The sequence below is a fragment of the Plastoroseomonas hellenica genome (genome assembly GCF_018129085.1).
GTDB lineage: Bacteria > Pseudomonadota > Alphaproteobacteria > Acetobacterales > Acetobacteraceae > Plastoroseomonas > Plastoroseomonas hellenica.
Genome location: NZ_JAAGBB010000042.1, coordinates 1 through 53181, shown reverse-complemented (window position 1 = coordinate 53181; position 53181 = coordinate 1). Strand labels below are relative to the sequence as shown.

Here is a 53181-nt window from a genome sequence, read left to right as displayed (position 1 = left end):
GGCCCGGCCGGTCCCGCCGGCGCGGCTGCGCCGCCAGTGGCCTCGGTCGCTTCCGACCCGCTCGGTGGCGTGCAGGCCGCGGTGCAGGGCCTGGTCAACGGGCTCGGCGGCGTCGGGCCCGGCACGCCGCCAAATGGCGGCACGCTCGCCGGCATCCTCGATCCGCTGGCCCGCGTGACAGTGGGCGGCCAGCCGCTGCTCGGCAGCGGCGCGAACGGCACCCAGCCGACCCTGGTGGCGGCTGCCCTGCTGTCGCCGCAGGCCATCCAGGCCCAGGGCGGCGTGGTCAACGCCAATCTCCTGCCGACGGTCGGCAACGGCACCCTGCTCGGCAGCCTGCCACTGGTCAGCAACCTGCCGATCGTGGGCGGCGGGGGCACCGGCGGCTTGCCGGTGGTCGGGCCGCTGCTGGGCGGCCTGCCAGTGGTCGGTCCGCTGCTCGGCGGCAGCGGCAGCGGCGGTACGCCGCCGCTCGGCTCACTGCCGCTGGTCGGCGGATTGCTCGGCGGCGGTGGCACCGCGCCGGGCGGCACGCCGCCGCTCGGCTCGCTGCCGGTGGTGGGCACGCTGGCGCCAGTACTGGGCGGCCTGCCGGTGGTCGGCGGATTGCTCGGCGGCGGCGGCACTGCGCCGGGCGGCGTGCCCGGCACCGCGGCGCTTGGCACCGCGGTCACCGGCACGCTGTCGGGCGTCGCCGCGGCGCTGCCGCAGCCGGTGGGCGGCCTGGTCACCCCCGTGGTGAACACCGTGAACGGCGTCGTCGGCGGCCTGCTCCGCTGACGCACCAGGGCGGGCCCCGCCGGGCCCGCCCACCTCCTTGCTCAGCCCGCGGCCCGCGGCCGCAGCAGGCCAGCCAGCAGCGGCATGCCGATGCGCGCCGGGTCGGTCAGCAGCGATTCCGGATGGAACTGCACCGCCGCGATCGGTCGCTCGCGATGTTCGATCGCCATGATGACGCCGTCCTCGGTCTCCGCAGTCGCCCGTAGCGCCGGCGGCAGGGCCACGCGACGGGCGTGCAGGGAGTGGTAGCGCCCGACGGTGAAGCGCTCCGGCAGCTCCGCAAGCAACCGTCCGCCGAGGTTGCGCACCAGCGATGGCTTGCCGTGCATCGGCTCCGCCAGCACGTCGAGCGCGCCGCCGAAATGCTCTATGATGCCCTGCAGCCCCAGGCAGACGCCGAAGGTCGGCAGGTCGCGGCGCAGGACAAGGTCCAGCGTCTCCGACATGGCGAAGTCCGCCGGCCTGCCGGGGCCGGGCGACAGCAGCACGAGATGCGGCGCCTGGCCTTCGCGGAGCTCCGCCCGCGCCAGCGCCGGCCGCAGCGTCCGCACCGTGGCGCCGACCGCCCGCAGATAGCCTGCCAGCGTGTGGGTGAAGCTGTCCTCATGATCGACCAGCAGCACCTGCGCCTGCGCGCCGCACCCTGCCGGTGCCGCAGGCAGCGGCAGGGTGGCGGGCGGCGGCGCGCCGCGGATGGCGGTGAACATCGCGCTGGCCTTCAGGCGGCACTCCGCCTCCTCCGCCTCCGGGTCGCTGTCGTGCAGCAGGGTGGCGCCGGCGCGCACCTCCGCGATGCCTTCCTTCAGCCGGATGGTGCGCAGGGTCAGGCCGGTGTTCATGTTGCCATCGAAGCCGATGCGGCCGATGGCGCCGCCATACCAGCGGCGGGCGGAACGCTCTTCCGCTTCGATATGCCGGATCGCCCAGCTCTTGGGGGCGCCGGTCACCGTCACCGCCCAGGCATGGGAGAGGAAGCCGTCTAGCGCATCCCGCTCCGGCAGCAGGATGCCTTCGACATGGTCCACGGTGTGGATCAGGCGCGAATACATCTCGATCTGTCGCCGGCCGATGATCCGCACGCTGCCGGGCACGCAGACGCGGGATTTGTCGTTGCGGTCCACATCGGTGCACATCGTCAGCTCGCTCTCCTCCTTCGCGGAGTTGAGCAGGCTGCGGATGTTCTCCGCATCCTCCAGCGCGTCGGCGCCGCGCCGGATGGTGCCGGCGATCGGGCAGGTCTCGATGCGCCGGCCTTCGACGCGGACGAACATCTCCGGCGAGGCCGCGATCAGGAACTCGCCGTCTCCGAGGTTCATCAGCGCGCCATAGGGTGAAGGATTGACCCGCCGCAGTCGCTCGAAGACGGCGCTCGGCGCATCCGCGCAGGTGCTGGCGAAGGTCTGGCCGAGCACGACCTCATAGAGATCGCCGCGCGCGAAGGCGCGGCGGGCACGCTGCACCATCGCGGCGTACTCGCCGGCGGCGTAGTCGCTCTCGGCCGGTGCGGCGTTCCGGCCGGATCGGTAGGGATCGGGCGGCGTCTCGCGCGGCAGGGCGTCGGTGGATCGCCCCGCCACCTCGAAATCATAGCGGTGCAGCGTGGTGGTGCCGCGCATGTGGTCCACCACCAGCACCTCATCCGGCAGATAGAGCACCAGGTCGCGCTGGTCCGCCGCCCGTGGCAGGCGCAGCGGCATCGGCTCGAACTGGAACACCAGATCATAGCCGAAAGCCCCATAGAGCCCGAGATGCGGGTCCTGGGCGGCGCCGAACAGATCCCGCAGCCGCCGCAGCAGGGAGAAGACCGAAGGCTGGCGGCTGCGCTCCTCCTCGGCGAAGCGCTCGGCGGATGGGCGGATGCTGACCGCCACCGCGCCGGGGCTGATCTCCAGCGCCTCCAGCTCCGGCATCTGCCGCAGGGCGGGGGTGATGAAGTCCAGCAACAGCTCCCCGCGCGCATTCAGCGCACGCAGCGTCATTCCCTGCTTGACGGCCGAGATCATGAGCGGCGGATCGGCGAAGCCGAGGTCCCAGCGGATATAGCGGCCGGGAAACTCGAAGGAGGAGGAGAGCAGCACGCCGCGCTGCCGGTCCAGCCTGCCGGCGAGCGCTTCGAGGGCGTTGCCATGGGGCTGGTCCAGGACCTGCCGGCGGACGGTCAGCCCGCCCTGGGTCTGGAAACTCGTGATCGGGGAAGCGCTCTGCATCGGACACTCCGGGCTGCGCTGCCTGGGAGTCCGGGGAGGTGTCGCCGCATCAGAACATGATAATGGCCGCCCGGAACTCCAAGGCGGCCATGGGGAAACAGGATGACGCGGGCCGCCTTATGAAAGGGGCCACCACCAATTCGCGGATCGGATGTGCGTCGTCATGCCGCCAAGCTAGGCAGTCGCCGGGGAGCCCGCAAGGGGCGGATGCGCAGCGGGCGGCGCGGGGATCACGCGGGACGTGATTTGTGCCGCGTCGCGCCGGCGGCGATAGCGCTCGCATGGTCCTGCGCCTGATTCTCCCGCTGATCGCCGTCCTGCTCCTCGCCACGCCCGCGGCGGCGCAATCCCGTTGCCGCGCCGTCGATGGCGATACGCTGCGCTGCGGCGGACAGCGGGTGCGGGTGATCGGCCTCGATGCGCCGGAGATCCATGGGCGATGCCCGCGGGAGATACGGCTGGCGCGCGCCGCGACCGAGCGGTTGCGCCAGATCGTCGCCGGCGGCGTGCGCTTGGAATCGCATGGGCGGGATCGCTACCGACGGCGCCTCGCGGTGGTGCGGGATCGCCAGGGCCGGGATGTGGCGCAACTGCTGATCCGGGCCGGGCTGGCGCGATCCTATGATGGCCACACGCCGCGCCGGGGGTGGTGCGGCCGCGGATAGGACCCGTGCTTGCGCGCCCGCGGCCTGGGCGCCCAGAGTGAGCGCCGAGGGCACGCAAGACCCTCGGGAGGGAACACAGATGAAGGCTAGGCTCCTCACCGGCGCCGCGCTGGCGCTGACGCTCGGCTGTGGCGCGGCGTCGGCGCAGATCGCGGTTTCTGGCAACGACAACAAGCAGCGCCTGGTGAACGGCGTGAACACCGTCGTCGCCAATCCGCCGCCCGATACCGTCACCGTCGTCGACCTCGGCGGCGCCCGCCCGCGCGCGCTGGGCGAGGTGCAGGTGCCGCATTCCGTCGTCGGCCCACCGACCGGCGTCGCCGTGACGCCCGATGAGCGCTTCGCCATCGTCACTTCCGCGCAGCGGATCGATCCCGGCGATCCCACAAAGACCATCCCCGACAATCGCGTCTCGCTGATCGATATCCGCGCCAATCCACCACGCGTGGTGCAGACGGTGGAAGCCGGTGCCGGACCCTCCGGCGTCTCCGTCAACCGCGCCGGCACACTGGTTCTGGTCGCCAACCGCAATGCCGGGTCGGTCAGCGTCTTCCGGTTCCGGGACGGCCAGCTCGCCCCGGTCTCGACCGTGACCATCGGCCCAGCGAATTCCGGCCCGTCGCATGTGCAGTTCACGCCCGATGGCCGACGCGCCCTCGTCACCCGGGATGGCGACACCGACAGCCGCGTCTCGGTCCTCGCGATCGACGGCGAGACTGTGACCAAGACGGATCGCGACATCACCGTCGGTGTCCGTCCCTATGGGATGGGAATCACGCCGAACGGGCAATGGGCCGTGGTCGCCAATATCGGCCGCGGCACCGGCGATGCGGACACTGTCAGCCTCATCGACCTCAGGCGCGAACCGCTGCTGACGGCGGATACGATCAGCGTTGGCCCGACGCCGGAGGGCATCCAGGTCAGCCCCGACAACCGGCATGTCGCGGTGACCATCCACAACGGCTCGGCCCGCCCGCCGGGGCACCCGCTGCTCGGTACCGCGCAGCTCGTGATCCTGCGCATCGAGGGCGGCCGCCTCCGCCGCATCACCCAGGCCCCGATCGGCGCCTGGGCGCAGGGCGTGGTCTTCTCGCGCGACGGCCGCACCGTGGTGGTGCAGAACATGGCGGACCGAAACCTGGCGGTCTTCCGCTTCGACGGCACCCGCCTGACCGACACCCGGCAGCGTATCCCGGTGGGCGGCGGCCCCGCCGCGATCCGCACGGCGGAGCGGTGATCCCGACCGAGGCCCGCCCGTCGGGCGGGCCTCGGTTCTGGAGCATGATGCGCTCGCAAGCGCTCACGCATCATGCTCCAGCCCTTTGTTGGATCGCGTGATCCAGACTTTTCGGCGATTCCGCCGCAACTCATCACGCTCTAGTCTGCCGTCGCGCCGGAGGCGCGGATGATCGGGATCCAGAGCGCCATCTGCGCATCCCAGAAGCGCTCGAGCTCGGCGGCGCTGCCGCCATCCGGCTCGACGCCCACCTGTTCCAGCCGCTGGCGGATGGCGGGGGACCGCACTGCGTCCCGCGCCGCCTGCTCCAGCCGCGCCACCACCGGCGCGGGCGTGTTCTGGGTCGCGTAGATGGCGTGCCAATTGTAGGTCTCGTAGCCGGGCAGCCCGGCCTCGGCCGCGGTCGGCACATCGGGCAGGGCCGGGCTGCGGGTGCGCGTGGTCAGCGCGAGCGCGCGGAGCTGGCCGCCCTGCACCAGGCCGAGCACCCCCGCCATGGTGTCGACCATCATGTCCGTGGTTCCGGCCGCCACGTCCTGCAAGGCCGGGCCGGAGCCGCGATAGGGGATGTGCAGGGCCTGGGTGCCGGTCAGGCTCAGCAGCAGATGTGCCGAGAGGTGCGTGATGGTGCCGTTGCCCGAGGAGGCATAGGTGAGGCGGCCGGGATTGGCCTTCAGCAGCGCGATCAGCGCCTGCAGCGTCCGCGCCGGGGAGTTCGCGTTCACCAGCACGACATTGGGCACCAGCCCGACCAGGGAGACCGGCAGGAAGGCGCGGCGCACATCGAAGGAGAGGTTGCGATAGAGGCCGGCGTTCAGGACGGCGGAGGACAGGGTGTGGAAGACGATGGTGTAGCCATCCGCCGGCGCCGCGAGCGCCACCTCCGACCCCAGCACGCCGCCGGAACCGCCGCGGTTCTCCACCACCACGGGCTGGCCGAGCGCCTCGCCCATGCCGCGTGCCATCAGCCGCGCCACCACATCGGCGGCGCCGCCGGCCGCGAAGGGCACGATCATGCGCAGCGACCGCGACGGATAGCCGCCGGTCTGCGCCAGCGCAGGGGCCGACAGCCGCGTCAGGCCCCCCGCAACAACGAGGCTTTTCAGGAACTCACGACGCATTGGCCGTCCCCCACTCTTTGCCGAAGAGCCTAGGCGTGCGATCGCTTGTCGGAAAGAGCGGGGAGAAGACGATGCCACACGAACCGAACGACGCGCTGCGCACGCGGATCAAGGAAGAGCTGCCCGAGGTCGAGGCGATCGCCGATGCCGCGCTGCGGCAGGGGGTGATCGAGGCCTGGGTGCTGGCGCTCTCCCGCAGTTCCTTCCGCTCCATTCGGGAGATCCCGCCTTCGGGCAACCCGGGCTCGATGACGCTGATCCGCGGCGACCAGACCGACCATATCCGCGGTGTGACCCGCTTGGCGATGCGCATGGCGCAGGAGATGGCGGCCTCGAACCCGGACATGGCGATCGATCAGGACGTCGTGGTGGCCGGCGGCCTTTGCCACGATGTCGGCAAGCCCTGGGAATTCGACCCGGAGAACCGGAGGCGGTGGGAGGCGGCGCCGCGCGCCAACGGTCTGCCCTCGATCCGCCACCCGGCCTATGGCGTGCATCTCTGCCTCAGCGCGGGGCTGCCGGAATCGGTCGCGCATATCGCCGGCGCCCATAGCGGCGAAGGCGAGCTGCTGGTCCGCAGCCTGGAATGCACGATCGTGCACCTGGCCGATATCGGCTACTGGACCATGGCGCTGGCCGGCGGCCTGATCCGGCCGGAGACGGTCAGCAGCAAATACCGCCGTCCCCTGGTGATGTGAGCGGCGTCAGGCTTCCGGCGCGGCGGCCAGCGCCTCGGCGGCAAGCCGCAGCGCCGCCTCCACCGCGCGGCGCCCCTCGGGCGAGAGCGGCGCCTGCGGCGGCAACGGATCGCCCACGCCAAACCCCTGGATCTGCAGCGCACCCTTGATGCAGGCGGCGAGGGAATGCGCGGCGAACAGCTCGTTCACCCGCCAGAGCGCGCGCTGCAAGGTCATCGCCGCATCCCATTGCCCGGCGCGGCAGAGCTCGTAGAGCCGCACGCTCTCGCGGGGGATGGCGCAGGCGGGACCGGCCATCCAGCCCTTGCCGCCGATCATCATCACCGCCGCCGGGATATGCGCCGACGCCGCGAAGACCTGCATCCGCCCCTCGGTGCGGTTGAGGATGGAGAGCAGCCGCCCGGTGTTGGTGGAAGCATCCTTGATCAGCCCGATGCGCGGATGCCGCGACAGCGTCTCGATCGCCGGCAGCGAGAGGTCGGAGCGCTGGAAGTTCGGATTGGTGTAGAGCACCACCGGCAGCTCGGTGGCGTCGGCGACCGCAGTGAAATAGGCGATGACGCCTGCCTCGCTCACCGGGAAATAGGCTTCGAGGATCGCGAGGATGCCGTCGGCGCCGACCGACGCGAATTCCTGCGCCTGGCGCACCGCCTCGGCCGTCGTGGTGGCGGCGACGCCGGCGACCACGGGCACCCGGCGCGCGGCCTGCTCCACCACGATCTCGACGATGCGGCGGCGCTGCGTCCAGTCGAGATAGGCGAATTCCCCTGTGCTGCCGAGCGGCGTCAGCCCATGCACGCCGGCGGCGATCAGGTGATCGACCAGCCGCCGCAGCTCGGCTTCCAGCACGCGGCCATCGGGGGCGATGGGGGAGACGAGGTAGGGGAAGACGCCGGTGAAGCTGCTCATCCGCGCAGTCTAGCGAGGGGTGGCGAAGCTCTCCAGTCGTCGGCCCGAGGGGTTGCCCGCGCGGCGGGGCGCGCGCAGGCTTCGGCCATAGAAACTGAGGAACGACCGATGGCCGATCTGACGATCCGCGAGCTGCGCACCACCCTGTTGCAACTCCCCTGGGCGGATGATCCCTGGCTGGCCGGCCATGCGCTGGGCGCGACGCGGGATCTGGTGGTCGTCGAGGTCGTCACCGCGTCCGGCCTGACCGGCATGGGCTACCTGCACCTGCTGAACCTCCCCCTCCAGCGCACCATCGACGCCTGCATTCAGGAGGCGTTGGCGCCGCGCGTCATCGGCCGCGACGCCACGGCGGTCGAGGGGATCTGGCAGGATCTATGGCGTGCCACCCTGACGGCCGGGCGCGGCGGCGTCGCGATGATGGCGCAGTCGGCGATCGACATCGCGCTCTGGGATGTGGTCGGGAAGGCCGCGGGTCTGCCGTTGCATCGGCTCTGGGGCCATTACCGGTCGCAGATCCCGATCTATGGCAGCGGCTGCTTCCGCGGCTCCCGCGGCGACGGGATGATCGCCAAGGCGAAGTACTTCGTCGGGCAAGGCTACAAGGCGATCAAGATGCAGGTCGCGCATGTCGGTGATCTGCGCACCGACCTCGACAATGTCCGCCGCATGCGCGAGGCGGTCGGGCCCGACATCGAGATCATGATCGACGTGAACATGGGCTGGAGCGCCGATGTCGCGATCCAGATGGGCCGCAAGTTCGAGGCATACGATGTCTACTGGCTGGAGGAGCCGGTGCTGCCGGACGACTATGCCGGCTATCTCCGTTGCGCGGAGGCGCTCGACATGCGCGTGGTCGGCGGCGAGACGCATTTCGGCCGCGCCGACCTGAAGCCCTTCCTCGAGAATCCCCGCCTGCCGATCCTGCAGCCCGACCCGATGCGTGGCGGCCTGACCGAGCTGCGCAAGATCGCGACCGTCGCCGAGACCTGGGGCATGACGATCGCGCCGCATCTCTTCCCGGAGCTGAACGTGCATCTGTTGGCCAGCATCCCGAACGGGATCTGGGCGGAGCAGATGGGGCTGCTGGACGACCTCTGGGTATCGCGTCCGAAGATCGAGAACGGGATGATCACCGCGCCGGAGACGCCGGGCCACGGGCTCGCCTTCAAGCCGGAGGTGCTGAAGGATTTCGTCCTGAAGTAGAGCGAGCGCGGGGGAGCCTGCTCCCCCGCGCTGCGTCGTTCAGGCCGCGGCGAGGGAGGCGATCGCGGCCGCGATGCCGCCCGGCGTGTGCGGCACGCCGGCGACCTGCATCGCGAGCTCCACGGTCGCGAGGGTGCCGAGGATCATCGGCTCGTTCAGGTCGCCGAGATGCCCGATGCGGAACACCTTGCCCCCGAGCGGCCCGAGCCCGCCGCCGAGCGAGAGGTTGAAGCGCTTCAGCGCCACCTGGCGGAGCGCATCGGCATTGAGCCCCTCCGGCATCAGCACCGCGGTCACGCTATCGGAATAGCGGCCGGGATTGAGGCAGAAGAGCTGCGGACCGTTGTTGCCCGACCAGTGCTGCACCGCGGCGCGCACCGCGCGGGCCAGGCGGGAATGGCGGGCGAAGACGTTCTCGAGCCCTTCCTCCTGCTCGATCAGCCGGAGCGATTCCTGCAGCCCGTAGAAGAACGAGACCGGCACCGTGCCGAGGAAGCTCTTGAGCGGCCGCTGCAGCATGTTGGTCCAGTGGAAATAATGCTTCGGCAGCTTCGAGCTCTTGTGCGCCTCCAGCGCCTTGGCGGAGACGCCGGTGAAGCTCATGCCGGTCGGCAGCATCAGCCCCTTCTGGCTGCCGCCGACCGCGGCATCGACGCCCCATTCATCCATGCGGAAGTCGAGCGAGCCCAGGGAGGAGATGGTGTCGGCCAGCAGCAGCGCCGGATGGCCGGCGGCATCGAGCGCGGCGCGCACCTCCGGCACCGGGATCATCATGCCGGTCGCGGTCTCGTTGTGGACGACGCAGACCGCCTTGATGGTGCGCGCGGTGTCGGCCGCGAGTGCCGCGCGGACTGCCGCCATGTCGACGCCGCGGCGCCAGTCGGCGGCGACGCTTTGCACCTCGATCCCGAGATCCTGCGCCATCTTCCCCCAGGAGATGGAGAAATGCCCGCTTTCCAGGATCAGCACCGTGTCGCCGGTGGAGAGCAGGTTGACCAGGCTCGCCTCCCAGGCGGCATGGCCGGAGCCGGTGTAGAGGAAGACGGTCTGCTCGGTCTTCAGGACGCGCTTCAGACCGGCGACACAGGCGTCGTAGACCTCGATGAAATTGCTGTCGTTGAAGTCGACCGTTTGGTGGGCACAGGCCAGCAGCACGGAGTCCGGGATGTTCGTCGGCCCCGGATTGGCGAAGAACTGGCGGCCACGGGGCTTCGGTGCGGTCTGCGTCGCGCTCACGGCGTTTCTGTCCCTGGATGTGGTTGCTCTTCCCGCAGGTCATCCCACGGCACGCCACCCTTGCCCAGGGGGCGTCACCGTCGGACGGGGCGTCACCGCCGGATCAGGATGTAGTTGATCGTCAGCGTGATGGTCGCGGTGTCGCCCCCCTGGGTGCCGGGCGGGAAGGGGGGGATGGTGCGGTCCCGCAGCAGCCCCGTGGTCGCCATGTCGAGCAGGCGTGAGCCGGAGGCATAGATCAGCCGCAGCGAGCGGACACGGCCGTCACGGTCGACATCGAAGCGGACGGTGACCGGCCCGTCTTCCCCGTTGCGGGCGGCCTCGGGCGGGTAATAGCCATTGCGCTGTAACCATGCCTGGAAGGCCGCACGCCAATCGGCGCCGAGTTGCGCCCCGGTGATCTGGAGCGCGGCGCCAGCCACGTTGTCATTCTGCCGCACGGCCGGGCTGGGCGAGGGGGGGCGTTGCAGCGCCTGCGGCCCGACCGAGAAGTCCAGCCCCTGGCGCCGCGGCTGCGCAGGGCTGGCCTGCTGCTGCGGTGCCGGGCGCGCGGTGGGGAAACTGGGCGCGCGGGGCAGCATCAGCGCACCATCGAAGGGCGGCCGCGGCGTCGGCGCCGGGGTAGCACGCGGTGGCGCCGTCGGCCGCGGCTGCGGCGGGGCCGGGGGCGGCGGTGGGGGCAGCGGCAGCGCGTCGATATCGGGTGGTGCCGGCAAAGGCGGTGGCAGCGGGGTCGGCTGCGGCAACGCGGGTGCCTGGGTCTCCGGTGCCGGCGGCGGCGGGGCGGGCGGCGCCAGCTCGGTCGGCGGTGCCGGCGGTGGCGGCGCGGTCTCCGGCAGCGGAGGCGGGGGGGCGAACTCGGCCGGCGGCACCGGTGGGGTCTCGGGCGCCGCTTCCGGAATCGGCGGGGTCGGCACGGCTGGGGCGGGCGAGGGTGCCTGCGCCTGTGCCGAGCTTTCCTCCGGCGCCGTGCGGGGCGCCGCCTCGTCGAAGACCAGGTCGACGGAGGGGAGGCTGGTCTCCGGCGACGGCAGCGTCCTCGGCTGGTGCCACAGCAGGAACACTGCCAGCAACGCGTGCAGCAGCAGCGAGCAGGCGACCGCCAGCCACAGCCAGCGCCGCCCCCCGGGGCGCCCGACTTCGAGCCTGGCGTCGGTGGGGAGCTGCGGCGCAGTGGCGAAGGCCATGCGTCGCTATATCAGGGTTTTCCGCAGTGTCTCAAACCCTGGTCATGAGCTGTTACCTTCCGTTTCGGAACGCGATGCGGGCCCGCGGCGCTGGGCCCGCTTCCCGGGATGATCGCGGCCGGCCATGCCCCGGGGGGCGCATTGGCAACCGCGGCCGGCGGCGCCATACCGGCGCAGCACCGCCGGTCGCCGGCGGCCCCAGAGACTGGAGTGAGCCTCCCATGACCGCAGCACCGTCCCGGCCCATGCGCCTCGGCCTCTTTCTCCAGGGCGCCGGTCACCACGTCGCCGGCTGGCGCCATCCGGAGGCGGAGTTCGGCGGCGAGAATCTCGGCCTGATCCAGCGCATCGCCGCGACGGCCGAAGCGGGGAAGTTCGACCTGCTCTTCCTGGCCGACGGGCTGACCACCAGCGCCGACGCGCACCCTTCCTTCGTGGCGCGGCTCGAGCCGATGTGCCTGCTCTCAGCGCTCGCCATGGGGACGAAGCATCTCGGCCTGGCGGCCACGATGTCGACGACCTATGCCGAGCCCTTCCATGTCGCGCGCGTCTTCGCCTCGCTCGACCACCTCAGCGGCGGGCGCGCGGCCTGGAACGCGGTGACCACCTCCTATGCCCGCTCCTCGGCCAATTTCAGCCGGGGGACGCACCCGCCGCATGACGAGCGCTACGCGATCGCCGAGGAGTTCCTCGATGTGGTGCGCGGCCTCTGGGACAGCTTCGCCGACGACGCCTTCCTCAAGGACAAGGCGAGCGGCGTCTATGTCGACCCGGCGCGGGTCCACACGCTGAACCACGAGGGCAAGTATTTCTCGGTGAAGGGGCCGCTCAACGTCTCGCGGCCGCCGCAGGGGCACCCGATCGTGATCCAGGCCGGCTCCTCCGGCCCCGGCCAGCGGCTGGCCGCGCGTACTGCGGATCTCGTCTTCACGGCCCAGCAGACCTTCGATGAAGGCCGCACCTTCCGGGACGGGCTCCGCCGCCAGGTCGCCGAGGAAGGGCGCGACCCGGACCACCTGATGATCCTGCCCGGCGTCTGCCCGGTGATCGGCGCGACGGAGGCGGAGGCGAAGGCGCTGTATGCGCAGCTCCAGGGCGGCATCGACCCGGCGGCGGCGATCCTGCTGCTCTCGGACCGGCTGGGGCACGATATCTCGGGCTACGACCTTGACGGGCCGTTGCCGAACCTGCCGCAATCCGACCAGCTCCAGAGCCGTGCCAAGCTGCTGACCGACCTCGCGCGGCGGGAGAACCTGACCTTGCGCGAGCTCTATTACCTGGTCGCCGGCGCGCGCGGGCACCGGATCGTCTGGGGCACGCCGGAGCAGGTGGCGGATGCGCTGACCGAATGGTTCGTGGGCGGCGCCTCGGACGGGTTCAACATCATGCCACCCTTTTTCCCCGGCCAGTTCGAGCGGTTCGTCGAGGATGTCGTGCCGATCCTGCAGCAGCGCGGCCTGGCACGGACCGAGTATACGGGCGCGACGCTCCGCGAGAATCTTGGCCTGCCGCGGCCGGAGAACCCCTTCTTCCCGCGCTGAGCACGCCATCCGGCACCGTGATGGTGGCCATCTGCCACGACAATTGGCAGAAAGCCAGCGAGACGGCCATCTCTGCGTTCACAGGCGGGCCAATCCCCGCCGCGGAGACAGGCCATGGCCGAGACCACCATTGGGCGGATCCACCACATCACCGCGATCGCGGGCAGCCCCTCCCGCAACCTCGCCTTCTACGAGGGTGCGTTGGGGCTCAGGCTGGTGAAGCAGACCGTCAACTTCGACGATCCCGGCGTGCACCACCTCTATTACGGCGATGAGACCGGCGCGCCCGGCACCATCCTGACCTTCTTCCCCTATGCCGGCGCGGGTGCCGGCCGGCATGGCGGCGGCCAGGCGGAGGAGATCGCTTTCGCGGTGCCGCCAGGTTCGCTCGCCTTCTGGCAGGACCGGCTCGCCGACCTCGGCATCGCGACCGACGCGCCGGAGAGCCGCTTCAGCGAGACGGTGCTGGGCTTTCGCGACCATGACGGGCTGCGGCTCGAGCTGGTGGAGGATGCCGGCGCCGCCGCGCTGCCGGGCCGAGCTGCCGAAGGGATCCCGGCGGAGCATGCGATCCGCGGCTTTCGCGGCGTGACGCTCTGGGTGGATGCGATCGCACCGACCGCCGCGATCCTGACCGGCGTGCTGGGTTACGCCGCCGGCCCCATCGAGGGCAGCCGGCAGCGCTTCGTGCATCCGGGCGAGGGGCTTGGCCGCATCGTGGATATCCGCGCGGTGGCGGGCTTCCCGGGCGGCGCGCTCGGCGCCGGCATCGTGCACCACGTGGCTTTCCGCGTAACTGACGACGCGCGGCAGGCGGAAGCGACCAAGGTGCTGCGGGCCGAGGGCCTCGGCGTCACGCCGCAGCAGGACCGCACCTATTTCCGCTCCACCTATTTCCGGGAGCCGGGCGGGGTGCTGTTCGAGATCGCGACCGACCAGCCGGGCTTCGCCGTGGATGAGGCACCGGAAGCGCTCGGCGCCACGTTGCAACTGCCGGCGCGCTACGAGGCGCATCGCGCGGCGATCGAGGCGGCGCTGCCGGTGCTGCGCCTGCAGGAGGAAGTGGCGTGAGCGGGCTTCTCATCGAGCACGTGACGGTGGTGGAGGCGCCGGCCAATGGCGTCGCCCCACGCCTCGCGCTGCTGCTGCTGCACGGCACCGGCGGCGACGAGCGGGACCTGATCCCGCTCGGCCGCGAGGCGGCGCCGGATGCGCTGCTGATGGGCCTGCGTGGACGGGTGCTGGAGCACGGCGCGCCGCGTTTCTTCCAGCGCCTCGCGGAAGGCGTCTTCGACGAGGCGGATCTCGTCGCGCGCGCCGCCGACCTCGCCGGCTTCGCGGAGGATATGCTGGCGCGGCTGGCGCCGGGCCTGCCGCGCGCGGCGCTCGGCTTCTCGAACGGCGCCAACATGGCGGCGGCCTTGCTGCTGCTGCATCCGCGGCTGCTCGACGCCGCCGTGCTGCTGCGGCCCATGGTGCCGCTGGTGCCGGCGACGCTGCCGGACCTGACGGGCAGGCAGGTGCTGCTGTCGAGTGGCATGGCCGATCCGATCGCGCCGCCGGCCGAGGGCCAGCGCCTCGCTGCGCTGATGCGCGAAGCTGGAGCCGCGGTCACGCAAGTCGTGCAACCCGCGAGCCACGGTCTGGTGCAGCGGGACGTCGCGGCCGCGACTTCGGCGCTGCGGGAGGTCGGCCGGCCGGCGGCGGCCTGACCCAGCATCGCCCCGGCACGGACGCAAGCTTTGCCTCCGTGCCGGGAGCGCGCGCGAGGCTCGGCGTTCCGACCGCGAAGGAGAAGGAGCTCGTGCCAACGGCCGAACTGCCGCCGAAAGAGCTAGGCCGGCGCTACGTCGTGATCTATCGATGCGCATGCTGCTGAAGCCCGATGAGCCGCCGGCCTTCACCGCGCGCAACCTGACCGGCACCTCGCCTTGTGTCCTGCTTTGTGAACATGCGAGCAATCGCATGCCACGCTGCCTCGGCACCCTTGGCCTGGCCGCAGCCGATCTTGGCCGCCACATCGCTTATGACATCGGCGCCGCGCCGCTCGCGGAGGAACTCGCGCGCCATCTCGACGCGCCGTTGTTCCTGACCGGCTACTCGCGCCTCGTCATCGATTGCAACCGGCCACCGGGCGTTCCGACGTCCATTCCGGAGCGGAGCGAGGACACGGCCGTGCCCGGCAACCGGGATCTCGACCCGCCGATGCGCCGGCTGCGGGAAGCGACCTTGTTCGAGCCGTTCCATGCCGCCGTCACAGCGCATCTCGACGCGCGGCGGGCGCGGGCGCGCGCCTGCTGCGTCATCGGCGTGCACAGCTTCACGCCGGTCTTCCACGGACAGCGCCGACCCTGGGAGGCCGGCGTGCTCTACGGCGCGGCGAGGAGCTTCGCACTGCCGATCATGGAAGGGCTCGCCGCCCTTGGGCTTCATGTCGGCGATAACGAGCCCTACAGCATCGCGGTGGACGAGGATTACACCGTGCCGGTGCATGGCGATGGCAGGGGCGTGCCGGCCCTGCTGCTGGAGATCCGCCAGGATCTTCTTGCCGATGTCGCCGCGGCGCGCCTCTGGGCCCATCGCCTCGCGCCACTGATCGCACGGGCCGCGATCTCGCAGGGCCTCGGCGCATCCGCCCGGAGCGGGGGGCGCGCATAATCCGGCGCGGGGCTGAACGGCCACGCGTCGCGGCGCTTCCCATTTCCGCTCGTGAACACGCCGATCAAGCATGCGCCTTGCCGGGCGCCGCAGCACAGCGGCGCCGCTGCCGGCCCGCCTGAGCCGGCTTGGCGCGCTCCCGGCGCGGGCGCAGTCTTCCGCGCCTAACCGGAGCGCGCCATGCCGAGCATCACCGTCAACGACTACCCGATCGACTATGTCGAAGCCGGGACCGGGGAACCGCTGATCCTCGTCCACGGCTCGCTGCAGGATCAGCGCTACTGGGCGCCGCAGATGGCAGGCTTCGGGGCGCAGTACCGCGTCATCGCGCCGAGCCTCCGCCACTACTGGCCGGCGCGCTGGGATGGGCAGGGCGGCGGCTTCACCATCGCCCAGCATGTCGCGGATGTCGTGGCGCTGATCCGCGCCTTCGGGCCCGGTCCGGTGCGGCTGCTCGGCCATTCGCGCGGCGGCCATATCGCCTTCCGCGTGGCCGAGAGCCATCCCGAGCTGCTGCGCGCCCTGGTGCTGGCCGAGCCCGGTGGGGAGCTCGACGCCAGCTTCGATGGGGTGGCGGCGCCGGGCGAGCAGCTCGCGGCCTTCAACGCGGCTGCCGAATGCATCCGCGCCGGCCGGATCGAGGAAGGACTCTCGCTCTTCGCGGCCCATACCGGCGGCCCCGGCGCTTGGGAGCGGCGGCCGGAGCCGCGGCGGCAGGTCGCGCGCGACAATGCCTTCACCTTGCTCGGCCAGGTCCACGAGCAGCGCGCGCCGTATTCCCGTGCGGCGGCGGCAGCGATCCGCACGCCGACCCTGCTGGTCGGCGGCGCCGAGAGCCAGCCGCGCTTCGGCGCCATCATCGATGCGCTGGAAGCCGCGATCGCGGGCGCGAAGCGGGCCACCATCCCGAAGGGGACGCATGCGATGAGCATCGAGAACCCGGCGGCCTTCAATGCCGCAGTGTTGCACTTCCTCACAGTGGCCTGAGCCGGCAGGGGTGCAACCGGCGGGCTGGGGCACGCATTCCTTCCATGCCGCCCCGCCCGTGCGTTCGCGTTTGGACGGGGCGCGGAACGGAAGGAGTTTCCGATGCGCAAGATCGGCCTACTCGCGGCGACGGCATTGCTGGTCACGGTGCCGGCATTCGCCCAGGGCCAATACCAGGGCCAATACGCCCCGGCGCCCCAGTACGCCCCAACGCCTCAGTATCAAGCGCCTCAATACGCCCCGGCCCCTGCGCCGATGCCACAGGCGGAGCGCGTACCGGCGCCACGCCCGGGCCGTGCCCCGTCGACCTATGAGAGCCAGAGGACGGGTGAGAGCAGGACGGGGCGCTCCCCGGGCGGACCGATCGACGTCGGCCCCCGTACGCCGCAGGCGAACGCGGCCTTCATGGGCGGCGGCGCGATTCTGGAAGGCCCGCCCGGCGCGCCGGCGCCCGAGCCATCCGCGATCACGGTGCAGCCCGGCCCTGACGGTGTCGTGCGGAACTACATGACCATCCAGACCCGTTGATGCCGAAGCAACGGCCGGGCGGCGCGGTGCGCGCTGCCCGGCGGAATGGCCTTACAAATCTTACAAAAGCCCGGCCAGGCCCTTGGCCGCGGTCAGGAGCGCGACGAGCGCCAGCGTGACCAGGCTGACGCGCCGGTGCGCGCCACCCAGGCGCCGGAACAGGAAGGCGCCGAGGGCGGAGCCTGCGATCATAATCGGCAGGCCGACCAGTGCGAGCAGCGCCTCCATGCGGCCGAGCGCGCCGGTGAGGCTGAGGCTGATGCCGGCTGCCAGGGCGGCGAAGAGGAAGAACACGATCAGCGATGACCGCACCTGTACCGGCGAAAGCGGGGAGGCGAGGTAATAGACAATCGCCGGCGGCCCGGGCATGGCGGCCAGCCCGCTGAACAGGCCGGCGAGCCCACCCATGGCGACGGTCCCGGCAGCACCCGGCATGTGGCGGAAGGCGAGCCCGAGGGAGAGTGCCGCCACGGCGGCGGCACATGCCGCGGAAACCAGCAACCGTGCCACATCGGCCGAAACACAGGTCAGGATCAGCGCCCCGATCGGGGAGGTCACGACCACGCCGCAAACCAGCCAGCGGATGGAGGGCCAGTGGCAGTGGCGCGCGGCACTTCGCACATCGACGAGGCCGCCCACGATCTGCAGCCCGGTCGCGAGCGCGACCGCGCGCATCGGCGAGACCACCAGGCTCAGCAACGGCACTGCGGTGATGGCGAAGCCGAAGCCGGTGAAGCCCCGGAACACCGCCGAGATGGCGACCACAGCCCAGAGCGCCAGAATCGCATGCAGGCCCGGCGCATCGGGGGCCGTCGTGAACCACTCCATGCCCGGCATCCTAGAGGGCGCGCCGGAGCTGACCACCATCCCTATGCGGGCATGCGGCATGCCCTATACGCGGCATCGGGATCGCGCGGCATGCCGGATGCATGGCCGCGGCGACGCGCGCATCGCGACTGAGGGGATTGAATATGACGGACGTCTTGTTCCGGGTGCCGCCGACGGCGACCATGCGGGAGACCCTGCGGGATGGCTTCACGATCCTCGAATCGGCCCCCGACGAAACGCCGGAGGCCATTGTGGGGCGGCTGGGCGACCGGATGCGCGTGATGGTCACCAATGGCACGACAGGCGCGCCGCGGGCGATGCTCGAAGCCCTGCCGCTGCTGGAGCTGATCTGCTGCCTAGGCACCGGCTACGAGGGCGTCGATGTCGAGGCGGCGCGGGCGCGGGGCGTCATTGTCACCTATGGGGCGGGCGCCAACGCGACCTCCGTCGCGGACCACGCCATGGCCCTGCTGCTGGCGGCGATGCGCGACCTGCCAAGGCTGGACCACGCGACGCGCCGGGGCCTCTGGCGGGAAGGCGTCGGGCTGCGGCCGATTCCGACCGGCAAGCGGATGGGTATCCTGGGCCTCGGCGCCATCGGCGAGCGGATCGCGCGCCGGGCGGAGGGGTTCGAGATGTCGATCGCCTACCACACGCGGCGGCCGCGGGCCGAGATGCCTTGGCGCCATGTGGGAAGCGTGGCCGAGCTCGCGGAGCAGTCCGACTGCCTCATCGTCGCCGTGCCGGGCGGCGCGTCGACGCGCCATCTGGTGGATGCAGCGGTGCTGCGGCTGCTGGGGCCGGGGGGCTTCCTGGTCAATATCGGGCGCGGCAGCGTGGTGGACAGCGAGGCACTGGCCGCGGCGCTGCACGAGGGCACCATCGCCGGCGCCGCACTCGACGTCTATGACGGGGAGCCGGTGATCCCGCCCTGCCTGATCGATGCGCCGCGCCTCCTGATGACGCCGCATTGCGCAGCCTGGGCGCCGGAGGTCCGCGCTGCAGGTGCAGCGCTGGTGCGCGGGAACATCGAGGCGGTGCTGGCAGGCAAGGCGGCGCTGACCCCGGTTCCGGAACTGCGCGCCGCTACTGTCATGGCCTGACATGACAGGAACGATCGCGGCGCGCCTCGCCTAAAGCCAGCGGGGCAGGAGCGGCAGCAGCGATACGCAGGCGAGCGCCAGGAACGCCAAGATCACGACGCCTGTGACATCCAGGCGGCGACGGGGCGCGGCGGCCGTGCTTCCCTCGTCGGAAGGCGCGCGATCATCCTCCGGCAGGTGGTGCTCTTCGTCCGAAAACACGGCCTGTGCCACGCACCGGCAGTGCCCTTCGGCGCAGCAGGTCCGCATGCCGGGATGACCACCCGGCGGCGGATTGTCCCACGCGAAGATCCGGCCATTGTTCAGTGCACAGGCCGGGCAGGCCTCAGCGTCATCGCCGGCGATCCAGACGTAATGCGTGATGCCGATCTCGCGCTGGCGCTGCTGCACGGCGTGCGCGGCCTGCCGCGCCGAGACCTGCAGGGCGGTGGCGCGGAGCGCCTGCAGCGGTGCGGCGCGGCCCTTCTCAGTGAGCATGTCGAACGCCAGGCGGGAGAACGGCGTCTCGGAGCGGAGGCCGATCCTGCGCTTCTCGGTGCGGTTCAGTTGTGGCTTCCGTCGCTGCACCTTCAGCGCTGCAAGATCGATACCGTCCGCCTGCGCCTCGACCATGAACTGCGCGAGCCAGTCCGCATGATCCGGCCTGATGGCGCCAAGCGCCATGATGGCCGCCAGGGTATGCGGCGTGAAATCCTGAAGGGTCAGGGGAGGGAGCTGCGCCCGGATCTCCGCGCGGAGCACGTCAAAGGCGATGCCATCGGCGGTGTTGGCGAGCGGCCGGATCGAGGCGCTTCGCGCAGTCCCCGGTCGCCGTGATTCTTGCCGTCCCGGAACATTCGCGGGGGCGCGCTTGGGCCGCGGCAGCAGCGCGACAGCGCCACCGGAACGGCCCGATTCGAGGCCGGCGGGGCTGCTTCGACGGGGGAGGAACGTCTTTCCGGACAAAGCCGAACTCGATGAGGCGGGATGATAGCAGGAGGCGTTACCACATCGGGACGAGGTTGAGGATCACGGAAAGCGTCAATATTGCGTTCGGCAATACCGGAGGGCGGTCAGTCGAAGGCGGCGAGCCGGAAGTGGCCGGCTTCGACGGAGCCGGCCCGCAAGGCGGCATTGATCCCAAGCAACCCGGCGACCAGGCCGGCACTGACGATCAGGATGAGCAGGAGATCTCGCATGGCGTGCACTCTGCATCCGCAATCACATCATAGCGAAGAACGCCATGATGCGGCCGTGGTTGCGTCGGCGCACCGCTTCGCTTCGGCCGTTGCGAGGCGAAAGGCAGCGCTTCAGGGGTCGAGCAGGCTGCCGTGGATCCAGCCCCATGGCTCGGTGTCGCCGACCTGGTACCAGCCACCGGGCGCCTCCCCGAACACGCGGAGCGATGAGCCTGGCGGCACGACCCGCAGGACGGCGCCGCCGCCTGCAGGGTTTGACCGGAGGTTCGCGTGCTGGCGCGTGGTCACATTGTTGCGGGACGAGGCGAGGGGCGGCGCGGCGACCGCCGTGGTCACGGGCGCGGCGCCGGCGGCCGGCTGCTGCGCCGCGCTGGGTGCGGGCATTTCCTCCGCCTCGTGCGGCAGGCCGGTCGGCAGCGGCGGCAAGGTCTGCACGCTGCGCGCGTCCCTGGGGCCGCCGCCCTCGAAGCAGCGCGACACCATCTCGACATAGACCCGGGTCGCCGCCGCGCTGCTGTCCGCGAGATGCTGCACGAGCTGGAAGCGCGGCTGCCCCCTGTCCGGCGCTTCCTCATAGGTCACGACGGTCACGAAGGGGATATAGGCTTGGTCGCCGCGGCCGGTGGGATTGATCTGTCCGCACACGGTCACCGTTCCCGCCAGGGCCTGCCGATAGACCTGGACGGCGCGCAGCACGGCGCCCCGGCGCCCGGCCCTGGCGAGGATCCCGTCCTCCGCGACCCGGCGGGCATGCGCCGTCGCGTCGAAGGACGATGCTGTCTGCTGATCCCGCTTGTCGTCACAGCCGGAGGCCAGCGAAGCCGCGATCAGGGCGGCGGCGAGCTTGACGGTGCCGCGCCCATGCCGTTCCGCGGCAGCGTCCGTGCGATCCTGCGAACCTTGCATCCGCAGCCCCAAAGGAAGGCCCCCGCAGAGGTTACGCCAGCGATCAAGCTATCCTCCGGGGCAAGCCGCCATGGCAAGCGCGTTCTCCGGGGCCCGAACACGGAATTGCGCGCGCGTCCGAATGACATCGCCGCGAGGTCCTGCCGGCGCTTGTCCAGGAATCACGATCCGGACCACTGAACGCGAGGGGGTCATCGCCCGGCAGATGCGGTGGCTTCCCGCCGCCGACAGGGTGCCTGCTATGCCAATGGCGTCCCGTACGGGATTCGAACCCGTGCTGCCAACGTGAAAGGCTGGTGTCCTAGGCCTCTAGACGAACGGGACACGTGGCGTGGGGCGCGAGGTAGAGGAGCGCCGCCCCCCGGTCAATAGCACGTGGGCGGCAGCGCGGACCCCACAGCGCGATTGCGCCAGGGAGGACAAACGGGCGATCGTAGCGAAATCGTATCGGAGGATCGCCGTGAAGCCGCTTCGCGCCATCTCTGCCCTGGTGCTGGTCTGTGCTGCCCTGCAGCCGGCCGTCGCGCAGGATGCGCCGCCCACGCTGCTGCTCTCCGCGGCGCCAAGCGCCGTCACCATCTATCCGGACCAGGCGACGGTCACCCGCGGCGGCAGCATCGACCTGCCGGCGGGCGACAGCCTGATCGTGCTGCCGAGTGTCCCGGCCGGCCTGCTGCGCGACAGCGTGACCGCCCGCGGCACCGCGCCGGCCGCGGTCGCGATCGGCGCCGTCGAGGTGCGGCAGGCGAGCTTCGATCCGCGCACCGGCGATGCACGCCGCGCCGAGCTGACCGACCGGCTGCGCGAGATCGACGATGAGATGGCGACCGTCGACGTCCGCATCGCCGCCCAGACCGCGCAACTCACCTTGATCGAACGGCTGAGCGCCAGCTTCGCCGACCAGCAGCGCCGTCCGCCCGCGACGGGGGAGGCGCCGCGCCTTGCGGCCGACCCGGCCGGCTGGCGCGCGGCCTGGGAGACGGTGCGCGACGGCACCGCCGAGGCGGCCGAGGCGACCCGGATCCTGCGTCAGGCGCGACGGACGCTGGAGGCACGGCGCGCGCTGGTCCAGGCCGAGATCGGCGGCCTGCGCAGCGCCCCGCCCGGCACGCTCGAGATCACCGTGGCGCTGCGGGCGGAGGCTGCGACGCGGCTCGACCTCTCGGTGAGCTATCAGGTGCCCGGCGCCCGCTGGCAGCCGGTCTATGAGGCGCGGCTCGACAGCGCCGCGGGGCGGCTGACCTTGCGCCAGGAAGCGATCGTGACCCAGCGCACCGGCGAGGATTGGCGGGACGTGGCGCTGACGCTTTCGACCGCGCGGCCGACCGCGGATTCGCGGCCGCCGGAGCTGCAGTCCTGGCGGATCCGGCTGGTCGATCCGGCGGAACTCGCCCGGCTGGCGGAAATGGCGCGGCAGCAGGCCGCCGATGCACGGCCCGGCGGCCGGACGGTGATGCGCGGGGCCGTAGCACCGAGCACGAGCGCGGAGGCGCCGGCCCCGGCGCCGCCGCGCGACGTGGAGACGGTCGCCGCGGTCACCGCCTCGGCCGGCTTCGCCGTCGAGTACCGCATCCCCGGCCGCGCTTCGCTCCGCAGCGACGGCACCGATCGCCGGGTCAGGATCGGCGACCTCAATGCCGATGCCGGGCTCAGCGTGCGCACCATACCGCGCCTCGATCCGCGCGCCTTCCTCGTTGCGCGCTTCGCCAACCCGTCGGAGACGCCGACCCTTGCGGGACAGGCCTCGCTGCATCTCGACGGCGTCTTCGTCGGCCGCGTCGCCCTGCCGATGCTGCGCCCGCGGGAGGAGACGGTGCTGTCCTTCGGCGCCGATGACCGGGTGCGGGTCAGCTACGCCCTGCAGGCGCAGCGCCGCGGCGAAGAAGGTGGGCTGCTCACCGGCCGCACCCGCAGCCGCAGCACGGAGGCGCTGATCACCATCCGCAACTTCCATCAGCGGCGCATGGACATCGTCGTCGCCGACCAGCTTCCGGTCTCCGGCGAGGAGCCGCTGGTGGTGACCCTGAACGCCGATCCAGCGCCGACCGCGCGCGATGTGGATGGGCGGCCCGGTGTCCTCACCTGGAGTGCCACCTATGCGCCGGGAGAGGAGCGGCGGATCCGCTTCGGCTACACGGTCACCCTGCCGCGCGACCGCGAGGTGACCGGCCTCGAACGCTAATGGTCATTCTTACATCGGCAGGCCGGCGTAGTTCTCCGCCAGTGCGGCCTGCGCCGGGCGCGATTCCATGACATGCGCGAGCTCGGCGGCCCGGATCCGGGCGTCGAAGGCGTCCTCGGACGGGCTGCGATGCAGCATCGCGGTCATCCACCAGGAGAAGCGCGCCACCTTCCAGACCCGCTCCAGCGCCCGCGCCGCGTAACTCTCGATACCGTCGCTGCGGTTGTGGTGCAGGAACGCCTCGAGCGCACGGGCCAGCACGACGACGTCGGCGACGGCGAGGTTGAGGCCCTTGGCACCGGTCGGCGGCACGATATGCGCGGCGTCGCCGGCCAGGAACAGACGCCCGTGGCGCATCGTCTCGCACACGAAGCTGCGCAGCGGCACCACGGTCTTGGCGAAGATCGCGCCTTCCGCGAGCTGCCAGCCGGGGCTGGCCAGGCGCCGGTGCAGCGCGTCCCAGATGCGCGCATCGGGCCAGGCCGCCACATCGTCATCCGGCCCGCATTGGAGATAGAGGCGCTGGACGCTGTCCGAGCGGGTGGTGAGCAGGGCGAAGCCATCCGCGTGACTGGCATAGATCAGCTCCGGCCAGGAGAGTGGCGCATGGCAGAGGATGCCCAGCCAGCCGAAGGGCCAGCGCCGGCTGTATTCGCGCCTGGCCGCCGCGGGGATGGCCTGGCGGCCGGGGCCGTGGAAGCCGTCGGCGGCGACCACGAAATCGCAGTCGAGGCGGCGCGCGACGCCACCTTCCCCGTAGTGCAGGGCAGGGCGGTCGCTTTCGATGCCTTCGATGCGGGTGACGGTGGCGTCGAAACGGATCTCGCCGCCATCGGCGAGACGCGCCGCGATCAGGTCCTTCAGCACCTCGTGCTGGGCGTAGATCGTCACCCGTTTGCCGCCGGTGAGGCCGGCGATGTCGAGATGGGCGCGTTCGGTGCCGCTCTGCAGGGTGATGCCGCCGTGGAAATGCGCTTCGGCATCCAGACGTGCGCCGAGGCCCATGGCGCGCATGCGCTCCACCACCCAGTGCTCCAGCATGCCGGCGCGGATGGTCTGCTCGACCGCCTCTCTGCTGCGCGCCTCCAGGATCACCGAGGCGATGCCCGCGCGATGCAGCAGATGCGCGAGGAACAGGCCCGCCGGGCCGGCGCCGATGATGCCTATCGTTGTCCGCAAGGCCACCTGCTCCCGGGCCGTCTCCTTGGGCGATTTCGCCATCACCGTCGCCGTGCTGGCAAGCGTGGTGAAGGGGATCAGCGCTGCCGCGCCGCCAGCCAGTCGATCGCGCCGCGCGCCGCGAGCCAATCGAGTGCGCCGCGCGCCGCGGCGACGCCGGTCGCGAAGCAGGCCTGCAGCAGATAGCCGCCGGTCGGCGCTTCCCAGTCCAGCATCTCGCCGGCGGCGAAGACGCCGGGACGCGCCCGCAGCATGAGGCGCTCGTCCAGCGCCGCCCAGGACAGCCCACCCGCCGAGGAAATCGCGCGCGCGATCGGCATCGGCGCGTCCAGCCGCAGCGGCAACGCCTTGACCAGCGCGGCGAGGTCGTCCTGCGCGGCGCCGGCATGCAGCGCCTCCTGCACCAGGGCGATCGCGACGGGCGCCAGGTTCAGGCTGCGGCGGAGATGGTTGGACAGGCTCTGCCCCCCACGCGGCGCCGCCAGCCGGCGGGCGCATTCGGCGGCATCGAGGTCCGGGCGCAGGTCGAGGCGCAGGGTCGCGTGGCCGTCCCGCGCGATCGCCTCCCGCAGCGGAGCGGAAAGCGCATAGACGGCGCCACCCTCGATCCCCGCTTCGGTCACCACCGCCTCGCCGCGCTGCGTCTCGGTGCCGAAGCGGAGCGCGATGCGCTTCAGTGGCGTGCCGGCGAAGCGGCCGCGGAGATGCTCGGACCAGGCGACGCGGAAGCCCATATTGGCCGGGCGGAAGGGGGCGACCGGCACCCCAGGCAGCAGCGCCGCCCAGGCGCCATCGCTACCGAGGCGTGGCCAGGAGGCGCCGCCGCAGGCCAGGATGACGGCATCAGCGGCCACCTTGCGCCCGGACACCAGAAGCCCGCCATCATCGCCGAAGCCTTCGAAAACCTGGCGCGTGTCCAGCCTGACCCCGAGGGTCGCGAGCCGCGCCAGCCAGGCCCGCAGCAGGGGCGAGGCCTTCATGGCCCGCGGGAAGACGCGGCCGGAACTGCCGGTGAAGACCGGCTGGCCGAGCCCTTCGCACCAGGCGGCCAGCGCCGCCGGCGGGAAGGCGCGGATATGGGGCGCGAGATGCGGCGCGGCCTCCCGATAGCGAGTCAGGAAGCGCTCCAGCGGTTCGGAATGCGTCAGGTTCAGCCCGCCGCGCCCGGCGATCAGCAGCTTGCGCGCGGGGGAGGGCATGCGCTCGAAGACATCCACCAAGACGCCCGCGGCAGCGAGAATTTCGGTCGCGATCAGCCCGGCCGGGCCGGCCCCGATGACCGCTATGCGAGGCTTCGAATCTGGCATGGGCCTATCTACCCTCAAATGCAGGCTGCCGGATCAGGCTTGAGCTGCCCCTTTCGCCGCGCTCCGCTTCGCGCCAGACTCCCGTGCTTCAGGGTGGAGGCGGCAGGATGAAGATGACCATCGAGATCGATTGTACGCCGGAGGAGGCGCGCCGCTTCCTCGGCTTGCCCGACCTCACGCCGCTGCACACAGCCATGCTGGATCGCCTGCAGGCGCAGATGCCCGACCTGACTCAGGCGACGCCGGAGGCGCTGCTCGCCGCCTGGACCCGGATGGCGCAGCCGAGCTGGATGGGCGATGCCATGGGTGCCTTCTTCAAGGCCGCCAGCGGCGCCGCGCCGAAGCCGAAGAAAGGGGATGCCCCATGATGCTCGACACCTCCGCCGCCGGGGTCTTCGTTATCGCGCCGACGCCCTTCGCCGATGACGGCGCGCTCGACCTCGACAGCGCCGCGCGCATGACCGAAGCCTTCCTGGAGGCCGGCGCCACCGGCCTCACCTTGCTCGGCATCATGGGGGAGGCGCCGAAGCTCGATGCCGAGGAGTCGCTTCGCTTCGCGCAGCACGTGATCACCAGGGTCGGCGGTCGCGTGCCGGTGATCGTTGGCGTCTCCGCGCCCGGCTTCGCGGCCATGCGGTCCCTCGCCAGGGGCGCAATGGATGCCGGCGCGGCAGGCGTGATGATCGCACCGGCGGCCGGGCTGCGTGGCGACGATGCCGTCATGGCCTATCTGCGCCAGGCGTCGCAGGTGGTGGGCGATGCGCCCTGGGTGCTGCAGGACTACCCGCAGCTCACCAGCGTCGCGATCTCCGCCGGCATGGTGACGACGCTCGCGAATGAGGATGCGCGCCTCGTGATGCTGAAGGCGGAGGATCACCCGGGCCTCGACAAGCTCTCGGCGATCCGCGCCGCGGAAGCCAAGGGCGCGCGGCGGCTGGCGATCCTCGGCGGCAATGGCGGCATCTTCCTGCCGCAGGAGATCGAGCGCGGCGCCGACGGCATCATGACCGGCTATGCGGTGCCGGAGATGCTGGTCCGGGTGCGGGAGCTGATCCTGCAGGGTGAGCGGGAGGCGGCGCATGATCTTTTCGACTTGCACCTGCCGCTGATCCGCTACGAATTGCAGCCAGGGCTCGGGCTTGCGGTGCGCAAGCACGCGCTGATGCGCCGCGGCATCATCGCCAGCGCTGCGCTGCGCAACCCGGGGCCGAAGCTGACGCCGGCGACGCTCGCGGAGGTCGAGTTCATCCTGGCCCGCCTGGCGCGGCGCGACCCGACGCTGAGGCTTTGAGAGGATGCGCACCGCCGTTAAGCGTGTCGCAGTCATCGGCGCGGGCATCATCGGCGCGAGCTGGGCCGCCTGGTTCCTCTCCCGCGGGCTGGAGGTGGTGGCGAGCGATCCGTCGCCGGATGCGCCGGACCTGATCCGCCGCATGGTGGCCGGCGCCTGGCCGGGGCTGCTGCAACTGGGCGCCGTGCCTGGCGCGAACCCGGAGGGCTGGCGCTTCGAGCCCGATCCGGCGAAGGCAGCCGCAGGCGCCGATTTCGTGCAGGAGAGCGCGCCGGAGCGGCTGGAGATCAAGCAGACGCTGCTGGCCAGGATCGACGCCGCGCTGCCGCCGGATGTGGTCATCGCCTCCTCCACCTCCGGCCTGCTGGCCTCCCGCCTGTCGGAGGCCTGCCGGCATCCGGAGCGGGTGGTGATCGGGCATCCCTTCAACCCGCCGCATCTGATTCCGCTGGTCGAGGTGGTGGGTGGGGCCAAGGCGAGCCCGGAGGCCGTCGCGGCGGCCATGGCTTTCTACCGGGCCATCGGCAAGCACCCGATCGAGATCCGGAAGGAGGTGCCGGGCCATCTCGCCAACCGCCTGCAGGCGGCGCTCTGGCGGGAAGCTATCCATCTGGTCGCCGAAGGCGTGGCGAGCGTCGCCGATGTCGATGCTGCGATCAGCGAGGGGCCGGGCCTGCGCTGGGCACTGATGGGGCCGCACCTCACCTTCCATCTGGCGGGCGGGGAGGGCGGCATGGAGCATTTCCTGCACCATCTGCTGCCGGCGATGGAGAGCTGGTGGCAGGATCTCGGCGATCCCAAGGTGGATGCGGCGCTGTCCGCCAGGCTGGTCGAAGGCGTCGCCGACGAGGCCGGCGGGCAATCGACGCGGGATCTCGCCACCGCGCGCGACGCGGCGCTGCTGCGGCTGCTGGCGGCGCGGCGCGGCTGAACGCTGCACCGGCCGGTCAGCTCTCCGAGGCCGCCGGTTCCTGGATGCGGAACCACGCCACGTAGAGCGCCGGCAGGAACACCAGGGTCAGCACCGTGCCGACGATGATGCCGCCCATCATCGCGTAGGCCATCGGCCCCCAGAAGACCTCCCGCGAGATCGGGATCAGGGCGAGGCTCGCGGCCGCCGCGGTCAGCAGGATCGGGCGCATGCGGTGCTCGGTCGCCTCGATCACCGCATCCCAGGGCGGCTTGCCTTCACGCCGCAGCTCGTCGATCTGCACGACCAGGATCACCGAGTTGCGGATCAGGATGCCGATCAGCGCGAGCACGCCGAGGATCGCCACGAAGCCGAGCGGCGCCTGGCTTGGCAGCAAGGCCGCGACGACGCCGATCAGCCCGAGCGGCGCCACCGCGACCACCAGGACGAGCCGGCTGAAGCTTTGCAACTGGATCATCAGGATCGTCGCCATGACAAAGAGCATCACCGGGACCACGGCGGCGATCGGCGCCTGCCCCTTGCCGCTCTCCTCGACGGCGCCGCCGAGCTGGACCTGGTAGCCGGGCGGCAGCCGGCCGAAGGCATCGACCTCGCGCTGCAGGCCCGCGACCACGGTCGCGGGTTGCTGGTTCCCGGCGATGGCGGCGCGCAGCGTGATGGTCGGCAGTCGGCTGCGCCGCCAGACCACGGGCTGCTCCATGTCGAAGCGGAAACTCGCGACGGCCGCCAGTGGGACGGACCGGCCATTCTGGCCGGGAAGCTGGAGATCCTGGAAGGTGCTGATCGACCCGCGTTCCGTACCGCGGGCGCGGCCGATGACGTTGATGAGGTAGATGTCGTCCCGGACCTGGGTCACGGCCGAGCCGCCGACGATGCTGTTCAGCGCGCCGGCGATGTCCTGCGAGCTCACGCCGAGCTGCCTGGCCTTGTCCTGCAGCACCTCGACCCGCACCACCCTGGCGGGCTCGTTCCAGTCATAGACCATGCTGCCGATGCGTGGGTCGCGCCCGATGATGGCGGCCAGCTCCTGCGAGAGGCGCCGCACCGTCGCGATGTCCGGGCCGCTCACCCGGTAGGCGACAGGACGGCCGACCGGCGGCCCGAGATCCATGTTGTGGACATAGACATCGGTGCCGATGAAGTCGCGGCGCGCGATCGCCTCGAGCTGCGTGCGGACGCGCTCCCGCGCCTCGAGGTCCCTGGTGACGATCACCATCTGGCCGAAGAAGGGGTTCGAGGGTTGCACGTCGAAGGACAGCACGAAGCGCACCGCCCCCTGGCCGACATAGGACGACCAGTAGTCGATGTCCGCGTTGCCGCGCAGCTCCGCCTCGAACCGGTCCATCTGCGCCCTGGTCTCGGTGATCGAGGCATTCTGCGGCAGCGTCCAGTCGACGATGAGCTCCGGTCGGTCGGAGGAGGGGAAGAACTGCTGCTGCACGAACTTCATGCCGTAGAGCGACAGCAGGAAGACGAAGATGGTGGCCCCGATGGTGACCCAACGCCAGCGCATGGCGGTGACGAGCAGACGCGCGAACGACCGACCGAACCGGCCGGGGCCATGGGCATGCTGCTTCAGGGCATTCGGCAGGATGGCGACGCCGAGCAGCGGCGTGAACAGCACGGCCACGATCCAGGACACGATCAGCGACACCGTGATCACGACAAAGAGCGTGAAGGTGAACTCGCCGGCGGCCGAGCTGTTCAGGCCGACCGGGATGAAGCTGGCGACGGTGACCAGCGTGCCGGTCAGCATCGGGAAGGCGGTGTGGGCATAGACGGCGGTCGCTGCCGCCGAGAGCGGGTCGCCGGCTTCGAGCCGCGCCACCATCATCTCCACGGCGATCATCGCGTCATCGACCAGGAGGCCGAGCGCGATGATCAGCGCGCCGAGCGAGATCCGCTGCAAGGAGATGCCCCAGAGCTCCATCGCCAGGAAGGTGATGGCCAGCACCAGCGGAATCGCGAGCGCCACCACCAGCCCGGCTCGCATGCCCAGGCTGACGAAGCTCACCAGCAGCACGATGACGACCGCTTCGATCAATGCCTTCACGAAGCCGCCGATCGCATGGTCGACCACCGCCGGCTGATCGGCGACGAGGTGAACGCCGACACCGATCGGCAGGTCGCCTTCGATCAGCCGCATCTCCGCCTTCAGGGCCTCGCCGAATTCCAGCAGGTTGGCCCCTGGCCGCATGCCGATGGCAAGTCCGATCGCCGCTTCGCCGTTAAAGCGGAACATCGGCGTCGGCGGGTCGACATAGCCGCGGGTGATGGTGGCGACGTCCGCCAGCCGGAAGAAGCGATCGTTGATCCTGAGGTTGATCGCCCTGAGGCTGTCCTCGGATGCGAAAGCGCCGGACACCCGGAGGCTGATGCGTTCCGGGCCGGCCTGGATGACGCCGGAGGGCGCGATGGCGTTTTGTGCCTGCAGCGTCCCGATGATGGCTTGTTGGTCGAGGCCGAGGGCCGCGATGTTCCTGGTGGAGAACTCCAGGAAGATTGCCTCGTCCTGCGTGCCGACCAGGTTGACCTTGCCGATGTTCGGCACCGTCAGGATCCTGGCGCGGATGCTCTCGACATAGTCGCGAAGCTGCCGCTGGCTCAAGCCATCGGCGGTGAAGGCGTAGACATTGCCGAAGACATCGCCGAAATCGTCGTTGAACATCGGCCCCACCACGCCCTGCGGCAGGGTGCCGCGGATGTCCGAGAGGATGTTGCGGACCCTGTTCCAGATCATCGGGATCTCCGCCGCCCGGGTCGTGTCGCGGAGGTTGACGAAGATCGTGGTGGCACCCGGCGAGGTGATGGAGCGCGTGTAGTCGAGCTGGGCGATCTCCTCGATCTTCCGCTCGAGGCGGTCGGTGACCTGGCTGAGCGTGTCCTCGAGCGAAGCGCCCGGCCACTGTGCCGAGACCACCATCGTCTTGATGGTGAAGTTCGGGTCCTCCTCCCGCCCGAGCCTGACGTAGGACATGGCGCCGATGGCCATGGAGACGATGATCAGGTACCAGACGAGGGAGCGGTGATGGAGCGCCCAGTCGGAGAGGTTGAACGCCTTCACCGCGTGGGCTCTCCCGGAATTCTCACCTGTTGGCCAGGCCTGAGGCTGTTGACGCCGGCAGTGACAACGCGGTCGCCGGCGGCAAGCCCCGCGGTCACGACGAAGGCGGCGTCGTCTCGCCGCCCGACCTGCACGTCGCGCGTCGCCACCGTGCCGGTGCCGGTATCGACCACCCAGACGACATCCTTGCCGTCCCGCTGGAGCAGGGCCGAGCGCGGCAGGGTAATCGTCGCGGCTGCCGGCACCCGGAGCGTCGCCGTCACCGTCGTGCCGAGCCGGAACAGCTCCGCGGTCCCGGAGAGCGTGATCAGGACCCGGCGCGTCCGCGTTGTCTGGTCGGCCTGCGGGCCGATCTCACGCACTTCGCCCTGGGTGCGGATTCTGGGATCGAGCTGCAGCGCGATGTCGAAGGGCGTGCCCGGGTGCAGGTCGCGGGCGACATCTTCCGGCACGTCGACCGCGGCTTCACGGATATCGGGGCGGGCGATCGTCACCACAGCCTGCCCGGGTGAGACCACCTGGCCGACCTGGGCGCCGATCGCCGTCACCACGCCGTCGGTGTCGCTCTGCAACTGCGCGTAGGTGAGCTGCTCATTCGCCTTGGCCAGGTTGGCCTCGGCCCGCTGCACGGACGCCTCGGCGCTCGCCAGCGCTTGCTGCGCGCTTTCGAGCTGCGCGGTGGCGACGACATTGCGCTCAGTGAGGATGCGCTGGCGGCCCTCCACGCCCGTCGCGTTCGCGAGTTGGGCCCGGGCCGTCGCCATGTCGGCGACCGCCGAGCGGACCGCCAGCTCCAGCGCGAGGGAATCGATCGCCGCGAGCCGCGTGCCGGCCCTGACCTGGTCGCCGACCTCGACATCGCGGTGGATCAGGCGTCCGAGCAGCCGGAAGCCGAGGCTCACGCGGTAGCGCGGTTCCACCGTGCCGGTGAAGCCGAAGGACCGCTCGGTGGCGGGATCGACCACCACGGACAGGACCGGGCGTATCGGCGGCGGCGCCTCCGGCGCCTGTTCCTTGCAGGCCGCGAGCAGCAGGATCACGGGCAGCAACGCGGTGCCGCGGCATCGGCTCCTCATGAGGCGCCACCGTCGACGGGATCCACGACCTGGCCGGGGTGCAGCAACTGCTGGCCGCGGGTGACCACGACCTGGCCGGGCTCCAGCCCTTCCCGGACCAGGATCTGCTCGACCTCGTAGGCTTCGACCGCGATCCGCCGCAGCGACACTGCCCTGGCCGCCGGATCGACCACCCAGACGGCCGGCTGGCCACCTTCCGATGACAAGGCGCTCCAGGGCAGCATGATGACCTGCCGGGGCCTGAACTGGCCGGTGCCGACCAGTGCCGCGCCGAGCGTCATGGCGGGCGGTGGGTCGACGATCTCGAGCCGGACCCTGACGGTCCCTCCGGCCGGATCGACCACCGGAGAGACCTCCCGGATGCGCGCGACGCCGGTGACGGCGGGATCGGCGACCAGCGCGACGCGGATCTCCTGGGAGGTTGGCTCGTGCACGAAGATCGACTCGTAGACGTTGAAGATCGCGTCGCGCGGGCCATCCTGCGCCAAGATGTAGACGGTCTGGGCCGCCTGCACGACCTGCCCGGCCTCCACGTTGCGGGCGGTGATGATGCCGGCCATGCCGGCCCGCAAGGTGGTCTGGCCCAACAGGTCCTGCGCCGTGCCGAGCTCCGCGCGCGCGGCATCGAGCCTGCCTTGCGCCGTCCTCAGCGCTTCCTCGGCCTGGTCGTAGTCGCGCCGCGTCGTGAAACCCTGGGCCAGCAGCGTCCGCTGGCGGTCGAAGGCGGAGGTGGCCTGGCGGAGCTGCGCTTCCGCGGCCTGGACGCCCGCCTCGGCGGCAGTGACATTGGCCTGCTGTTCCTGAGGGTCGAGCATCGCCAGGACCTGGTCGGGAGTGACGTGGTCGCCGATCTCGACCTTCCGGTCGAGGACCCGTCCGCCCGTGCGGAAGGACAACTCGCTGGTGACCCGGGCCACCACCTCGCCGGTCAGGGAGACGCTGGGCGAATACTCGGAGCGCTGCACGGTTTGGACGGCGACCCTGAGGGGCGGCGGCTGTGGCGCGGCGTCCTCGCCGCAGGCACTCAGGAGCCCCGTGGCGAATGCCACACAGGCCGCCCGTCGGCCAAGCGGCGCTCCTCGCGATCCATGCGCCGCCCCATTGCTCATGCGCCGATCCACCCGTGTCGCAAGCTGGGGTAACACTGGCAGGTCCGCTCTTTCAACGAGCGCTTCGTAGTGCCGGCGCTCCGTTGGCGCCAATGTCTGTTTGGTGATCCGTCCTGAAGCGATCGCGCTTCAGGCGATGCTCCGCCCTCGGATGACGTGGCCGGTCCCCGACCGGCGCATCATCCCGTAGTGCCAGCGCTGCCGGGCCTGGTTGAAGGCATCGAGCGTCATCCGGCTGTTCGGCGCGTTCTCGGGGTCGTGGTAGACCACTTCGGAATTGCGCTTGCCGATGCCGATCAACACGGAGGCATGGCCATAGGTCTGCCGGTTCGCGGTTTTCATCCAGTAGAAGAAGATCGGGCCGTAGCGGCGCAGGATGGTCTCGATCTGCAGCCCGCCGAAATTGTAGTTCAGCCGCGCGCAGTGCTCGATCGGTTCCAGATGTTCGCGCTCCGCCAGCAGCACGTGTTCGCTCTGGCCGCCATGATAGGCGGCCATGATCGCCCGCGCTTCGCGGGACCCGGTCGCGAAATGCCCCTGGAAGCCGAGCCTGGCCCGGATCTCCGGCGGTAGGGACGATGTATGCAACTCCGGCACGCCGAGGCGTGGGCCAGCTTCGAAATACCAGCCGACCATGTTGACACTGGCATACCAGCAGCCCGTCGGGTCGTTGAGGACGCTGCTCTGGCCTGGCCGCATCAACTGATTGGCAAAGGGAACGTCGAGATAGATACCCATAGCGGTCCTGCGGGCACCGGCCCGATACATGCCAATCTGGCACTGGTGCGGTTACGAAATCAACGCGAAGCGGCTCAAGCCGTTGCAACCATGTAGCGCGAAACCGCGAGATCGCTATGGTCGATTTCCGGTGCGGCGCCGCTGACGAGATCGGCGAGCAGGCGGCCGGAGCCGCAGGCCATGGTCCAGCCCAGGGTGCCATGGCCGGTGTTGAGGTGCAGGTTGCGGTAGCGGGTGGCGCCGACGATCGGCGTGCCGTCCGGCGTCATCGGGCGCAGCCCGGTCCAGAACTTCGCCTCCTCCGGATTGCCGCCGCGGGGGAAGACGTCGGTGAGCGAGCGCACCAGGGTCTGCCGCCGCGGCTCCCGGAGCCGGGTCGAGAAGCTGGCGAGCTCGGCGGTGCCGCCGACCCGGATGCGGTCGCCCAGGCGGGTGATCGCGACCTTGAAGGTCTCGTCCATGACCGTGGAGACCGGGGCGCCATCCTCGTCGCGCACCGGCAGGGTCAGGGAATAGCCTTTCACGGGATAGACCGGGATGCGGACGCCGATGGTCTTGAGGAGCGCGGTGCTGAAGCTGCCGAGGGCGCAGACAAAGGCATCGCCGGTGACGCGGCCCTGATCGGTGACGATGCCGGTGACGGCATCGCCGGCCGTCTCGAAGCCCTGGATCGTCACGCCTTGGCGGAAGCTCACGCCCTTGTCGGCGGCCAGCGCGGCCAGGCGCTGGGTGAAGACATGCGCGTCGCCGGTCTCGTCCTGCGGCAGGCGGAGCCCGCCGACATAGAGCCCTTTCACATGGCGCAGCGCAGGCTCCTGGTCGATGCAGCCGGCGGGATCGAGCACGTCATAGGGAACGCCGAACTGCTCCAGCACCCGGGTGTCGTCGCCGATGTGGTCGAGCTGCTTCTGGGTGCGGAAGAGCTGCAGCGTCCCCCGCCGCCGGGCGTCGTATTCGATGCCGGTCTCCTCGCGCAGCTCGGCGAGTGTCCGGCGGCTGTAGTCGGCGACGCGCACCATGCGGGCCTTGTTGCGCGCATAAGCCGCCTCGGTGCAGTTCATCAGCATGCGCGAGACCCAGCCGTAAAGGCGGGTGTCGAGCAGCGGCCAGACGACCAGCGGCCGGTTGCGCATCATCAGCCATTTCATGGCCTTCAGCGGGATGCCGGGCGCCGCCCAGGGCGACGAATAGCCGAAGGAGACCTGGCCGGCATTGGCGAAGCTCGTTTCCATGCCCGGGGCGGGCTGGCGGTCGAGCACCGTCACCTCGTGCCCGGCCTTGGCCAGATACCAGGCACTGGCGACGCCGACGACGCCACTTCCGAGAACCACAACCCGCATGCCGCCAGCGACCTTTCGCTAGAGCAGATCGCTGGAGGGCGGAATCGCCCGGAAGCGTGAATCTGCTCGCTAAAACAAAGGGCTAGAGCTTTTGAAGTGAGCTCGAGCGAACGGAAAATGCTCTAGTCATCCAAACTAGGGCCGAGGGCATGCGGGTTTCATGCCAAACCCTGGTGGAACCTGCCGTGCCATAGTAGTCGCTTCGCAGGAAGTTTCTTGTTTTCGCAGGATCTGCCGATGCAGGCATTGGACGAGCTGGATCGCGCCATCATCCGGGAATTGCGGGCCGATGGCCGCATGAGCAATGCGGCGCTGGCGGCGGCCGTCGGCCTCTCGCCCTCGGCCTGCCTCAGGCGCATGCGGCTGATGGAACGGCGCGGCGTCATCCGTGGCTACACGGTGCTGCTGGATGCGCCGGAGCCGCAGGGCGCGGTCACCGTGATCGTGCAGATCACGCTGGAGCGGCAGACGGAGCAGCACCTGGCGCGCTTCGAGGCCGCGGTGAAGCGCTGCCCGGAGGTGGTGCAATGTCATCTGATGACCGGTATCGCCGACTACCTGTTGCAGGTGGAAGCGCGCGACGCCGCCGATTACGAGCGCATCCACAAGGAGCAGCTCTCCCGCATGCCGGGGGTGGCGCGCATCCAGTCCAGCTTCGCGATCAGGACGGTCATTCGCGCTGGGCGATAGTGCGATGCGCGGCAAAGCTGTGAAGATGGCGTTGGGACCGGGAAAGGGATCGCCATGCGCCGCTACGACTTCGCCACCGTCGATGTCTTCACCGATCGCCGCTTCGGCGGCAATCCGCTGGCCGTCTTCCCCGATGCGCGCGGGTTGACGGATGCGGAGATGCAGGCGCTTGCCGCTGAGTTCAACCTGAGCGAGACGACCTTCGTCCTACCGCCGGAGAACCCCGCCAATACCGCACGGGTGCGCATCTTCAACCGCACCGCGGAGATGCCCTTCGCCGGGCATCCGAATGTCGGCACCGGCTGGGTGCTGGCCGATCGCGCCGTGGATGGCGTGCTGCGCTTCGAGGAAATCGCGGGCCTGGTCGAGGTGCGCATCGGGCGCGACGCGGCCGGGGCGGTGACAGATTCCGTCATCGCCGCGCCGCAGCCGCTGACGCTCGGGCCGGAGATGGACGCAGCCCTGCTCGCCGGCTGCGTCGGGCTGGCGCCCGGCGACGTCCTGGCCACGGCGCACCGCCCCGTCATGGCCTCGGTCGGCAATTCCTTCGTGATCGCGGAGGTCGCGCCGGAGGCGTTGTCGCGCGCGGCGCCCGATCTCGCGAAGTTCCGGGACGCGGCGGCGGTCTTCACCGCGCCCTCCGTCACCGTGCGGCGCCTGCCGATCTACCTGCACGCCGATGCCGGGCCGGGGCAGCGCCGCGCGCGGATGTTCTCGCCGCTCTCCGGCACCATCGAGGATGCGGCGACCGGCAGCGCCGCGACGCCGCTCGCGGCGCTTCTGCTCTCGCTCGGCGATGCCGCGGAAGGGCGCTGGGACATCACCCAAGGTGTCGAGATGGGCCGCCCAAGCCTGTTGCGCACCACGGCCCGGCGCGGTGCCGATGGCATCCGCGCGACCGTCGGCGGGCGCTGCGTGCCGGTGCTGCAGGGGACCGCGCTGGTGTGAGGGCGGGCGGGAGGGGTGCTGCCTCTCCCGCGATACGTTACGTCAACAGTGCTTCGCGTAGCGCGGCACGCTTCGCGGTGTCGAGGCCGAGTGCCTGCTCGAACATCGCATCGGCCGAGCCATAGGGCGCGATGGCGGCGTCCAGCGCGGCTTCCAGCAATGCCGGATGGGTGCCGAGCAGGGCGCGCGCGGCGCTTTCCGGCGTGCCCTCCGGCAGGGCGTGGGTGCGGCGCCAGAAGCGCTCGGTCGCCTTGTAATCCTCCAGCACCGTCGCGCGGTCGGCGCCGAGTGCCGTCAGGATCAGCGCGGTGCCGAAGCCGGTCCGGTCCTTGCCGGCCGAGCAGTGGAACAGCAGCGGGCGCCTGACGGGATCGAGCAGCGCGTCGAAAAGGCCGCGATAGACGTGCAGATGCTCGGTCGCGTAGCCGAGATAGGCGCGGCGCAGCAGCGCCACCACATCCTCCCCGGTCGCGGTGCTGGTAGCGAGCAGGTCGCGGAGCGAGGCGCCGACGCTGGGCTCGATCGGCAGCGCCAGGCAGGTGGCGCCGGCCGGCAGGCGGGACGGGGCGGCGGCCGATTCCACGACCCCGCGCAGGTCGCAGATGGTGACGAGGCCGAGCGCGCCGACCGTCACCAGGTCGGCCTCGGTCAGCCCGGCGAGGGAGGCGGAGCGGAACACCTGGCCATGCCGGACGCGGGCATTGCCGATGCGCCAGCCGCCGATGTCGCGAAGGTTCGATGCGCCCTCGAGCACGAGGCAGCGCGGATGGTCGGTCTCGGTCTGCATGGCGCCGAGCCTACCCCCCTTGGCGTGCGGCGCAAGGAAGGGTGGAATGCGGGCCGAAGCAATAGGTTCGGGAGGGTGGCCGTGGATTTCGCCTATTCGGAGAAGGTCGAGGCGCTGCGTGCGCGGCTGCTCGCCTTCATGGATGAGCATGTCTACCCGAACGAAGCCACCTACGAGGCGCAGCAGGCGGCGATGACCGATCGCTGGCAGCCGGTGCCGATCGTCGACGCGTTGAAGCCGAAGGCACGGGAGGCGGGGCTCTGGAACCTGTTCCTGCCGCATTCGGATCGCGGCGCCGGGCTGACCAACGCCGAATACGCGCCGCTCGCGGAGATCATGGGGCGGGTGCACTGGTCGAGCGAGGTTTTCAACTGCTCGGCTCCCGACACCGGCAACATGGAGACGATCGACCGCTACGGCACCGAGGCGCAGAAGCGCGATTGGCTGGAGCCGCTGCTGGAGGGAAAGATCCGCTCCGCCTTCTCGATGACCGAGCCGGCTGTGGCATCCTCGGATGCCACCAACATTGAGACGCGGATTGTCCGCGACGGCGATCACTACGTGATCAACGGGCGCAAATGGTGGACCTCGGGCGCCGGCGACCCGCGCTGCAAGATCTTCATCGTGATGGGCAAGACCGATCCGGAGAACCCGGACAAGCATCGCCAGCAGAGCATGATCCTGGTGCCGCGCGACACGCCGGGCGTGCAGATCAAGCGCATGCTGCCGGTCTTCGGCTTCGACGACGCGCCGAAGGGCCATGCCGAGGTGGTCTATGAGAATGTGCGGGTGCCGGCGTCCAACATCCTGCTCGGTGAGGGCAGGGGGTTCGAGATCGCGCAGGGGCGGCTCGGGCCGGGGCGCATCCATCACTGCATGCGTGCGATCGGCATGGCGGAGCGGGCGCTGGAGATGACCTGCCGACGGGCGCTGGATCGGCGCCCCTTCGGCAAACCGCTGGCCGATCAGGGCGTGATGGTGGAGCGCATCGCCAAGATGCGCATCCTGATCGAGCAGTCGCGCCTGCTGGTGCTGCATGCGGCCTGGAAGATGGATGAGGTCGGGAACAAGGCGGCGCGCGCCGATATCGCCGCGATCAAGGTGGCAGTGCCGGAGATGGCCTGCCAGGTGGTGGACATGGCGATCCAGGCGCATGGCGCGGCGGGCGTCACCGAGGATTTCGGCCTGGCCTTCATGTTCAAATATGCGCGGACGCTCCGCATCGTGGATGGCCCGGACGAGGTGCACCGCCATCAGCTCGGTCGGCTGGAGCTGCAGAAGTACAAGCCGCCCCGCGCGACCTGAGATGCAGCAATCCTCCGAACTCGTGCCGGTGCTGGAGCGGCATCGCTTCGACGAGGCGGCTCTCGCCGCCTGGCTCCGCGACAAGCTGCCGGGCTTCGATGGCCCGATCACGGTGCGGCAGTTCCAGGGCGGGCAGTCCAACCCGACCTTCCATGTCGCGACGCCGGCCGGCGACTACGTGCTGCGCAAGAAGCCGCCGGGCAAGCTGCTGCCCGGCGCGCATGCGGTGGAACGCGAATACCGGGTGATCGCAGCGCTGGCCGGCAGTGCGGTGCCGGTGCCGCCGGCGCGGCTGCTCTGCGAGGATGCGGCGGTGATCGGCACGCCCTTCTTCGTCATGGACGCAGTGGATGGGCGGGTGCTGCCGGATCGGGTGGCGCAGGTCGGGACGCCGGTGGAGAAGCGCGCGATCTATGCCGATATGGCGCGGGTCATGGCGGCGCTGCACGGCGTCGACTGGCGCGCCGCGGGGCTGGAGGGTTTCGGCAAGCCCGATGGCTACATGGCGCGGCAGACCGCGCTCTGGACCCGGCAATGGGAGGCGGCGCGAGCCATGGACCTGCCGGCCATGGATGCGCTGGCCCGCTGGCTGCCGGAGCATCTGCCGCAGGATACCGAAGCCACCATCGCGCATGGCGATTTCCGCCTTGGCAACATGATGCTGGCGCCCGATGCGCCACGGATTGTCGCGGTGCTGGACTGGGAGCTCTCGACCATCGGCCATCCGCTGGCGGACCTCGCCTATTGCTGCGTGACTTACCGTCTGCCGCCTGAGCAGGGCGGGCTGCATGGCACCGATTTCGCGGAGAGTGGCATTCCGACCGAGGCGGACTTCGTCGCCGACTACGCCACGGCGGCCGGCCGCCCGGTGCCGGAGGGCTTTGACACTTTCATCGTCTTCTCGATGTTCCGCCTCGCCTCCATCGCGGCCGGGGTCTATCGGCGCGGGCTGGACGGCAACGCCTCCGACGCCCGCGCCCTGCAATGGGGGGAGCGGACGCGGGGCATCGCGGAGCGCGCCTGGGAGATCGCGCGGAGCCTTTAGGGCGGAAGCCAAGCGGAAGCAGGCCGGGGCCAGGCTATGGCTTGAGCCGGTAGCCTGTCCGGAACATCCACCACAGCAGAGCGAGGCAGAGCGCCATGAAGCCCGTCATGAACCCGAGGCTAGCCGCCACGCTGACGTCGCCGACGCCGTAGAAGCTCCAGCGGAAGCCGCTGACCAGGTAGACGACGGGATTGAACAGGCTGACGGTCCGCCACGGCTCCGGCAGCATGTCGATCGAGTAGAAGGCCCCGCCCAGGAAGGTCAGCGGCGTGACCACCAGCGAGGGGACCATCGCGAGCTGCTCGAAGTTCTTGGCCCATATCCCGATAATGAAGCCGAACAGGCTGAAGGCGATGGAGGTGATCAGGAGGAAGGCGACCATCCAGAACGGGTGGAGGATCTCGACTTTCACGAAGAAGGTCGCGGTCAGCAGGATGATCAATCCGATGGCGACCGATTTGGTGGCCGCCGCCCCGACATAGGCGAGCACCGCTTCAAAGGCGGAGAGGGGGGCGGACAGGATTTCGAAGATGGTGCCGGTGAATTTCGGGAAGTAGATTCCAATCGACGCGTTCGAGATGCTCTGCGTGAGGATCGTCAGCATCATCAGGCCAGGGACGATGAACGCGCCGTAGTCGACCCCACCGACCTGCTGCATACGCGACCCGATCGCCCCGCCGAACACGATGAAATAGAGCGCGGTGGTGATCACGGGCGTGGCGATGCTCTGCCATACGGTCCGGAGGGTTCGCTGCATCTCGGTACGATAAATCGCCCAAATGCCGCTACGATTGATCCGGAGCATCAGCTGCGCTCCACCAGGCTGATGAAAATGTCCTCCAGCGAACTCCGCTCGGTGTCCAGGTCCTTGAAGTCGATGCCCAGTTCGCCGAGGCGCCGCAACAGCGCCGGAATACCGGTGCCCTCGGCATTGGCGTCGAAGGTGTAAAGGAGCTGGGAGCCGCCGGCCTGGAGTTCGAGTGGCCAGTCGGCGAGCTCCGCGGGGATGGTCGCCATGGCATGCTGCAGCACGAGCTTCAGCCGGCGCTTACCCAGCTTCTCCATCAGCGCCGCGGTATCTTCGACCAGCAGGATCCGACCCTTGTCGATAACGCCGACGCGGTCAGCCATCTCCTCGGCCTCCTCGATGTAGTGGGTGGTCAGAACGATGGTGACGCCCTTGTCGCGCAGCTTGCGGACCAGTGCCCACATGTCGCGGCGCAGATTGACGTCGACGCCCGCGGTCGGCTCATCGAGGAACAGCAAATCGGGTTCATGGCTCAACGCCTTGGCAATCATCACGCGGCGTTTCATGCCGCCCGAAAGCTCGATGATCTTGCTGTCCCGCTTCTCCCATAGCGACAGATCGCGCAGGAGCTGCTCGATATAGGCGGGATCGGGCGCACGTCCGAACAGGCCGCGACTGAAGCGGACCGTATTCCAGACGGTGGCGAAGATATCGATCGCGATCTCCTGCGGTACGAGGCCGATGGTTGCCCGTGCCGCGCGGAAGTCCTTCACGATGTCATGGCCGTCGACGAGGACAGTGCCGGACGTCATCGTGACGGTTCCGCACACGATGCTGATCAAGGTGGTCTTGCCGGCACCATTAGGGCCGAGCAGCGCGAAGATCTCGCCGCGCTCGACCTCGAGATCGACCCCGCCCAGCGCGCTCAGGCCCGAATTGTAGTGTTTTTCAACACCGGATATGGAGAGGATTGATGGCATTGACGCTACTCTGATGGCCACCCTCGCAGCCATGACGGGCCGAGGCGATGGTCTTGGTGGAAAAAGCCGTCAGACCGCGATCGCGATGGAAGCGACCTGACTATCGGGATGAATGGGTAGAGCTTGGAGGTTCGAGATAGGTCGGTAGCGGCTGATGTCACCCTAGGCCACCCGATGCAGCAGCGCCGCGCCGTCGCGCAGCCGCCGGCAATTCTCCGCGGCCAGCGCGAAGCTGCGCGCGAAGGTGCCGGTGGTGAGCCAGGCGATATGCGGCGCCAGCAGTACGTTGGGTAGCGACAGCAGCGGGTTGCCGGACGCCACCGGCTCCTCCTCGAAGACATCGATGCCGGCGGCGGAGAGGCGGCCTGAGGTCAGCGCCGCCGCCAGCGCCGCGGTATCCACCAGCCCGCCCCGCGCGGTGTTCACCAGCACCGCGCCGGGCTTCATGCGCGCGATGGCGGCGGCGCCGATCATGTGCCGGGTCGCCGGCGTCAGCGGCGCGTGCAGGGAGACCAGGTCGCTCTCCACCAGCAAAGCGTCGAGGCTGCGGAACTCGCCAGGGCCATCCGGCTTCGGTGCGGTCGCGGTGTAGAGGACATGGCAGCCGAGCGCGTGCAGTACTGGGGCGAGGGCGCGCGGTACCGCGCCGGCGCCGATCAACCCGACCGTCAGGCCGCCGAGCTCCCGTAACCCGTCCTGCACCGCGGGTGGCTGCGCCCAGCCGTTGCCCGCGCGGGTCGCGGCATCGAAGCGCGCCGCCTGGCGCAGCGCGCCCAGCATCAACAGCAAGGTCATTTCCGCGACCGCCGGGGAGTTCGTTCCCGGCAGGTTGCAGACCGCGATGCCGCGCGCTTTCGCGGCCTCCACGTCGATGGTGTTCACGCCGACCCCGATCTTCTGGATCAGCTTCAATGACGGCGCCGCATCCATATGCGCCGATGTCACCGGCTTCAGCACATGCCAGAGCACCTCGGTTCGCGGCAGCAGCGCCGCGAAGCGCGCCTCGTCGGCCTCGGCGCAGGTTTCGACCGTCACATCCTCCAGCGCCGCGAGTTGCGCTGCCAGCGCCGGCCCGGCCTCGTAGTGGAAGGTCACGCGCATCAGCGCGAGCGCCCCAGCATCGCGCCGCCGGCGAAGCGGGCATGGGAGCCGAGCGCTTCCTCGATCCTGAGCGCCTCATTCCACTTGGCCATGCGCTCGGAGCGGGTGAAGGAGCCAACCTTGAGCTGGCCGACACCCCAGCCGACCGCGAGATGCACGATGGTGACATCCTCGGTCTCACCGCTGCGGGCGGAGACGATGCCGGAGAAGCCCACGGACCTCGCGGCATCCCAAGCGGCGCGCGTCTCGGCCAGGGTACCGCGCTGGTTTGGCTTGATGAGCACGGTGTTGGCAGCACCCGCCGCCGCCGCGCTATGGATGCGAGCCGCCTCGGTGACCAGGAAGTCGTCGCCCACCACCTGCACACGGCTGCCGACCTCGCGTGTGAAGGCGGCGAAGCCCTCGGCATCATCTTCCGCCAGCGGGTCCTCGATGGAGGCGATCGGGTAGTCGCGCAGCCAGCGGGTCAGCATCTCGATCATGCCGGCGCTGTCGAGGACGCGGTTCTCCAGCCCGAGCGCATAGCGCCCATCCTTGCCGAATTCGCTGGCCGCGACGTCGAGCGCGATCGCGACCTCGGCGCCCGCTTCGAAGCCGGCCGCCTCGATGGCGCGGACCAGGGTCTCGATCGCATCCTCATTGGCCTTGAAGGCGGGCCACCAGCCGCCCTCGTCGGCGACGCCCTGCAAGGCGCCGCGCGCCTTCATGATGCCGCCCGCCGCGCGATAGACCTCCGCCGTCCAGTCGAGCGCCTGGGCGAAATTCTCGGCCGCCGGGCAGATGATCAAGAAATCCTGGATGTCGACGCGGCGGCCGGCATGGGCGCCGCCGCCGAAGATCTGGATCTGGGGCAGGGGCAGCAGGTTCGCGGCCTCGCCGCCGAGGTGGCGGTAGAGCGGCACCCCGGCCGCCGCCGCGCTCGCATGCGCCGCCGCCATGGAGACCGCGAGCGTTGCATTGGCGCCGAGCCGGCTCTTGTCCGGCGTGCCGTCGAGGGCGATCAGCCGCGCGTCCAGCCCGGCCTGATCGGCTGCGTCGCTGCCGAGAAGCGCCGGGGCGATCTCCTCCCGCACGGCCGCGACCGCGCGCGTCACGTCATAGCCGCCGAAAGCCGTGCCGCCATCGCGCCGGTCCAACGCCTCGCCGGAGCCGGTGGAAGCGCCGGCCGGCGCAATGGCGCGGCCGATGGCACCGGAGGCGAGGTGGATCTCCGCCTCCACGGTCGGGCGGCCTCGGCTGTCCCAGACGCGGCGGCCGCGGATGGCGGTGATGGTCGTGCTCATGCGGCGAGTTCCTTGGCCCAGGCGGCGCGGATGGCGGACAGGCGCGTGGGCGGCGCCAGCAGAAGGGCGCGCGCGACGCGGCGCACGCGGTCTTTGTCGGGGTCCTGCGTGACGTATTCGGCGGGGCTCTTGCCATCGACGCGGGCCAGGAGGAGGCCTGGCAGCAGCGCCGCCACGCGCGCCTCGAGCGCCTCCGGCGCTTCCCAGTCGACATCAGCGACATGGGCGGCGGCGAGCGCGTCGAAGCAGGCGAGGAAGCCCGCGGTCGCCCCCGGCGTCCACAGGCATTTCAGCAGCAGGTGGTTCAGGCAGAAGGCGAGGTCGAAGGCGGGATCGCCCCACCAGGCGCATTCGGCATCCAGGAAGACCGGTCCCGCAGGTCCGCAGAGGATGTTCTTCGGGCTGACATCGCCATGCACCAGGGCGCGCTTCGTCGCGGCGGTGGTCTCGACCAGCGCTTCCAGCCGCGGCGCCAGGTCGGGATGCGCGCGCGCCGTCGCCAGCAGATAGGGCTCCAGACGGATGGCATGGAAGATCGCATCCGTCGGGAATTCCGCCGCGCAGGACGGATCGCGTGCGCTCGCTGCGTGGATGCGCGCCAGCCGCCGTCCGACGTCCCGCGCGAAACCCGGCTCGGCGTGACCCTCGCGCAGGCGCTGCTTCCAGACCGGATGATCCTCCGGCGGCAGGAAGCGCATCGCCAGCGTGCCCGTCGCTGCGTCCTGCCCGAGCAGCGCGGGCACCGCGCCCGGCACCGCATCGCCGGCCCGCTGCAGCCATCGCGCTTCATAGAGGTTGCGCGCGACCGGGGCGCGCCAATCGGCCGCGACCTTCAGCTTCGGCAGCGCGCGCTTCACGCAGAAATCGCCGACCCGCCAGATGTCGGAGGAGACGCCGCCGGTCAGCGGCTCCCCCTCCGTCCCCGGCAGGCCCATGGCGGTGAGACCGGCCGCGATCTCTTCCGGCAGCGGCAGCATCAATCCTCCGCGCGCATCGGCGGGCCGGCGAGCACGCCGCCATCGATGGTGATGGTCTGCCCGGTCATGAAGCCGGCCGCCGGGGAGGCGAGGAACACCGCGGCGCCGGCGATCTCGTCCGGCTCCCCGATGCGGCCGAGCGGTGTGTCCCGGGTGCGCTTCCGGTAGATGTCCGGGTTCTCCCACAGGGCGCGGGCGAAGTCGGTGCGCACCAGGCCGGGCGCGATGGCGTTGGCGCGGATGTTCTTCGGCCCGTGCTCCACCGCCAGGTTGCGCACGAGCTGCATGTCCGCCGCCTTGGAGATCGCATAGGCGCCGAGCACCGGGGAGCCGCGGAAGCCGCCGATCGAGGAGACGATGACGATCGACCCGCCGCCCTGCTTCTCCATCTGCGGGATCGCCATGTTGGCGAGCCAGAGGTTCGACTTGATGTTGGACGCCATCACCTTGTCGAAGACCTCGTCCGGGATGGTCGTCGAGGGGCCGAAATGCGGGTTGATCGCCGCGTTGCATACAACGGTGTCGATGCGGCCCCAGCGCGCGATGGTGGCATCGACCAGCGCCTGGAGCTCGGGCTTGCGCCCGATATTGCAGGCGATCGCGAAGGCTTGGCCCCCCTTGGCGGCGATGCCGGCCACGACCTCCTCGCAGGCCTCGATGCGGCGGGAGGAGACGGCGACCCTGGCGCCCTGCTCGGCCAGCCGCTCGGCGATGGCGCGGCCGATGCCCTTGCTGGCGCCGGTGACGATGGCGACCTTTCCGGTCAGGTCGAAAAGCGACATGTGGTTCCTCCCGTTCCGATGCAGACCACCATGGCCGGCGGGCGGCGGCAATGCCCGGGAAGCGCCCGGCGACGCTTGCGGGGCGCGATGGCTTGCTGGACACTCCGTCCCAAGACCGGAGGGAAGGAAGCGTTCCATGAACGAATTCATGCGCCAGCAGCGCCATGGCAATATCCATGTGCTGCGCATCGCCAATCCCCCGGTGAACACGCTGCGCACCGACGTCCGCGCCGGCCTCGCCGAGGGGCTGAAGGCGGCCGCCGGCGCCAAGGCCGTGCTGATCATCGGCGATGGCCGGATGTTCAGCGCCGGGGCCGAGATGACCGAATTCGGCAAGCCGCGGGTGCCACCATCGCTGCCGGAGGTCTTCGCGGCCATCGCGGAGTTCCCCGGCATCGTGGTGGCGGCGATCCATGGCAGCGCGCTCGGCGGCGGGCTGGAGCTGGCGCTCGCCTGCCATGCGCGGGTGGCGGCACCCGGTGCCATGCTCGGCCTGCCGGAGGTGAAGCGCGGCTTCGTGCCCGGCGCCGGCGGCACCCAGCGCTTGCCGCGTCTGATCGGGGCCGAGGCCGCGATGGACATCATCGTGACCGGCGAGCCCGTGAGCGCGGAGCGGGCGGTGGCGCTCGGCTTCATCGATGCGGTGCTGCCGGGCGAGCTGGAGGTCGAGGCCCTGGCCTGGACGCGGGGCGCGTTGGAAGCCGGCCGCCGCTTCACCCTCGCCGCCAACCGCGTCGACCGCATCGCCGGGCAGGACATGGCGAGCTTCGAGGCGAAGGCGGCGTCGCTGCTGAAGCGCACGCGCGGCCAGGAGAGCCCGCGCGGCTGCGTCGAGGCGGTGCGTGCCGCGGTCACCCTGCCGCTGGAGCAGGGGCTGCAGAAGGAGCGCGAGCTCTTCGCCGCCCTCGTCGCCGGCGAGCAATCCAAGGCGCTGCGCCACATCTTCTTCGGCGAACGCGAGGTGCTGCGCGTTCCCGGCCTGCCGGCCGATGTGAAGCCGTTGCCGGTCGCGCGGGCCGTCGTGATCGGCGCCGGCACCATGGGCGGCGGCATCGCCATGAGCTTCGCCAATCACGGCATCCCCGTCACCGTGGTGGAGCGCGATGCCGGCGCGCTGGAGAAGGGCATCGCCCGCTGCCGGGCCAATTGGCAGCGCACCGTGGATACCGGACGGCTGGCGGCCGCCGAGATGGAGCGCCGCGCGGCGCTGCTGAAGGGCTCCACCGATATCGGCACCGTCGCCGACACCGACCTGGTGATCGAAGCGGTGTTCGAAGATATCGAGGTCAAGAAAGCGCTGTTCGCCGATCTAGATCGGCTGGCGCGGCCCGGGATCGTGCTGGCCAGCAACACCTCGACCCTCGACATCGATGCCATCGCCTCTGCCACCAGGCGACCCGAGCTGGTGGTAGGCATGCATTTCTTCAGCCCGGCCAATGTCATGCGCCTGCTCGAGATCGTGCGCGGCAAGGCAAGCAGCGCCGCCGCGATCGCGACCGCGATGGATGTCGGCAAGCGGATCGGCAAGCTCTCGGTCGTGGTCGGCAATTGCGACGGCTTTGTCGGCAACCGCATGACCGGCAAGCGTACGCCGCAGGTGGAGAAGCTGCTGCAGGAAGGTTGTCTGCCGCAGGACATCGACCGGGTGATGGAAGCCTATGGCATGGCGATGGGGCCGCTCGCGACCGGCGACCTCGCCGGGCTCGATATCGGCGCGGCGGTGCGCCGCGCGCGCGGCACCGTGGCGCCGATCGCCGACGCCGTGGTCGCGGCCGGCCGCTTCGGCCAGAAGACCGGCAAGGGCTGGTACCGCTACGACGAGAAGCGCACGCGTCTGCCCGACCCGGAGGTGGAGCGCATCATCCTCGACACCTCGGAGAAGCTGCAGATCCGGCGCCGCGCCATCAGCGACCAGGAGATCCTGGAGCGGCTGCTGCTGCCGATGGTGAACGAAGGCGCGCGCATCCTGGAGGAAGGGGTCGCGGCGCGCGCCATCGACATCGACGTCGTCTTCGTCAACGGCTTCGGCTGGCCCGCCTGGCGCGGCGGCCCGATGTTCTGGGCCGATGCCCAGGGCCTGCCGGCGGTGCGCGACAAGCTGGTGCACTACGCGGTCGCGACCGGCGACGACAATCTGCGCCCCACCGACCTGATCGAAAAGCTGGCGCGCGAGGGCGGGCGCTTCTCCGCGGCCATCGCCTGACATGGCCCAAGGGCGCCCCTTCGCCTGGGAGGCCAGCTACCCGCCCGGCATCGCCTGGGATGCTCCGATCGCGACCACGACGCTCGGCGAGCATCTGGCGCGGAGCGTCGCCCGCAATCCGGACCGGCCGGCGCTGCTCTATCGCGACAGCACCATCACCTATGCGGCGTTGGGGGAGGTGGTGCGGCGCTGCGCGGCGGGGCTGCTGGCGCTGCCGGAGGCTGAGGGCGGCATCGGGCTGTTCCTGCCCAACACGCCCTGGCATTCCATCGCCTTCTTCGGCGCGGCGACCGCCGGCATCCGGATGATGCAGATGAGCCCGCTCGATGCCGAGCGGGAGCTGGCGCACAAGCTCGAGGACAGCGGCACGCGGGTGGTGGTGACGCTCGCCGAGGAGGGGTTGCTGAAGCGCATGCGTGCCTTGCAGGCGCGCGGGCTGATCGACCGGCTGATCGTGGCCGAGGATGCGCATTGGGGTGGCCCGGCGGGCGCGCCGGTGCCGGCGGATGTCTTGGCTTTCACGACGCTGCTGGAGGAGCCGCCGCTCGAGAGGGCGCCGGCGGTCGACAAGCACGTGGTCGCGCTGCTGCAGTACACCGGCGGCACCACGGGGCTGCCGAAGGGTGCGATGCTGAGCCACGCGAACCTGACCGCGGCGGCGAATATCCAGGCCTACTGGGCGAGCCAGCGCGCCAGGCCGGGCGATCCGCCGGAGCGTGCGGTCCATGTGCTGCCGCTGTTCCACATCTTCGCGCTGACCTCGCTCAACCGGCATCTCGGCGCCGGCAACACGGTGCTGCTGCGGCAGCGCTTCGAGGTCGAACAGTGCCTGGACGATATCGAGCGCTTCCGCGCGACCACGCTCGCCGGCGTGCCGACCATGTGGATCGCGATGGCGAACCACCCGAGCATCGAGGCGCGCGACCTCTCCTCGCTGCGCTGGCCCTCCTCCGGTGGGGCGCCGCTGCCGGTGGAGGTGGAGGAGCGCTTCGCCCGCATCACCGGCACCAGGCTGCGCGGCGGCTGGGGCATGACCGAGACCGCGCCGGCCGGCACCGGCCATCCCATGCTGCGGGACAGCCGCCCCGGCTCGATCGGGCTGCCGCTGCCGAATGTCGAGATGGATGTCGTGGCGCTCGATGACCCGCGCCGCGTGCTGGCACCGGGCGAGACCGGCGAGTTCCGCGTGCGCGGGCCGAACATCATGTCCGGCTACTGGAACAAGCCGGAGGAGAACGCGCGCGCCTTCGTGGACGGCTTCTTCCTGACCGGCGATATCGGTCGCATGGATGCGGAGGGCTTCTTCTTCCTGACCGACCGCAAGAAGGACATGATCCTCTCTGGCGGCTTCAACGTCTATCCGCGCATGATCGAGGAAGCGATCTACGAGCATCCTGACGTCGCGGAATGCATCGTTGCCGGCATCCCCGATCCCTATCGCGGCCAGTCCGCCAAGGCCTTCGTTACGCTGAAGCCCGGCGCCGCCGCGCTGACGCTCGATGCGCTCAAACTCTTCCTCTCCGACAAGCTCGGGCGGCACGAGATGCCGGCCGCACTCGAGCTCCGCGACAGCCTGCCGCGCACCGCGGTCGGCAAGCTCTCCAAGATCATGCTGCTGGAAGAGGAGCGGGCCCGCACCGAACCTTCCTCCACGGCCACCCAGAAACAACCGGGAGACCACCATGGACCTCCGCTTCACCGATGAGGAACGCGCCTTCCGCCGGGAGGTGCGTGCCTTCATCGACGCCAGCCTGCCCGCCGAGACGCGGGAGCGCATGGCCGCCGGCCGCACGCCGACCAAGGCGATGGTCGTGCAATGGCAGCGTGCCCTGAACGCCAAGGGCTGGGCGGTGCCGCATTGGCCGACTGAATGGGGCGGCACCGGCTGGAGCGCCATCAAGCGCTTCATCCTGAGCGAGGAGATGCAGCAGACCCCGGCGCCGAGCCCGCTCGCCTTCAACACGACCATGGTGGGCCCCGTCGTCATCGCCTTCGGCACGGAGGCGCAGAAGAAGCACTTCCTGCCGCGGATGGCGAACCTCGATGACTGGTGGTGCCAGGGCTTCTCCGAGCCCGGCGCCGGATCGGATCTCGCCAGCCTGAAATGCGCGGCGCGGCGGGAGGGGGAGCACTACGTCGTCAACGGCCAGAAGACCTGGACGACGCTCGCGCAGCATGCCGACTGGATCTTCCTGCTGGTTCGCACCAACCCGCAGGCCGCGAAGCCGCAGGAAGGCATCAGCTTCCTGCTCTGCGACATGAAAACACCCGGCATCACCGTGCGCCCGATCATCACCATCGATGGTGCGCATGAAGTGAACGAGGTCTTCTTCGACGATGTGAAGATCCCGGTCGGGAACCTGGTCGGCACCGAGAACAAGGGCTGGGACTGCGCCAAGTTCCTCCTCTCGAACGAGCGTACCGGCCAGGCACGGGTCGGTGCCTCCAGGGAGCGGATCCGGCGGCTCAAGACCATCGCGCGGACGGCGCCGGGCGGCGGGCGTCCCTTGCTGGACGACCCGCGCTTCCGCGAGAAGCTGACCGAGGTGGAGGTGCAGCTCAAGGCGCTGGAGATGACGACGCTCCGCGTGCTGGCGAACGAGAACAAGCGCCTCGGCGAAGGCAAGCCCGACCCGGCATCCTCGGTGCTGAAGATCCGTGGCACCGAGATCCAGCAGGCGATCAGCGAGCTCTTCGTCGAGGCCGCCGGCCCCTATGGTCTGGTCGGCGCCGATCCCGAGCAGGACCGCTGGAACGAGCCGGAGCTGGCGCCGGAATGGGCGACGCTCGCGCAGCCGACCTATTTCAACTGGCGCAAGCAGAGCATCTACGGCGGCTCCAACGAGATCCAACGCAACATCATGGCGAAAGCCTTCTTAGGACTCTGAAGATGGATTTCGATTTCTCCGAAGAGCAGCGCCTGCTGGCCGACAGCCTCGGCAAGCTGCTGTCCGACCGCTACGGCTTCGAGAGCCGCAAGGCCTACATGAAGCAGCCCGAGGGCTGGAGCCGGGAGCTCTGGGCCGCCTATGCCGAGCTCGGCATCCTCGGCCTGCCTTTTGCCGAAGCCGATGGCGGCTTTGGCGGCAGCGCCGTCGAGACCATGATCGTCGCCGAGGCGCTGGGCGGTGCGCTGGCGCTGGAACCCTGGCTCGCGACCGTGGTGCTCGGCGGCGGGCTGCTGCGCCATGGCGCCAGCCCGGCATTGCGGGCCGAACTGGTGCCGCAGGTGGCGGACGGATCCCTGCTGCTGGCTTTTGCCCATACCGAGCCGCAGTCGCGCCACGATCTGCATGACGTCGCCACCGCGGCGAAACGAGACGGCGATGTCTGGGTGCTGAACGGCCGCAAGGGCGTGGTGCTGCACGGCGATGTGGCCGGCAAGCTCTTCGTCACCGCCCGCACCGCCCGCGGCCCGCGCGACGCCAAGGGCATCGGCGTCTTCCTCGTGGCCGGCGATGCGCCCGGCCTGACGCGGCGCGGCTACCGCACCAGCGATGGCTTGCGCGCCGCCGAGATCACGCTGGATGGCGTGCGCGCCGAAGCCGTGCTCGGCGATCCCGCCGACGGCCTGCCGCTCGCTGCGCGCGTCGTGGAGGAGGCGATCGCCGCCCTCGCCGCCGAAGCGGTCGGCGCCATGGACGCGACGATGAAGCTCACCCTGGAGTATCTCCGCACGCGCAAGCAGTTCGGTCGCGCCATCGGCAGCTTCCAGGCGCTGCAGCACCGCGCCGCCGACATGATGGTCGCGGTCGAGCAGGCCCGCAGCATGGCGATGTACGCCGCCATGATGGTGCAGGAGGAGAATGCCACCGAGCGGGCCCGGGCCATCCACGCCGTGAAAACCCAGATCGGCCGCATGGCGAAACTGGTCGGCCAGCAATCCATCCAGCTCCATGGCGGCATCGGCATGACCATGGAATACGCGGTCGGCCACTACTTCAAACGCCTGACCGCCATCGACACCCTGTTCGGTGACGCCGACCACCACCTGCGTGCCCTGTCCGAGGCGGGCGGCCTGGTGGAGGCGGCGTGACGCGGGAGGAACAGGATGCAACGTAGAGGCGTTGTCGCCGCCGCGGCGGCCGCGGCGGCAGGCCTGTCGGCCCCGCGTCTGGCCCAGGCTGCCTGGCCGGCGGACCGGCCGATCCAGGTGTTCTGCCCCGGCCCGCCCGGCGGCGGCATGGACATCCTGGCGCGCAGCTTCCTGCCCTTCATGCAGCGTAGCCTGCCCGGCGCCAATTTCGTCGTCATCAATCGCCCGACGGCCGGCGGCCAGCAGGCCTTCGAAGGCATCGCGACGGCCGCGCCTGACGGCTTCACCATCGGCGTCGCGCAGGCGCCGAACTCCATCACCCTGCCGATCGAGCGCCAGGTGCGTTACCGCGTGCAGGACTTCACTTTCCTGGGTAATGCGATCGACGACCCTTGCGGGCTCTGGGTGAAGGCCGACAGCCCGATCCGCAGTATCGCCGACCTCATCACCGCAGCGCGGGAGCGGCCGGGGACCGTGACGATCGGCACCGCCGGCGTCGGCAGCGACGACCACTTCCTGGTCCTGTCGCTGCAGGATGCCGCCGGGGTGGAGTTCTCCCATGTGCCCTTCAACGGCACGCCGCCCATCATCACCAACCTGCTGTCGCGCAGCATCGCCGCCGGCTCCTTCAACATGAGCGAGGGGCTCGCCCTGATGCGGGAGGGTGTGCTGCGCGGGCTGGCGCAGGGCGGTCCGGAGCGCTGGGCCCCCACGGCGACGGTGCCGACCTTCCGCGACCAAGGCGTCGCCGTGCTGGGCGGATCGACGCGCGGCGTGGTCGCGCCGCCGAACCTGCCAGCCGAAATCCGCGACCGGCTGCGCCAGGCAGTGGCCGCCGCCAATGCCGATTCCGCCTGGATCGCCGACGCCGAACGCCTCAACCTGCCGCTGCGGCCGATGAGCGCCGAGGCGCAGGAACGCCTCTTCCTGGACGAAGACGCCCGCCTCCGCGCCCTCTGGGCCCGCAAGCCCTGGCGCGAGTAGGGCGGTTTGTCCCCAGGAGGGGGTCCGGACCGGGGACATAACTGACAGCTTGGACTGGGGAGATGGCTGACAGTGTTCAGTCATGGGCGGGGAGGACCTGCCTGTGCCTTGGGGATCGAG

47 protein-coding genes, 1 tRNA gene and 1 pseudogene are annotated in these 53181 nt (G+C 70.4%); 25 read left to right on the top strand and 24 right to left on the bottom strand.

The features are described 5' to 3' along the window. A pseudogene (locus GXW71_RS26205) lies at positions 1–780 on the top strand (hypothetical protein); the annotation flags it as partial. A gap of 41 nt (positions 781–821) precedes the next feature. Here GXW71_RS26205 and GXW71_RS26200 read toward each other — a convergent pair. Continuing rightward, positions 822–2987 (bottom strand): anthranilate synthase component I, encoded by a 2166-nt coding sequence (locus tag GXW71_RS26200; RefSeq protein WP_211855652.1) that lies wholly within the window; start codon positions 2985–2987, stop codon positions 822–824. A gap of 281 nt (positions 2988–3268) precedes the next feature. On the opposite strand from GXW71_RS26200, the gene GXW71_RS26195 reads away from it, so the two are divergent. Beyond that, a complete protein-coding gene (locus GXW71_RS26195) occupies positions 3269–3652 on the top strand; it encodes a thermonuclease family protein (RefSeq protein ID WP_211855651.1) in 384 nt (127 codons plus the stop codon). A 79-nt stretch (positions 3653–3731) separates the two neighbouring features. Beyond that, a complete protein-coding gene (locus GXW71_RS26190) occupies positions 3732–4889 on the top strand; it encodes a lactonase family protein (RefSeq protein WP_211855650.1) in 1158 nt (385 codons plus the stop codon). Positions 4890–5029: 140 nt separating this feature from the next. Here the strand turns inward: GXW71_RS26190 and GXW71_RS26185 are convergent, their stop codons facing one another. Then, complete coding sequence (locus GXW71_RS26185; RefSeq protein ID WP_211855649.1) at positions 5030–6010, bottom strand: Bug family tripartite tricarboxylate transporter substrate binding protein; 981 nt, start codon at positions 6008–6010, stop codon at positions 5030–5032. 71 nt (positions 6011–6081) lie between these two features. Between GXW71_RS26185 and GXW71_RS26180 the strand changes: the two genes are divergently transcribed. Continuing rightward, on the top strand, positions 6082–6708 hold the full coding sequence (locus GXW71_RS26180) for an HD domain-containing protein (protein ID WP_211855648.1): 627 nt from the start codon (positions 6082–6084) through the stop codon (positions 6706–6708). Between the two features lie 6 nt (positions 6709–6714). Here the strand turns inward: GXW71_RS26180 and GXW71_RS26175 are convergent, their stop codons facing one another. Next, complete coding sequence (locus GXW71_RS26175; RefSeq protein WP_211855647.1) at positions 6715–7617, bottom strand: dihydrodipicolinate synthase family protein; 903 nt, start codon at positions 7615–7617, stop codon at positions 6715–6717. 108 nt (positions 7618–7725) lie between these two features. Between GXW71_RS26175 and GXW71_RS26170 the strand changes: the two genes are divergently transcribed. Beyond that, positions 7726–8823 (top strand): mandelate racemase/muconate lactonizing enzyme family protein, encoded by a 1098-nt coding sequence (locus tag GXW71_RS26170; protein WP_211855646.1) that lies wholly within the window; start codon positions 7726–7728, stop codon positions 8821–8823. 39 nt (positions 8824–8862) lie between these two features. On the opposite strand, the gene GXW71_RS26165 is transcribed toward GXW71_RS26170, so the two are convergent. Then, on the bottom strand, positions 8863–10059 hold the full coding sequence (locus GXW71_RS26165) for a pyridoxal-phosphate-dependent aminotransferase family protein (protein WP_211855645.1): 1197 nt from the start codon (positions 10057–10059) through the stop codon (positions 8863–8865). Positions 10060–10151: 92 nt separating this feature from the next. Next, on the bottom strand, positions 10152–11246 hold the full coding sequence (locus tag GXW71_RS26160; protein ID WP_211855644.1) for a TonB family protein: 1095 nt from the start codon (positions 11244–11246) through the stop codon (positions 10152–10154). A gap of 221 nt (positions 11247–11467) precedes the next feature. Here GXW71_RS26160 and GXW71_RS26155 point away from each other — a divergent pair, with 221 nt between their 5' ends. The 6 genes from GXW71_RS26155 (at position 11468) to GXW71_RS26130 (ending at position 16960) form a co-directional block, all read left to right on the top strand. Further along, entirely contained in the window at positions 11468–12787 is a 1320-nt protein-coding gene (locus GXW71_RS26155) for an LLM class flavin-dependent oxidoreductase (RefSeq protein ID WP_211855643.1), read from the top strand. A gap of 114 nt (positions 12788–12901) precedes the next feature. Next, complete coding sequence (locus GXW71_RS26150; RefSeq protein ID WP_211855642.1) at positions 12902–13858, top strand: ring-cleaving dioxygenase; 957 nt, start codon at positions 12902–12904, stop codon at positions 13856–13858. Continuing rightward, positions 13855–14499: an alpha/beta hydrolase gene (locus tag GXW71_RS26145; protein ID WP_367617376.1), complete on the top strand. Its 645-nt coding sequence runs from the start codon at positions 13855–13857 to the stop codon at positions 14497–14499. Before GXW71_RS26150 ends, GXW71_RS26145 begins: the two co-directional genes overlap by 4 nt. Before the next feature lie 151 nt (positions 14500–14650). After that, positions 14651–15445: an N-formylglutamate amidohydrolase gene (locus GXW71_RS26140; protein ID WP_246526902.1), complete on the top strand. Its 795-nt coding sequence runs from the start codon at positions 14651–14653 to the stop codon at positions 15443–15445. A gap of 180 nt (positions 15446–15625) precedes the next feature. Further along, positions 15626–16432: an alpha/beta fold hydrolase gene (locus tag GXW71_RS26135; RefSeq protein ID WP_211855641.1), complete on the top strand. Its 807-nt coding sequence runs from the start codon at positions 15626–15628 to the stop codon at positions 16430–16432. Between the two features lie 102 nt (positions 16433–16534). Beyond that, entirely contained in the window at positions 16535–16960 is a 426-nt protein-coding gene (locus tag GXW71_RS26130; protein WP_211855640.1) for a hypothetical protein, read from the top strand. A 60-nt stretch (positions 16961–17020) separates the two neighbouring features. Here the strand turns inward: GXW71_RS26130 and GXW71_RS26125 are convergent, their stop codons facing one another. Further along, positions 17021–17788 carry a sulfite exporter TauE/SafE family protein gene (locus GXW71_RS26125; RefSeq protein ID WP_211855639.1) on the bottom strand — a complete coding sequence of 256 codons (768 nt, stop codon included), beginning with the start codon at positions 17786–17788 and terminating at the stop codon, positions 17021–17023. Positions 17789–17931: 143 nt separating this feature from the next. Between GXW71_RS26125 and GXW71_RS26120 the strand changes: the two genes are divergently transcribed. Continuing rightward, positions 17932–18891 (top strand): 2-hydroxyacid dehydrogenase, encoded by a 960-nt coding sequence (locus tag GXW71_RS26120; RefSeq protein WP_211855638.1) that lies wholly within the window; start codon positions 17932–17934, stop codon positions 18889–18891. A 30-nt stretch (positions 18892–18921) separates the two neighbouring features. Here GXW71_RS26120 and GXW71_RS35540 read toward each other — a convergent pair whose 3' ends face one another. The 4 genes from GXW71_RS35540 to GXW71_RS26105 all read right to left on the bottom strand — a co-directional run bounded on the left by GXW71_RS35540 (position 18922) and on the right by GXW71_RS26105 (position 21299). Next, the gene (locus GXW71_RS35540) at positions 18922–19632 is read right to left on the bottom strand and encodes a minor capsid protein (RefSeq protein WP_211855637.1); all 711 of its coding nucleotides are present in this window, start codon (positions 19630–19632) and stop codon (positions 18922–18924) included. A 311-nt stretch (positions 19633–19943) separates the two neighbouring features. Continuing rightward, positions 19944–20069, bottom strand: a complete 126-nt coding sequence (locus tag GXW71_RS35275) for a hypothetical protein (protein WP_281417419.1) — start codon at positions 20067–20069, stop codon at positions 19944–19946. Between the two features lie 111 nt (positions 20070–20180). Further along, entirely contained in the window at positions 20181–20975 is a 795-nt protein-coding gene (locus GXW71_RS26110) for an SH3 domain-containing protein (RefSeq protein ID WP_211855636.1), read from the bottom strand. A gap of 248 nt (positions 20976–21223) precedes the next feature. After that, positions 21224–21299, bottom strand: a tRNA-Glu gene (locus GXW71_RS26105). Between the two features lie 136 nt (positions 21300–21435). Here GXW71_RS26105 and GXW71_RS26100 point away from each other — a divergent pair. Then, complete coding sequence (locus GXW71_RS26100) at positions 21436–23157, top strand: mucoidy inhibitor MuiA family protein (RefSeq protein WP_211855635.1); 1722 nt, start codon at positions 21436–21438, stop codon at positions 23155–23157. Between the two features lie 9 nt (positions 23158–23166). Here GXW71_RS26100 and GXW71_RS26095 read toward each other — a convergent pair whose 3' ends face one another. After that, a complete protein-coding gene (locus tag GXW71_RS26095; protein WP_367617375.1) occupies positions 23167–24465 on the bottom strand; it encodes a 4-hydroxybenzoate 3-monooxygenase in 1299 nt (432 codons plus the stop codon). Beyond that, positions 24414–25643, bottom strand: coding sequence for a TIGR03862 family flavoprotein (locus GXW71_RS26090; protein WP_211855634.1), 1230 nt, complete (start codon positions 25641–25643; stop codon positions 24414–24416). Before GXW71_RS26090 ends, GXW71_RS26095 begins: the two co-directional genes overlap by 52 nt. A gap of 107 nt (positions 25644–25750) precedes the next feature. Here GXW71_RS26090 and GXW71_RS26085 point away from each other — a divergent pair, with 107 nt between their 5' ends. Genes GXW71_RS26085 through GXW71_RS26075 form a run of 3 tightly spaced genes read left to right on the top strand, consistent with a single transcriptional unit; the run spans position 25751 to position 27865 of the window. Continuing rightward, entirely contained in the window at positions 25751–26011 is a 261-nt protein-coding gene (locus tag GXW71_RS26085) for a DUF6489 family protein (protein ID WP_211855633.1), read from the top strand. Then, a complete protein-coding gene (locus GXW71_RS26080) occupies positions 26008–26934 on the top strand; it encodes a dihydrodipicolinate synthase family protein (protein ID WP_211855632.1) in 927 nt (308 codons plus the stop codon). The genes GXW71_RS26085 and GXW71_RS26080 overlap by 4 nt, the downstream gene beginning before the upstream one ends. 4 nt (positions 26935–26938) lie before the next feature. Then, the gene (locus GXW71_RS26075) at positions 26939–27865 is read left to right on the top strand and encodes a 3-hydroxyacyl-CoA dehydrogenase NAD-binding domain-containing protein (protein ID WP_211855631.1); all 927 of its coding nucleotides are present in this window, start codon (positions 26939–26941) and stop codon (positions 27863–27865) included. Positions 27866–27881: 16 nt separating this feature from the next. On the opposite strand, the gene GXW71_RS26070 is transcribed toward GXW71_RS26075, so the two are convergent. From GXW71_RS26070 to GXW71_RS26050, 5 genes are all read right to left on the bottom strand, one after another. Beyond that, complete coding sequence (locus GXW71_RS26070) at positions 27882–30929, bottom strand: efflux RND transporter permease subunit (RefSeq protein WP_211855630.1); 3048 nt, start codon at positions 30927–30929, stop codon at positions 27882–27884. Then, positions 30926–32005, bottom strand: coding sequence for an efflux RND transporter periplasmic adaptor subunit (locus tag GXW71_RS26065; RefSeq protein WP_211855629.1), 1080 nt, complete (start codon positions 32003–32005; stop codon positions 30926–30928). Before GXW71_RS26065 ends, GXW71_RS26070 begins: the two co-directional genes overlap by 4 nt. Then, positions 32002–33054: an efflux RND transporter periplasmic adaptor subunit gene (locus GXW71_RS26060; RefSeq protein WP_211855628.1), complete on the bottom strand. Its 1053-nt coding sequence runs from the start codon at positions 33052–33054 to the stop codon at positions 32002–32004. The genes GXW71_RS26065 and GXW71_RS26060 overlap by 4 nt, the downstream gene beginning before the upstream one ends. 189 nt (positions 33055–33243) lie before the next feature. After that, complete coding sequence (locus GXW71_RS26055) at positions 33244–33852, bottom strand: papain-like cysteine protease family protein (RefSeq protein WP_211855627.1); 609 nt, start codon at positions 33850–33852, stop codon at positions 33244–33246. A gap of 74 nt (positions 33853–33926) precedes the next feature. Further along, on the bottom strand, positions 33927–35192 hold the full coding sequence (locus GXW71_RS26050; protein ID WP_211855626.1) for a D-amino acid dehydrogenase: 1266 nt from the start codon (positions 35190–35192) through the stop codon (positions 33927–33929). Between the two features lie 237 nt (positions 35193–35429). On the opposite strand from GXW71_RS26050, the gene GXW71_RS26045 reads away from it, so the two are divergent. Both GXW71_RS26045 and GXW71_RS26040 read left to right on the top strand, forming a co-directional pair. Then, positions 35430–35882 (top strand): Lrp/AsnC family transcriptional regulator, encoded by a 453-nt coding sequence (locus tag GXW71_RS26045; protein WP_211855625.1) that lies wholly within the window; start codon positions 35430–35432, stop codon positions 35880–35882. A 54-nt stretch (positions 35883–35936) separates the two neighbouring features. After that, positions 35937–36830 carry a PhzF family phenazine biosynthesis protein gene (locus GXW71_RS26040; protein WP_211855624.1) on the top strand — a complete coding sequence of 298 codons (894 nt, stop codon included), beginning with the start codon at positions 35937–35939 and terminating at the stop codon, positions 36828–36830. A gap of 37 nt (positions 36831–36867) precedes the next feature. On the opposite strand, the gene GXW71_RS26035 is transcribed toward GXW71_RS26040, so the two are convergent. Continuing rightward, positions 36868–37617, bottom strand: coding sequence for a tyrosine-protein phosphatase (locus GXW71_RS26035; RefSeq protein ID WP_211855623.1), 750 nt, complete (start codon positions 37615–37617; stop codon positions 36868–36870). Between the two features lie 81 nt (positions 37618–37698). Between GXW71_RS26035 and GXW71_RS26030 the strand changes: the two genes are divergently transcribed. Beyond that, complete coding sequence (locus GXW71_RS26030; protein ID WP_211855622.1) at positions 37699–38922, top strand: acyl-CoA dehydrogenase family protein; 1224 nt, start codon at positions 37699–37701, stop codon at positions 38920–38922. Between the two features lies 1 nt (position 38923). After that, complete coding sequence (locus tag GXW71_RS26025; protein ID WP_211855621.1) at positions 38924–39967, top strand: phosphotransferase family protein; 1044 nt, start codon at positions 38924–38926, stop codon at positions 39965–39967. A gap of 34 nt (positions 39968–40001) precedes the next feature. On the opposite strand, the gene GXW71_RS26020 is transcribed toward GXW71_RS26025, so the two are convergent. From GXW71_RS26020 to GXW71_RS25995, 6 genes are all read right to left on the bottom strand, one after another. Beyond that, positions 40002–40772 carry an ABC transporter permease gene (locus GXW71_RS26020; RefSeq protein WP_246526900.1) on the bottom strand — a complete coding sequence of 257 codons (771 nt, stop codon included), beginning with the start codon at positions 40770–40772 and terminating at the stop codon, positions 40002–40004. After that, positions 40772–41695, bottom strand: coding sequence for an ABC transporter ATP-binding protein (locus GXW71_RS26015; RefSeq protein ID WP_211855620.1), 924 nt, complete (start codon positions 41693–41695; stop codon positions 40772–40774). The genes GXW71_RS26020 and GXW71_RS26015 overlap by 1 nt, the downstream gene beginning before the upstream one ends. Positions 41696–41857: 162 nt before the next feature. Beyond that, positions 41858–42796 (bottom strand): 2-hydroxyacid dehydrogenase, encoded by a 939-nt coding sequence (locus GXW71_RS26010; RefSeq protein WP_211855619.1) that lies wholly within the window; start codon positions 42794–42796, stop codon positions 41858–41860. Then, positions 42796–44079 (bottom strand): phosphopyruvate hydratase, encoded by a 1284-nt coding sequence (gene eno, locus GXW71_RS26005; protein ID WP_211855618.1) that lies wholly within the window; start codon positions 44077–44079, stop codon positions 42796–42798. Before eno ends, GXW71_RS26010 begins: the two co-directional genes overlap by 1 nt. After that, positions 44076–45056 (bottom strand): phosphotransferase family protein, encoded by a 981-nt coding sequence (locus GXW71_RS26000; protein WP_211855617.1) that lies wholly within the window; start codon positions 45054–45056, stop codon positions 44076–44078. The genes eno and GXW71_RS26000 overlap by 4 nt, the downstream gene beginning before the upstream one ends. Beyond that, complete coding sequence (locus GXW71_RS25995) at positions 45056–45838, bottom strand: SDR family NAD(P)-dependent oxidoreductase (protein WP_211855616.1); 783 nt, start codon at positions 45836–45838, stop codon at positions 45056–45058. The genes GXW71_RS26000 and GXW71_RS25995 overlap by 1 nt, the downstream gene beginning before the upstream one ends. 136 nt (positions 45839–45974) lie before the next feature. Here GXW71_RS25995 and GXW71_RS25990 point away from each other — a divergent pair, with 136 nt between their 5' ends. From GXW71_RS25990 to GXW71_RS25970, 5 genes are read left to right on the top strand one after another with little or no spacing between them, the layout of a single operon-like run. Then, the gene (locus tag GXW71_RS25990; RefSeq protein WP_211855615.1) at positions 45975–48041 is read left to right on the top strand and encodes a 3-hydroxyacyl-CoA dehydrogenase NAD-binding domain-containing protein; all 2067 of its coding nucleotides are present in this window, start codon (positions 45975–45977) and stop codon (positions 48039–48041) included. Position 48042: 1 nt separating this feature from the next. Beyond that, positions 48043–49746 carry an AMP-binding protein gene (locus GXW71_RS25985; protein WP_211855614.1) on the top strand — a complete coding sequence of 568 codons (1704 nt, stop codon included), beginning with the start codon at positions 48043–48045 and terminating at the stop codon, positions 49744–49746. After that, a complete protein-coding gene (locus tag GXW71_RS25980) occupies positions 49724–50929 on the top strand; it encodes an acyl-CoA dehydrogenase family protein (RefSeq protein WP_211855613.1) in 1206 nt (401 codons plus the stop codon). The genes GXW71_RS25985 and GXW71_RS25980 overlap by 23 nt, the downstream gene beginning before the upstream one ends. A 2-nt stretch (positions 50930–50931) precedes the next feature. Beyond that, entirely contained in the window at positions 50932–52077 is a 1146-nt protein-coding gene (locus tag GXW71_RS25975) for an acyl-CoA dehydrogenase family protein (protein ID WP_211855612.1), read from the top strand. Positions 52078–52092: 15 nt separating this feature from the next. Beyond that, complete coding sequence (locus tag GXW71_RS25970) at positions 52093–53061, top strand: Bug family tripartite tricarboxylate transporter substrate binding protein (RefSeq protein ID WP_211855611.1); 969 nt, start codon at positions 52093–52095, stop codon at positions 53059–53061. Positions 53062–53181 lie beyond the last annotated feature (120 nt).

Excerpts from the sequence above, each read along its gene's own strand:
- GXW71_RS26200 (WP_211855652.1), bottom strand. The coding sequence starts at position 2,987 with ATGCAGAGCGCTTCCCCGATCACGAGTTTCCAGACCCAGGGCGGGCTG.
- GXW71_RS26195 (WP_211855651.1), top strand. The coding sequence starts at position 3,269 with ATGGTCCTGCGCCTGATTCTCCCGCTGATCGCCGTCCTGCTCCTCGCC.
- GXW71_RS26190 (WP_211855650.1), top strand. The coding sequence starts at position 3,732 with ATGAAGGCTAGGCTCCTCACCGGCGCCGCGCTGGCGCTGACGCTCGGC.
- GXW71_RS26185 (WP_211855649.1), bottom strand. The coding sequence starts at position 6,010 with ATGCGTCGTGAGTTCCTGAAAAGCCTCGTTGTTGCGGGGGGCCTGACG.
- GXW71_RS26180 (WP_211855648.1), top strand. The coding sequence starts at position 6,082 with ATGCCACACGAACCGAACGACGCGCTGCGCACGCGGATCAAGGAAGAG.
- GXW71_RS26175 (WP_211855647.1), bottom strand. The coding sequence starts at position 7,617 with ATGAGCAGCTTCACCGGCGTCTTCCCCTACCTCGTCTCCCCCATCGCC.
- GXW71_RS26170 (WP_211855646.1), top strand. The coding sequence starts at position 7,726 with ATGGCCGATCTGACGATCCGCGAGCTGCGCACCACCCTGTTGCAACTC.
- GXW71_RS26160 (WP_211855644.1), bottom strand. The coding sequence starts at position 11,246 with ATGGCCTTCGCCACTGCGCCGCAGCTCCCCACCGACGCCAGGCTCGAA.
- GXW71_RS26155 (WP_211855643.1), top strand. The coding sequence starts at position 11,468 with ATGACCGCAGCACCGTCCCGGCCCATGCGCCTCGGCCTCTTTCTCCAG.
- GXW71_RS26150 (WP_211855642.1), top strand. The coding sequence starts at position 12,902 with ATGGCCGAGACCACCATTGGGCGGATCCACCACATCACCGCGATCGCG.
- GXW71_RS26140 (WP_246526902.1), top strand. The coding sequence starts at position 14,651 with ATGCGCATGCTGCTGAAGCCCGATGAGCCGCCGGCCTTCACCGCGCGC.
- GXW71_RS26135 (WP_211855641.1), top strand. The coding sequence starts at position 15,626 with ATGCCGAGCATCACCGTCAACGACTACCCGATCGACTATGTCGAAGCC.
- GXW71_RS26130 (WP_211855640.1), top strand. The coding sequence starts at position 16,535 with ATGCGCAAGATCGGCCTACTCGCGGCGACGGCATTGCTGGTCACGGTG.
- GXW71_RS26125 (WP_211855639.1), bottom strand. The coding sequence starts at position 17,788 with ATGGAGTGGTTCACGACGGCCCCCGATGCGCCGGGCCTGCATGCGATT.
- GXW71_RS26120 (WP_211855638.1), top strand. The coding sequence starts at position 17,932 with ATGACGGACGTCTTGTTCCGGGTGCCGCCGACGGCGACCATGCGGGAG.
- GXW71_RS35275 (WP_281417419.1), bottom strand. The coding sequence starts at position 20,069 with ATGCGAGATCTCCTGCTCATCCTGATCGTCAGTGCCGGCCTGGTCGCC.
- GXW71_RS26110 (WP_211855636.1), bottom strand. The coding sequence starts at position 20,975 with ATGCAAGGTTCGCAGGATCGCACGGACGCTGCCGCGGAACGGCATGGG.
- GXW71_RS26090 (WP_211855634.1), bottom strand. The coding sequence starts at position 25,643 with ATGCCAGATTCGAAGCCTCGCATAGCGGTCATCGGGGCCGGCCCGGCC.
- GXW71_RS26085 (WP_211855633.1), top strand. The coding sequence starts at position 25,751 with ATGAAGATGACCATCGAGATCGATTGTACGCCGGAGGAGGCGCGCCGC.
- GXW71_RS26080 (WP_211855632.1), top strand. The coding sequence starts at position 26,008 with ATGATGCTCGACACCTCCGCCGCCGGGGTCTTCGTTATCGCGCCGACG.
- GXW71_RS26075 (WP_211855631.1), top strand. The coding sequence starts at position 26,939 with ATGCGCACCGCCGTTAAGCGTGTCGCAGTCATCGGCGCGGGCATCATC.
- GXW71_RS26065 (WP_211855629.1), bottom strand. The coding sequence starts at position 32,005 with ATGAGGAGCCGATGCCGCGGCACCGCGTTGCTGCCCGTGATCCTGCTG.
- GXW71_RS26055 (WP_211855627.1), bottom strand. The coding sequence starts at position 33,852 with ATGGGTATCTATCTCGACGTTCCCTTTGCCAATCAGTTGATGCGGCCA.
- GXW71_RS26050 (WP_211855626.1), bottom strand. The coding sequence starts at position 35,192 with ATGCGGGTTGTGGTTCTCGGAAGTGGCGTCGTCGGCGTCGCCAGTGCC.
- GXW71_RS26045 (WP_211855625.1), top strand. The coding sequence starts at position 35,430 with ATGCAGGCATTGGACGAGCTGGATCGCGCCATCATCCGGGAATTGCGG.
- GXW71_RS26040 (WP_211855624.1), top strand. The coding sequence starts at position 35,937 with ATGCGCCGCTACGACTTCGCCACCGTCGATGTCTTCACCGATCGCCGC.
- GXW71_RS26035 (WP_211855623.1), bottom strand. The coding sequence starts at position 37,617 with ATGCAGACCGAGACCGACCATCCGCGCTGCCTCGTGCTCGAGGGCGCA.
- GXW71_RS26025 (WP_211855621.1), top strand. The coding sequence starts at position 38,924 with ATGCAGCAATCCTCCGAACTCGTGCCGGTGCTGGAGCGGCATCGCTTC.
- GXW71_RS26020 (WP_246526900.1), bottom strand. The coding sequence starts at position 40,772 with ATGCTCCGGATCAATCGTAGCGGCATTTGGGCGATTTATCGTACCGAG.
- GXW71_RS26015 (WP_211855620.1), bottom strand. The coding sequence starts at position 41,695 with ATGCCATCAATCCTCTCCATATCCGGTGTTGAAAAACACTACAATTCG.
- GXW71_RS26010 (WP_211855619.1), bottom strand. The coding sequence starts at position 42,796 with ATGCGCGTGACCTTCCACTACGAGGCCGGGCCGGCGCTGGCAGCGCAA.
- eno (WP_211855618.1), bottom strand. The coding sequence starts at position 44,079 with ATGAGCACGACCATCACCGCCATCCGCGGCCGCCGCGTCTGGGACAGC.
- GXW71_RS26000 (WP_211855617.1), bottom strand. The coding sequence starts at position 45,056 with ATGCTGCCGCTGCCGGAAGAGATCGCGGCCGGTCTCACCGCCATGGGC.
- GXW71_RS25995 (WP_211855616.1), bottom strand. The coding sequence starts at position 45,838 with ATGTCGCTTTTCGACCTGACCGGAAAGGTCGCCATCGTCACCGGCGCC.
- GXW71_RS25990 (WP_211855615.1), top strand. The coding sequence starts at position 45,975 with ATGAACGAATTCATGCGCCAGCAGCGCCATGGCAATATCCATGTGCTG.
- GXW71_RS25985 (WP_211855614.1), top strand. The coding sequence starts at position 48,043 with ATGGCCCAAGGGCGCCCCTTCGCCTGGGAGGCCAGCTACCCGCCCGGC.
- GXW71_RS25980 (WP_211855613.1), top strand. The coding sequence starts at position 49,724 with ATGGACCTCCGCTTCACCGATGAGGAACGCGCCTTCCGCCGGGAGGTG.
- GXW71_RS25975 (WP_211855612.1), top strand. The coding sequence starts at position 50,932 with ATGGATTTCGATTTCTCCGAAGAGCAGCGCCTGCTGGCCGACAGCCTC.
- GXW71_RS25970 (WP_211855611.1), top strand. The coding sequence starts at position 52,093 with ATGCAACGTAGAGGCGTTGTCGCCGCCGCGGCGGCCGCGGCGGCAGGC.